Source organism: Streptomyces sp. NPDC097640 (assembly GCF_040302705.1).
GTDB lineage: Bacteria > Actinomycetota > Actinomycetes > Streptomycetales > Streptomycetaceae > Streptomyces.
Genome location: NZ_JBEOSB010000030.1, coordinates 56,469 through 112,687 on the forward strand (window position 1 = coordinate 56,469; position 56,219 = coordinate 112,687).

Genomic DNA, 56,219 nt, shown 5'->3' on the forward strand with positions numbered 1-56,219 from the left:
GTGCCTGGTGGCCGAGGACGGGTCGGTGCCGGACGCGGATGATGCGCCCGGTAACGTCGCCTTTGTCGCGCGCGCTTACTGAGTAGGGCCCGGGGCGAGCGGGCGGGGCGTTACGTACCGCCTTGGTGCGCGGTGGGTGGCTCATCCACACATTTGCGCACCCGCCCTCCTCGGGGCGCATCAGCGCTGAACTGACTGGTACGTGCAAAATATTTGCGATGCCCCGGAATCGGAACACCGGGCGCTCCCCGGTCGTTATCACGACGTGAGCACGACACCACCTGTACTCGCCGCAGAGCTGGCGCAGGCGTGGGCCGATATTCAACGGCACCACCCCGAGCTGCCGGATCTCGCCGCGCCCGAATCGCTGATCGGAGAGTCGTCGTCCGCATGTGGCGCCGAGCTCTCCTTCGAACGGCTGCTGCACGAGGCAGTCCATGGCATTGCCGCGGCGCGAGGTGTCCGTGACACCTCGCGCGCCGGCCGCTATCACAACCGCCGATTCCTGGCCATCGCCGAGGAGCTGGGGCTGGACCATTCCGATGAGCCGCATCCGAGCAGCGGCTTCTCCCTGGTCACGCTCAGTCCCGAGGCGAGAAGGCGCTATCGGACGACCATCGACCGGCTTCAGCGCGCCCTCAAGGCGCACACCGTCGCGACCGCCGCCGACACCACCCGCACCTTCCGCGGGCCGGCCGCCCGGCATGGTTCGTCCGGCGGTGGGGTCCGTGTGAAGGCGGTCTGCGACTGCGGGCGCAATGTCCGCGTCGTGCCGTCGGTGCTGGCCCAGGCGCCGATCATGTGCGGGGGGTGCGGAAAGCCGTTCCGTATCCCGGAGCCGGTGGCCGCGGTCGGGTGAGCCGGTGCGGTGTGGCACAATGGTCAGCTGTACTCGACAGCCGACCAGGACCCCTCTCTCCTCCGGCTGACGCGTCCATCGGGCACTCGGGTACCGCAACCCCACGCGGCACTTCGCGGTGCTCAATCACGTCAAGACCAGGAGACACCACTCCCGTGGCAGTCAAGATCAAGCTGAAGCGTCTGGGCAAGATCCGTTCGCCTCACTACCGCATCGTCGTCGCCGACTCCCGTACCCGCCGTGACGGCCGGGCCATCGAGGAGATCGGTCTGTACCACCCGGTGCAGAACCCCTCGCGCATCGAGGTCGACTCGGAGCGTGCGCAGTACTGGCTGGGTGTCGGCGCGCAGCCGACCGAGCCGGTGCTCGCCATCCTGAAGGTCACCGGCGACTGGCAGAAGTTCAAGGGCCTGCCCGCCCCGGCCCCGATGCTCGTCGCCGAGCCGAAGGCCGACAAGCGCGCCCTGTTCGAGGCCGCCGCCAAGGACAGCGGCGCCGAGCCGAAGGGTGAGGCGATCACCCCGAAGGCGAAGAAGTCCGAGAAGAAGTCGGACGAGGCGGCCGCTGACGCGGCGGCCGAGTCGACCGCGTCGACCGAGGCCTGAGCATGCTCGAGGAGGCCCTCGAGCACTTGGTGAAGGGCATTGTCGACAACCCCGACGAAGTGCAGGTCGCCTCGCGCAACCTGCGGCGCGGGCAGGTGCTGGAGGTCCGGGTGCACCCCGACGACCTCGGCAAGGTGATCGGCCGTAACGGCCGCACCGCCCGCGCCCTGCGCACCGTCGTGGGCGCCATCGGCGGCCGTGGTATCCGCGTCGACCTCGTCGACGTGGACCAGGTTCGCTGAGCAGCGTCAAGAAGAGCACCGGCACGGGCCGGGGAGGGCTATGGGCCGTCCCCGGCCCGTGTGCGTGAAGGGAACTGGGAACAGTGCAGTTGGTTGTGGCGCGGATCGGCCGCGCCCACGGCATCAAGGGTGAGCTCACCGTCGAGGTGCGCACCGACGAGCCGGAGCTTCGGCTCGGCCCGGGTGCCGTTCTGGCCACCGAGCCCGCCTCCGTCGGGCCGCTGACCATCGAGACCGGCCGGGTGCACAGCGGCCGCCTGCTGCTGCGCTTCACGGGGGTCGCGGACCGCACGGCGGCCGAGGCGCTGCGCGGCACCCTGCTCATCGCGGAGGTCGATCCCGAGGAGACTCCCGAGGACCCCGAGGAGTTCTACGACCATCAGCTGATCGACCTGGACGTGGTCACGGTCGACGGCACGGAGGTCGGCCGGATCGCGGAGATCTCCCATCTGCCGTACCAGGACCTGCTGATCGTCCGGCGGCCCGACGGCAGCGATGTGATGATCCCCTTTGTCTCCGAGGTGGTGCCGGAGATCGATCTCGAGGAGCAGCGCGCCGTCATCGACCCGCCGCCCGGACTGCTCGACGAGACCGAGGCCGAGGTCGCCCGCGGCGAGGGCGGCGCCGAGCGCGGGGGCGCATGATGCGGCTGGACGTCGTCACGATCTTTCCGGAGTATCTGGAGCCGCTGAACGTCTCGCTGGTCGGCAAGGCGCGCGCCCGCGGACAGCTGGACGTACGCGTCCATGACCTGCGCGGCTGGACGCACGACCGGCACAACACCGTCGACGACACCCCGTACGGCGGCGGCCCCGGCATGGTCATGAAGCCCGAGCCGTGGGGCGAGGCGCTCGACGAGATCATCGCGTCGGGGACCGGCGCGGACGGGGCGCCGCCGTTGCCCGCGCTGGTCGTGCCCACCCCGACCGGCCGCCCGTTCACCCAGGCCCTCGCCGTCGAGCTCGCCGAGCGCCCCTGGCTGGTCTTCACCCCGGCCCGCTACGAGGGCATCGACCGCCGGGTGATCGACGAGTACGCCGAGCGGCTGGATGTGTACGAGATCTCCATCGGCGACTATGTGCTGGCCGGCGGGGAGGCCGCGGTTCTGGTGATCACGGAGGCCGTGGCCCGGCTGCTGCCCGGGGTGCTGGGCAACGCCGAGTCGCACCGCGACGACTCCTTCGCCCCCGGCGCGATGGCCGATCTGCTGGAGGGGCCCGTCTACACCAAGCCGCCGGAGTGGCGCGGCCGGGGCATCCCGGAGGTGCTGCTCAGCGGCCACCACGGCAACGTCGCGCGCTGGCGCCGGGACGAGGCGTTCCGCCGCACCAGCCGCAACCGCCCGGACCTCATAGCGCGCTGCGACCCGACGGCGCTGGACAAGCACGACCGGAAGCTCCTGGCGGAACTGGGCTGGGAAGAGGTACCAGTGAGCGAGCCAAAGGGCGCGCCGCTGTCGAAAGGGCTGAGGAGGAGGGAGCGAGGGACGAGTGACCGCGCGACGAAGCCCGTCGATGGGGGGCACCGCCCAGCGGTAGCTGGGGGAGGACCCGAGCGCCCGGAGGTGAGCGAACACAATAAAGAGCCCGGATTTGGGCGGCCGGGTCCGGTCGTGGAAGAATAGGCCGCTGCCGTACGTCCGGCGCGCGCCCCTGCCACAGGGGGATCGACGCCCGCCCGACCAGGCGGCAATCCGAATCATCATCCGATATACCGCTGATGACCTGTGGCATCGGCGAGGAAAGCAGACGATCATGTCTCACGTGCTCGACTCCGTCGACGCCGCGTCGCTGCGCAGCGACATCCCGACCTTCCGCCCCGGCGACACGGTCAACGTCCACGTCCGCGTCATCGAGGGCAACCGCTCCCGTGTCCAGCAGTTCAAGGGCGTCGTCATCCGCCGCCAGGGCTCTGGTGTCCGCGAGAGCTTCACCGTCCGCAAGGTGAGCTTCAGCGTCGGCGTCGAGCGCACCTTTCCGGTGCACACCCCGATCGTCGAGAAGATCGAGGTCGTCACCCGCGGTGACGTCCGCCGCGCCAAGCTGTACTACCTGCGTGACCTCCGCGGCAAGGCCGCGAAGATCAAGGAGAAGCGCGACAACTGAGTTTTGCGCGACAACTGAGCTACTGCCGGACGGTACAGGCGGGCCGGATAGGCTCTGGCCCGATGGAGACCGACGCACAGCTCTCGGAGCGCGATCGCTCCTCCGGCCCTCACGAGGGTCAGGAGGAGCGGTCGCGCTCTTCGCGTACGGGCTCCGGGCCGGCGCTCGGGCGGGGGCTCCGTTGGCTCACCGGGGGCGGGCCCTGGCGGCGGGCCGGGGTGCTCGTGGCGGCCTGTCTCGCCTTCGTCCTTCTGCTGACCGCCTTCGTGGTGCAGCCTTTCCTGATCCCCAGCGGATCGATGGAGAACACGTTTCGGCCCGGAGACCGGGTCCTGGTGAACAAGCTGGCGTACCGTTTCGGTGACACGCCGCGCCGCGGTGACGTCATCGTGTTCGACGGCACCGGGTCCTTCGTCCAGGAGGAGCCGGACGGGAACTCGGTGGCGGCGCTGCTGCGGGAGGCGGCCGCGGCGGTCGGGCTGGCCGAACCGGCCGAGACCGACTACATCAAGCGTGTCGTGGGCGTGGGTGGTGACCGGGTCAGGTGCTGCGACAAGCGGGGGAGGATCGAGGTGAACGGGGAGCCGGTGGACGAGGACTACCTGTTTCCGGGGGATGCCCCGTCACAGGTCCCGTTCGACATCGTGGTGCCGGAGGGCAGGCTGTGGGTGATGGGGGACCACCGCAGTGATTCCAGGGACTCGCGGGATCACCTCGGCGACCCCGGCGGGGGCACGGTCCCGGTCGACAAGGTGATCGGACGCGCCGACTGGATCGGCTGGCCGGTCGGCCGCTGGACCGGAGTGGACCGCCCGGCGGCCTTCGGGCGCGTGCCGGAGCCGGCCGCGGGCGGGGCGCATGGGTAACCGTGGACGGTCCCGGCACGGGACCCGCCGCCCCGTTCCCGCGCACGGCGTGGGCGTGCCGCGCACCGGACCGCGTCTGGGCGGGCGTGCGGAGCGGCGCAAGGTGCAGCGCCGGATCAAGCGCAGACGGCGCCGTTCGGCCATGAAGGAGATCCCGATCCTGATCGGGGTGGCGCTGGTGATCGCCCTGGTGCTCAAGACTTTTCTGGTGCAGGCGTTTGTGATCCCGTCGGGCTCGATGGAGCAGACGATCAGGATCGGCGACCGGGTGCTCGTGGACAAACTCACACCATGGTTCGGCTCGAAGCCGTCGCGCGGCGATGTGGTGGTGTTCAAGGACCCCGGGGGCTGGCTCGAGGACGAGCGGAAGCCGTCCAAGGCGGACCCGGTGGTCATCAAGCAGGGCAAGGAGTTCCTGACCTGGATCGGGCTGCTGCCGTCCTCGAACGAGCAGGATCTGATCAAGCGGGTGGTCGGGGTCGGCGGCGACACGGTGGTCTGCTGCGACCAGAACGGACGGGTGACGGTCAACGGCACGCCGCTGGACGAGCCGTATCTACACCCCGGTAATGTGCCTTCGGAGCGCCGTTTCAAGGTGACCGTCCCCCAGGGGCGGCTCTTTGTGATGGGCGACCACCGGGCCAATTCGGCGGACTCCCGGGTCCACCTGGACGAGCCCGGCCAGGGAACCGTCTCGGACGACCTGGTCGTCGGCCGGGCCGTGGTGATCGCGTGGCCGTTCGGCCATTGGCGGGGCCTGGAAGAACCTGAGACATATGCCTCAGTGAAGGACGCGCCGAGTGGGGCGACGCAGGCGCGCGGCTCGCCGCATAGGCTGTCCTCGGATCAGCAAGGGTTGGTCCAGCTCCCGACCCCTGCGGAACTCCCGCTCGTTATGGGAGTGGTGGGCCTGCGCCGTTCGTGGCGTGGGCGGCAGTGCGGCGTGAGGAGTGAATGTGGGGGATTTGGCGGTCGGCGCTCGATCCGGTCACGAAGAGCCCGAAAGGCAACCGGGGGAGAGCGGAGAGCCACCCACGCACGAGGCGCGCCCAGCGGGTGCGCCTACGGGCGGGGCCCCCGAGACGCCGGAGGGCTCCGGTGCGACGGACGCCGCGGCCCCGTCGGCGGGCGGCGCACCGGCCGCTCCGGGCTCTCCTGAATCTCCGGTCTCTCTCGGCAAGCCGGGCCCCTCGGATCCCCCTGGCGCCGGGGATCCCCCGGGCTCCTCGGGCTCCTCGGATCCCGCGGATCCTTCCGACCCCGAGGGGAAGAAGGAGAACGAGGGGGACAAGGACGACCAGGCCAAGGACAGGGACAAGAGCAAGGCGCAGCGCTCGTTCTGGAGAGAGCTGCCGATTCTCGTCGGTATCGCGCTGCTGCTCGCCCTGCTGATCAAGACTTTCCTGGTGCAGGCGTTCTCCATCCCCTCCGACTCGATGCAGAACACTTTGCAGCGCGGTGACCGGGTGCTGGTGGACAAGCTGACCCCGTGGTTCGGCGCCGAGCCGGAGCGCGGCGAGGTCGTCGTCTTCCATGACCCGGGCGGCTGGCTCGGCGAGACCCAGCAGTCCGACTCGGGTCCGCTCGCCAGGGGCGTCCAGCGGGTGCTCAGCTTTATCGGCCTGATGCCGTCCGCGGAGGAGAAAGACCTGATCAAGCGGGTCATCGCGGTCGGCGGGGACAAGGTCGAGTGCCAGAAGGGCGGACCGGTCAAGGTCAACGACAAGGCGCTGAACGAGGAGAAGTACATCTTCCCCGGGAACACGCCCTGCGACGACAAGCCGTTCGGCCCGATCACAGTGCCCAAGGGCCGGATCTGGGTGATGGGCGACCACCGCCAGGACTCGCTGGACTCCCGGTACCACCAGAATCTGGACAATGGCACGGTCTCCGTGGACAAGGTCGTCGGGCGGGCCATCGTGGTCGCCTGGCCGATCGACCGCTGGTCCACCCTCTCCGTCCCCGGCACCTTCGACCAGCCGGGGCTGAGCGCGGCGGCCTCCGTGGCCCCCTCGGCGCTGGGGCTCGCGGGCGCGGTGCCGATCGTGCTGTGGCGGCGTCGGCGGCTCGTCCGCAAGGAGCGCGAAGCGGCGACCGCCTGAGGTCCGTACCGGCGGGTAGGGCGCTGATCTACGCCTGATCTACGTCTGCGATGTGAGGCAGGAGCACTGGAATGAGCGGAGCCCGGCAGGTCGGAGGCGGCAAGGGGCTCGGGAGCGTGTTGTCCGGGCTGGCCGTCGGTGTCGGCTTCGTGCTCTTCCTGGGCGCGTTCGTCTGGGGAGCGGTGGTCTACAAGCCGTACACGGTCCCGACCGACTCGATGGCGCCCACCATCGGCCAGGGCGATCGCGTGCTCGCCGAGCGAATAGACGGCGATGAGGTGCGCCGTGGCGACGTGGTCGTCTTCAAGGACTCGGTCTGGGGCGATCTGCCGATGGTCAAGCGGGTCATCGGGATCGGCGGGGACACGGTCGCCTGCTGCGACAAGCAGGGCCGGGTGACGGTGAACGGCAAGCCCCTCGAGGAACCGTATCTGCACAGCAAGGGACCGGCCTCGCCCACCACCTTCTCGGCCCCGGTGCCCAAGGGCAAGTTGTTTCTGCTGGGCGACCACCGCAACGACTCCCTGGACTCCCGTGTGCATCTGGCCGACGGCACGGACGGGGCCGTTTCGCGCGGCGCGGTGAGCGGCCGGGTGGACGCCCTGGCCTGGCCGTTGGACCTGGGGCTGCTGGATCGGCCGGAGGCGTTCGGGGCGCTGCCGGGCGGCGTCTCGCAGCCGGGGCCGCTGCGGCTCATCCTGATCTCCGCCGTGGTCGGCGCGGTGCTCATCCTGGGCGGCGCGGCGTACGGGCCGCTGGCGCGCCTGCGGGGGCGCGGTGGCAAGCGGCCCGCGCGGAAAGCGGAGGTGGCCGCCGATGTCTGACGGGACCGGCTCTGACGGCCGCGGCGAGGGCCTGCGCAAGGTCGCGCGGGTGGTTCTGCTCGACTCGCGGGACCGGATTCTGCTGATCCACGGCTTCGAGCCCGAGGATCCGTCGACGACCTGGTGGTTCACCCCCGGCGGCGGGCTGGAGGGCGACGAGAGCCGGGAGCAGGCGGCGCGCCGGGAGCTGGCGGAGGAGACGGGGATCACGGAGGTGGAGCTGGGGCCCGTGCTGTGGCGGCGGGTGTGCTCCTTCCCGTTCGACGGGCGGCGCTGGGACCAGGACGAGTGGTACTACCTGGGGCGTACGGAGCAGCCCGCGGCGTGGACCGGGGGCCAGACGGAGCTGGAGCGGCGCAGCGTCACGGGGCTGCGGTGGTGGACGCTGGAGGAACTGGCGGAGGTGCGGGAGCCGGTGTACCCGACACGGCTCGTGGCACTGTTGCGTAGGCTGCTCGACGAGGGACCCCCGACTGCGCCGGTGATCCTGGAGACTGAACGCGTCTGACGCACAATGGGGGGACGCACGGCTGAAGGGGAACATGCCATGAGCGCCGAGGACCTCGAGAAGTACGAGACCGAGATGGAGCTGAAGCTCTACCGGGAGTACCGCGATGTCGTCGGTCTGTTCAAATACGTGATCGAGACCGAGCGCCGTTTCTATCTCACCAATGACTACGAGATGCAGGTGCACTCGGTGCAGGGTGAGGTGTTCTTCGAGGTCTCCATGGCCGACGCCTGGGTCTGGGACATGTACCGACCGGCCCGCTTCGTCAAACAGGTGCGCGTCCTGACGTTCAAGGACGTGAATATTGAGGAGCTGAACAAGAGCGACCTCGACCTTCCGAGTGGCTGAGTTGTCCACAGGCGGCCGGTTGTCCACAAAGATCCAATAATTCGGCGCCGGGGCGTCACAGTCGGTGCCGGAGGTGGTGCCGAATGAACGCCCGAGGAGCGCTCGGACGCTACGGCGAGGATCTGGCGGTGCGCCGGCTGTCCGAGGCCGGGATGACCGTCCTGGAGCGGAACTGGCGGTGCCGGGACGGGGAGATCGACATCGTCGCCCTCGACGCCGGGGCGCTGGTGGTGTGCGAGGTCAAGACGCGCCGTGCAGGGGGTTACGAACACCCGATGGCGGCCGTCACCCCAGGCAAGGCCGACCGGCTGCGGCGGCTGGCCGAGCGCTGGCTGGAGCGGCGCGGCGGCCCCCCGCCGGGCGGGGTGCGGATCGACCTGGTCGGTGTGGTGCTGCCCGACCGCGGCGCGCCGGTGGTCGAGCATGTGCGGGGGGTGGCCTGATGGGGTTTGCCCGCACCTGCTCGGTCGCGCTGGTCGGAGTCGAGGGCGTGGTGGTCGAGGTCCAGGCCGACCTGGAGCCCGGCGTCGCCACGTTCACGCTGGTCGGGCTGCCCGACAAGAGCCTGGTCGAGAGCCGGGACCGGGTCCGGGCGGCCGTGGTGAACTCCGGCGTCGACTGGCCGCAGAAGAAGCTCACGGTGGGGCTCAGCCCGGCGTCCGTCCCCAAGGGCGGCAGCGGCTTCGACCTGGCGGTGGCCTGCGCGGTGCTCGGCGCCGCCGAGCGTCTCGACCCACGGGCCATCGCCGATCTGATGATGATCGGCGAGCTCGGCCTGGACGGGCGGGTCCGCCCGGTGCGCGGGGTGCTGCCCGCGGTGCTCGCGGCCGCCGAGGCCGGATACCGGCAGGTGGTCGTCCCGGAGCAGACCGCGGCCGAGGCGTCCCTGGTGCCGGATGTCTCGGTGCTCGGCGTGCGGACCCTGCGCCAGCTGATCGCCGTGTTGACGGACGAACCGGTGCCCGAAGAGGAGGAGCTGTCCGAGGAGGGCCGCCCCGACCCGATGCTCGCCGGGCTGAGTGTGGCGGGCGCGGGCCTGGGCGTCGGCGTGGTGGCCGGCGCCGGGGCGGCCGCCGACCGCCGCCCCGACCTGGCCGAGGTCGCCGGGCAGCGGGCCGCCCGCAAGGCCCTGGAGATCTCCGCGGCCGGGAGCCACCATCTGTTTCTGGCCGGTCCGCCCGGCGCGGGCAAGACCATGCTCGCCGAGCGGCTCCCCGGGCTGCTGCCCCCGCTCACCCGGCGCGAGTCCCTGGAGGTGACCGCCGTGCACTCGGTGGCCGGGATCCTCCCGCCCGGACAGCCCCTGGTGGCCGCCCCGCCGTACTGCGCGCCGCACCACTCGGCCACCATGGCGGCCCTGGTCGGCGGGGGAAACGGGCTGCCGAGGCCGGGCGCGGTCTCGCTCGCGCACCGGGGCGTGCTCTTTTTGGACGAGGCGCCCGAATTCAGCGCCCGGGTGCTGGACGCGCTGCGGCAGCCCCTGGAGTCGGGCCATGTGGTGGTGGCCCGCTCGGGCGGCATGGTGCGCATGCCCGCGCGCTTTCTGCTGCTGCTGGCCGCCAACCCGTGCCCCTGTGGGCGCCACTCGTACGCCGGCGACGGCTGCGACTGCTCGCCCGCGATGGTCCGCCGCTATCAGGCGCGGCTCTCCGGGCCACTGCTGGACCGGGTGGATCTGCGGGTGCGGGTCGAGGCGATCAGCCGGGCCGAGCTCACCGGGGCGCCGGTGGCCGGGGAGAGCAGCGCGACCGTCGCCGCCCGGGTGCGCGAGGCGCGGGAGCGCGCCGCCGCGCGCTACGCCGACACCCCCTGGCACACCAATAGCGAGGTTCCGGGCCATGAGCTGCGCACCCGCTGGTATGCGCGGGCCGGGGCGCTTCGCGAGGCCGAGCGCGACATGGAGCGCGGGCTGCTCACCGCCCGCGGCCTCGACCGTGTGCTGCGGGTCGCCTGGACCGTCGCGGACCTGGCGGGCCACGACCGGCCGGAGGCCGAGGACGTGGCGCAGGCGCTCCAGCTGCGCACCGGCGTCAGCCGTGGCGTCCCGGCCGGGGCGGCGGGGTTCTGATGACCAACCCCCTGAAGGGCGCCGAGGGCGCCGAGGGCGCCGGACCGGCGCCCGGCCGCGACCGCGCCGAGGCCGAAGCCGGGCCCGAGTCCGAGTCCCGCGCCGAGGCCGGGGCCGGGGGCGTGTCGGAGGAGGAGCGCCTGGCGCGGGCGGCGCTCACCCGGCTGGTGGAGCCCGGGGACGAGGCGGTGGGGCGCTGGCTGCGCGAGCTGGGGCCGGTGGCGCTGCGGCGGGCGCTGTGCGGGGCCGGAAAGCCGCCGCCAGGGGCGAGCGAGCAGCGCGTCGCCGGGTGCCGGCTGCGGGCCGAGGGCCTCGATCCGGCCGCCGACCTGGCCGCCGTGGCCGCGCGCGGCGGGCGGTTCGTATGCCCCGGCGACCTGGAGTGGCCCGGTCAGCTCGATGACCTGGGAGACGCCCGCCCGGTCGGGCTCTGGGTGCGCGGCCGGCCGTCGCTGCGGATATGGGCGCTGCGCTCCGTCGCCGTGGTGGGCGCCCGGGCATGCAGCGACTACGGCGCGCATGTCGCGGCGACCCTGGGTGCCGGGCTCGCCGAGCGTGGCTGGGTGGTGGTCTCCGGCGCGGCCCATGGCGTGGACGGCGCGGTGCACCGCGGGGCGCTGGCCGCCGCCGGGGCGACCGTGGCCGTGCTCGCCTCCGGCGTGGATGTCCCGTACCCCCGGGGCCACGCCGAGTTGATCGAGCGCATCGCGGAACAGGGGCTGGTGCTCGCGGAGTTGCCGCCCGGCGCGCATCCGACCCGCAGCCGCTTCGTGCTCCGCAACCGGGTCATCGCCGCGCTCACCCGCGGCACGGTCGTCGTCGAGGCGCAGTACCGCAGCGGGTCCCTGGTCACCGCGCGCCGGGCGGTGAAGCTCGGCCGCCACACCATGGGCGTGCCGGGCCCGGTCACCAGCGGGCTCTCCGCGGGCGTGCATGAACTGCTGCGCGGGGAGGCCGTTCTGGTCACCGACGCCGACGAAGTGGCCGAGCTGATCGGCGGCATCGGGGAGCTCGCCCCCGCCCGGCGGGGGCCGCTGGTGGAGCGGGACCTGCTCGATCCCGTGACGGCTCGCGTGCTGGAAGCGTTGTCGGCACAGGGCGGCAGCGACGGGCGCGAGGTCGCCCGGGAGTCCGGGACGAGCTGCGAGGAGGCGTTGAGCCGCCTGTATGAGCTGCTCGCCCTGGGTTTCGTCGAACGTCATGGCGACCGTTGGGAGTTGGCCCCGCCGACCGGCCGGAACGACGGCACACGGCGAGGCGGTCCTCAGATTTGGGGCAATCGGGTGAAAGGGTTGAGGCGATGACCGTATCCGCGCACCGTCGAGCCGACCCCCTTCGCATACCGCGATGGCTCAGTCACGCTACGCTCACTAGGTTTCCGGCGGAAGCGCACGTCCTCACCCACGTCATGGCAGAACGGCACAAGGCGACGAATGCCCCAGCACATCTCCGGGTCTGACCGCGCGGCGCCGGCCCCTGCCCGCGGCGCGGTGCGTCCCGCCGCCCCGTCATCGCTCGACGAGCTGTGGCGGTCCTACAAGTCCACGGGCGACGGTCGGCTGCGGGAGCAGCTGATCCTCCACTACTCGCCGCTGGTGAAGTATGTGGCGGGCCGGGTCAGCGTCGGGCTCCCGTCCAATGTCGAGCAGGCCGACTTCGTCTCCTCGGGCGTCTTCGGACTCATCGACGCCATCGAGAAGTTCGAACCCGAGCGGGCCATCAAGTTCGAGACCTACGCGATCACCCGGATCCGTGGCGCGATGATTGACGAGCTGCGGGCGCTGGACTGGATCCCGCGCTCGGTGCGGCAGAAGGCCAGGGCGGTCGAGCGGGCGTACGCCACGCTGGAGGCGGCGCTGCGCCGCACCCCCTCCGAGGCCGAGGTGGCCGCCGAGATGGACATCGGCCTCGAGGAACTGCACGGGGTCTTCAGCCAGTTGTCGCTGGCCAATGTGGTCGCCCTCGAAGAGCTGCTGCATGTCAGCGGGGAGGGCGGTGAGCGGCTCAGCCTCATGGACACCCTGGAGGACACCGCCGCCGACAACCCCGTGGAGGTGGCCGAGGACCGCGAGCTGCGCCGGCTGCTCGCCCGCGCCATCAACACGCTCCCCGAGCGGGAGAAGACCGTGGTCACCCTCTACTACTACGAGGGGCTCACCCTGGCCGAGATCGGGCAGGTCCTCGGGGTCACCGAGAGCCGGGTCAGCCAGATCCACACCAAATCCGTGCTCCAGCTGAGGGCCAAGCTCGCCGAGGTCGGGCGCTGAATCGTCCCGCCTCTATCGCTCCCACCACGGCGCCTTCCGTAAAGTGGGAACGTGCCCAGGATTCGAGCGGCCTCCGTGGCCGAGCACCGGACGATGCAGCGCGGCGCCCTGTTGGACGCCGCCCGCACCCTGCTGTCCGAGGGCGGTACGGAAGCCTTGACCTTCCCCGCCCTCGCCGAGCGCACGGGCCTCGCGCGGTCCTCCGTCTATGAGTACTTCCGCTCCCGCGCGGCCGTGGTCGAGGAGCTGTGCGCGGTGGACTTCCCGGTCTGGGCCGCCGAGGTCGAGGCGGCCATGGAGCGCGCCGACTCGCCCGAGGCGAAGATCGAGGCCTATGTGCGACAGCAGCTGGCGCTGGTCGGCGACCGCCGCCACCGGGCGGTCGTGGCGATCTCGGCCGGGGAGCTGGACGCGGGCGCCCGCGAGAAGATCCGGGCCGCGCACGGCGGGCTGATCGCCATGGTCGTCCAGGCTCTCGGCGAGCTCGGCCATGAGCAGCCGCGGCTGACCGCGGTGCTGCTGCAAGGCGTCGTGGACGCCGCGGTCCGCCGGATCGAGCTGGGCGCCGCCGAGGACCCCGGGCAGGTCACGGAGGCCGCCGTCGCCATGGCCCTGCGCGGGGTGTGCCCCTGACGGACACCACCCGGCCCGCGCCGGGCGCCGCGCGGCGCGCGCCTGCGCCGCGCGGCGCAGGCGCGCACCGGCCCAGGCCGCCGCGGCGGCCAGCGCGGCGGACGGGGCCAGCTCCCTGGGACCGGGCGAGCGGTGGAAGGGGCCCGCGGCCCCCGCGGTCCGGGCGAGGGGCGCGCGGTCGCCGGCCGTGCGCGGCGCGGCGGTGACGCCCGCTCGTTCCCGAGGTCCGGATCCCTCCGGCGATCCCGCCCCGCCCGGCGCTCCCTCCGGTACTCCGATGACCGGCAGCAGCCGCGAGGGGCCGTGGCCGCGCATCGACGGGTCGAGCAGGGACAGCGGGTCCAGATAGCGGTCCCCGCGGCGCAGCCCCCAGTGCAGACAGCCGGACGGGCAGTGGAAGGGGCCCGCTCCCAGGACGCCCACCACCTGTCCGGCCCGCACCCGCTCGCCCTCGGTCACCACCGCCCGCACCGGCTCGTATGTCGTGCGCAGCGGCGGGCGGCCGGTGCCCGGCAGCTCGATGGCGAGCACCCCGCGCCCCGCGACCGGCCCTGCGAAGGACACCCGGCCCGCGGCCACCGCCCGCACCGGCCGGCCGGTGCGGGCCGCCAGATCCACCCCGCGGTGGCCCGCCGCCCAGGGAGCGGGCGGCGGCTCCCAGCCCCGCAGCACCGTCGGTCTGCCCGCGCCCGCCTCGGACTCCACCGGCCAGACCCGCCCGTCACGGCCCGGCGCGGCCCCGGCGGACGCCCCAGCCGGCGCCCCGGCCCCGGCAGGCCCCGCCGCCGTCGCCGCGGGCCAGGGCAGCAGCAGCGCGATCAGGCCGGACAGGACCACGAACAGCGAGGTCAGCCGCGAGGTCGGCGGGGGCGGACAGGGGACTGGGGCTGCGGTGTGCGGTCGCATGGGAACACGGTGACGCGGTCGCCCGATTCGTGTGGATCATGGACACGATCTGGGGACTACTCACGGGTTGTGGATATCGCCGTCACCCGGCACCGCACGGGTCCCGTACACTTCTTGTGGCGATCCGGGTCACCGGATCGACTTCGCACGCCCCGCCACCGGCACTCCGATCGGCATCGATCCACGCATCGGTCCCCTCGGACAGCACGGCGGCCGCGTCCCTCGGTCCTCGGTCGAGCCCTCCGCAAGGGCGCCGCCCGTGGCAGACGCGCCGGGGCGTCAGGCGCGGCGGCCGCCCGGCCGCCGTGGAACCGAGCACTTCAAGGAGTACGGCCATGGCCGTCGTCACGATGCGGGAGCTGCTGGAGAGCGGCGTCCACTTCGGGCACCAGACCCGCCGCTGGAACCCGAAGATGAAGCGTTTCATCTTCACCGAGCGCAACGGCATCTACATCATTGACCTGCTCCAGTCGCTGTCGTACATCGACCGCGCCTACGAGTTCGTCAAGGAGACCGTCGCCCACGGCGGTTCCATCATGTTCGTCGGCACGAAGAAGCAGGCGCAGGAGGCGATCGCCGAGCAGGCGACCCGCGTCGGCATGCCGTACGTCAACCAGCGCTGGCTGGGCGGCATGCTCACCAACTTCTCGACCGTCTACAAGCGCCTTCAGCGCCTCAAGGAGCTCGAGCAGATCGACTTCGAGGATGTGGCCGCCTCCGGCCTCACCAAGAAGGAGCTCCTGGTCCTCTCGCGCGAGAAGGCCAAGCTGGAGAAGACCCTCGGCGGTATCCGCGAGATGCAGAAGGTGCCGAGCGCCGTCTGGATCGTCGACACCAAGAAGGAGCACATCGCCGTCGGCGAGGCGCGCAAGCTCCGCATCCCGGTCGTCGCGATCCTCGACACCAACTGCGACCCGGACGAGGTCGACTACAAGATCCCGGGCAACGACGACGCGATCCGCTCGGTCACCCTGCTCACCCGCGTGATCGCCGACGCGGTCGCCGAGGGCCTCATCGCCCGTTCCGGTGTCGCCACCGGTGACCAGAAGGCCGACAAGGCCGCCGGTGAGCCGCTCGCCGAGTGGGAGCGCGACCTGCTCGAGGGTGAGAAGAAGGCCGACGAGCCCGAGGCGGCCAAGCCCGCCGAGGCCGAGCAGCCGGCCGAGGCTCAGGCTGAGCAGCCCGCCGAGGCGCCGGCCGAGCAGCCCGCCGAGGCCCCGGCCGCGGACGCCGAGCAGGCCTGATCACTCGGACCACGTGTGACGGCGGGGGAGGGTGCCTGGGCACCACCCCCGCCGTTCCCCCGTAGAGCTTTCGACTTTCGAGAAGAGATTCACAGATCATGGCGAACTTCACCGCCGCTGACGTCAAGAAGCTCCGTGAGCTCACCGGCGCCGGCATGATGGACTGCAAGAAGGCGCTGGACGAGGCCGACGGCAGCGTCGACAAGGCCGTCGAGGTCCTGCGCGTCAAGGGCCAGAAGGGCGTGGCCAAGCGCGAGGGCCGCAGTGCCGAGAACGGCGCCGTCGTCTCCCTCATCGCGGACGACAACTCCTCCGGTGTGCTGGTCGAGCTGAAGTGCGAGACCGACTTCGTCGCCAAGGGCGACAAGTTCATCGCCGCCGCCAACGCCATCGCCGCCCACGTCGCCAAGACCTCCCCGGCCGACCTGGAGGCCCTGCTCGCCTCCGAGATCGAGCCCGGCAAGACCGTCCAGGCGTACGTCGACGAGGCCAACGCGACGCTCGGCGAGAAGATCGTCCTGGACCGCTTCGCGCAGCTCTCCGGCGGTTACGTCGCCGCGTACATGCACCGCACCATGCCGGACCTGCCGCCGCAGGTCGGCGTGCTGGTGGAGCTGGACAAGGAAGACGCCACGGTCGCCAAGGACATCGCGCAGCACATCGCCGCGTTCGCGCCGAAGTTCCTGAGCCGTGACGAGATCTCGGCCGAGGCCGTCGAGAACGAGCGCCGCGTGGCCGAGGCCACCGCCCGCGAGGAGGGCAAGCCCGAGGCCGCCCTGCCGAAGATCGTCGAGGGTCGCGTCACCGGCTTCTTCAAGGAGAACGTCCTGGTGGACCAGCCGTTCGCCAAGGACAACAAGAAGACCGTCCAGAAGATCCTGGACGAGGCCGGTGTCACGCTCAAGGGCTTCGCGCGCTTCCGCGTAGGCGTCTGAGCGTCGGCGTCCGAGCCGAGCAGCGAATGACCGGCGACCCCGATAGGGTCGTAGGCAGCCAACCGTCAACCGGTCGGCCGCAGATGTGACGAGGAGGCCATTGCCGCAGAGGTCGAACAAGGACCCGTCCGGCAGTGGCCTTCTTCGTATGTGCACGAGGAGATCTCCAATGAATCAGGGCGCGGGCGCCGGACAGGCCGCCGACGAGAAGAACGCTCAGGGCAGGGTCAAACGCCGTCGGTTCCTGCTGAAGCTCTCCGGCGAGGCGTTCGCCGGGGGCGGGGGACTCGGGGTCGACCCGGACGTCGTGCACGCCATCGCCCGCGAGGTCGCCGCGGTCGTCCGGGACGGCGCGGAGATCGCCATCGTCATCGGTGGCGGCAACTTCTTCCGCGGCGCCGAACTCCAGCAGCGGGGCATGGACCGGGCCCGCTCGGACTACATGGGCATGCTCGGCACGGTCATGAACTGCCTCGCCCTCCAGGACTTCCTGGAGAAGGAGGGCATCGACTCCCGCGTCCAGACCGCCATCACCATGGGCCAGGTCGCGGAGCCGTACATTCCGCTGCGCGCGGTGCGCCATCTGGAGAAGGGGCGCGTGGTCATCTTCGGCGCGGGCATGGGCATGCCGTACTTCTCCACGGACACCACCGCGGCCCAGCGCGCCCTGGAGATCCACGCCGAGGCCCTGCTCATGGGTAAGAACGGGGTGGACGGGGTGTACGACTCCGACCCCGCCCGGAACCCGGACGCGGTGAAGTTCGACGCCCTGGAGTACGGCGAGGTGATCACCCGCGACCTCAAGGTCGCCGACGCCACCGCCATCACGCTCTGCCGCGACAACAAACTGCCGATCCTCGTCTTCGAGCTTCTCGCCGAAGGAAACATCGCGCGTGCGGTGAAGGGTGAGAAGATCGGCACGCTCGTGAGCGACCAGGGCTCCCGGGCCTGACGGCTCATACGGGGGATGGACAACGGCCTGCCGGTCGGACACCGTGCAGGAGAAGACGCACGCAGGGGCGAGGCTCTGCTTACTGATAACACCAGGAGCAAGTGGTGATCGAAGAGATCCTCCTCGAGGCCGAGGAGAAGATGGAGAAGGCCGTTGTGGTCGCCAAGGAGGACTTCGCCGCGATCCGCACCGGGCGTGCGCACCCGGCGATGTTCAACAAGATCGTGGCGGACTACTACGGGGCGATGACGCCGATCAACCAGCTGGCGTCGTTCTCGGTGCCAGAGCCGCGCATGGCCGTGGTGACACCGTTCGACAAGAGCGCGCTGCGCAACATCGAGCAGGCGATCCGCGACTCCGATCTGGGCGTCAACCCGAGCAATGACGGCAACATCATCCGAGTGGTGTTCCCCGAGCTCACCGAGCAGCGCCGCAAGGAGTTCATCAAGGTCGCCAAGGGCAAGGGGGAGGACGCGAAGATCTCGATCCGCAGCGTCCGCCGCAAGGCCAAGGAGTCCATCGACAAGCTCATCAAGGACGGCGAGGTCGGCGAGGACGAGGGCCGCCGCGCCGAGAAGGAGCTCGACGACACCACCGCGAAGTATGTCGCGCAGGTGGACGAGCTGCTCAAGCACAAGGAAGCCGAGCTCCTCGAGGTCTGATGAACGACTCATCCTGGGGGGCTCCGCCGAGCCCCCGCCTCTGGGGACCGGCCGACCAGGGGCCCTCTCCCTCGCCTCGCGGCGAGGTGCGCCCGGTCCCGGCGGGTCCCGCGCACGACGTGGGCGAGGCGGCGCAGACTCGGCCCATGCCCACCGTGCCCCACGCAGGCGGAGACCCTCGGGATGCCGCCGACCGTGATCGGGGGGCCGCTCGGCTGAGCGGTCCCCTGTTCCGCGACGACCGGGAGCCGGAGCGCGGGCCGCGGCCCCCCGCCGCGCCCCCGCCCACGCCCCCGGACGGCCCCGGCACCCCGCCGTCGGACGCCGCCCAGCCCGGCGGCACGGGGAGCGCCAAGAAGAGCGCGGGCCGCAATCTGCCCGCCGCGATAGGGGTGGGCGTCGGCCTCGGCGTACTGGTCGTCGCCTCGCTGTTCATCTACAAGCCGGTGTTCGTCGGCGTCCTGGCGGTCGCGGTGGTCATCGGCCTGTGGGAGCTGACCTCGCGGCTGGCCGAGCGCAAGGACATCCGCGTCCCGCTGGTGCCGCTCGCCGTGGGCGGCGTCGCCATGGTGGTCGCCGGTTATGTGCGCGGCGCGGAGGGCGCGTGGGTGGCCGTGTCGCTGACCGCCCTGGCCGTGCTCGTATGGCGGATGACCGAGCCGCCCGAGAACTACCTCAGGGACGTCACCGCCGGCGTCTTCGCGGCCTTCTACGTCCCGTTCCTGGCCACCTTCGTCGCCCTCATGCTCGCGGCCGACGACGGGCCGCGGCGGGTGCTGGTCTTCCTGCTGCTGACCGTGGTCAGCGACACCGGCGCGTACGCGGTCGGCTGGCGCTTCGGCCGCCACAAGCTCGCACCGCGCATCAGCCCCGGCAAGACCCGCGAGGGACTGCTCGGCGCGATCGCCTTCGCGATGGTCGCGGGCGCGCTGTCCATGCAGTACCTGATCAAGGGCGGCGCGTGGTGGCAGGGGCTGCTGCTCGGGCTCGCCGTCGCGGTCAGCGCGACCCTCGGCGACCTCGGCGAGTCCATGATCAAGCGTGACCTGGGCATCAAGGACATGGGCAAGCTGCTGCCGGGGCACGGCGGGATCATGGACCGGCTGGACTCCCTGCTGCCCACCGCCCCCGTGGTCTGGCTGCTGATGGTGATCTTCGTGGGCGGCGGCTGACCGGCCCGTCACCCCGTCCGTACGGCCTCGCACCACGTGTGGCGCGAGGCCGTACGCACGTCTGCGACACTGGTGAGACCATGCCCAAGCCCGGAGAACTCACCTTTGTCGCGCCGCGCGGAGCCAAGAGGCCCCCGCGGCATCTCGCCGACCTCACGCCCGCCGAGCGCCGCGAGGCCGTCGCCGCCCTCGGCGAGAAGCCCTTCCGCGCCGGCCAGGTTTCGCGCCACTACTTCGCCCGCTACACCCACGACCCGGCCCAGTGGACCGACATCCCGGCCGCCGCGCGCGAGAAGCTGGCGGCCGAACTGCTGCCGGACCTGATGAGCGTGGTGCGCCACATCAGCTGTGACGACGACACCACCCGCAAGACCTTGTGGCGGCTCTTCGACGGCACGCTCGTGGAGTCCGTGCTGATGCGCTACCCGGACCGGGTCACCATGTGCATCAGCTCCCAGGCGGGCTGCGGCATGAACTGCCCCTTCTGCGCCACCGGCCAGGCGGGCCTGGACCGCAATCTGTCCACCGCCGAGATCGTGCACCAGATCGTCGACGGGATGCGGGCGCTGCGGGACGGGGAGATCCCGGGCGGGCCCGCGCGGCTGTCCAACATCGTCTTCATGGGCATGGGCGAGCCGCTCGCCAACTACAACCGCGTCGTCGGCGCCATCCGCAGGCTGACCGACCCGGAGCCGGACGGCCTCGGGCTGTCCCAGCGCGGCATCACCGTCTCGACCGTGGGGCTGGTCCCGGCGATGCTGCGCTTCGCCGACGAGGGCTTCAAGTGCCGTCTCGCGGTGTCGCTGCACGCGCCCGACGACGAGCTGCGCGACACCCTCGTCCCGGTCAACACCCGCTGGAAGGTCCGCGAGGTCCTGGACGCGGCGTGGGAGTACGCGGAGAAGTCGGGCCGCCGCGTCTCCATCGAGTACGCCCTGATCAGGGACATCAACGACCAGGCATGGCGGGCCGACCTGCTGGGCCGGCTGCTCAAGGGCCGCCGGGTGCACGTCAACCTGATCCCGCTCAACCCCACGCCAGGCTCCAAGTGGACCGCGTCCCGGCCCGAGGACGAGAAGGCGTTCGTGGCCGCCCTGGAGGCACACGGCGTGCCCGTGACCGTGCGGGACACCCGGGGGCAGGAGATCGACGGGGCGTGCGGACAGCTGGCGGCGGCCGAGCGCTGAGGCGCTGCTGATACGGTGCCCTGGCATCACCGCGTGCACACACGCGGCATCTCGTACAAGTGAACATTCCGACAGGGGAGCGCGAACAGCGCTGAGAGTGCGGCTCGGCCGCAGACCCTCGGACCTGATCCGGGTCATACCGGCGTAGGGAGTCAGCCTCATATGAACCGCCGTCTTCGGCATGCCGTCGTCGCCGCCCTCTTCGGCTCGCTCGGCCTCACCACCCTCGTCGCCTGCGGCGAGGACTCCTCCGGCTCCTCCGGCGGCTCCGGCTCCAAGACCGTGACGCTGGTCTCGCACGACTCGTTCGCCGCGTCGAAGGCCGTGCTCAAGGAGTTCACCCGGCAGACCGGCTACAAGGTGCGGGTGCAGGCCGGCGGCGACGCGGGGGCGGCGGTCAACCAGGCGATCCTGTCCAAGTCGCACCCTCAGGGCGACGTCTTCTTCGGCGTCGACAACACCCTGCTCTCCCGCGCGCTCGACAACGACCTGTTCACCCCCTACCGGGCCAAGGGCCTGGACAAGGTCCCGGCCGCCCTCCAGCTCGACCAGGCCTCGCACCGCGTCACCCCGGTCGACTTCGGCGACATCTGCGTCAACTACGACCGCAAGTACTTCGCCGACAAGAAGCTGGCCCCGCCGAAGACCCTCGACGACCTGACCAAGCCCGCGTACAAGAACCTCCTGGTCACCGAGAACGCGGCCACCTCCTCTCCCGGGCTCGCCTTCCTGCTGGGCACCGCCGCCCGGTACGGCGACGACGGCTGGCAGGACTACTGGAAGAAGCTCAGGGCCAACGGCGTCGAGGTCGTCGACGGCTGGGAGCAGGCGTACTACGACCGGTTCTCCGGCTCGGCGGGCGGCGCCAAGGGCGACCGGCCGCTGGTCGTCTCGTACGCCTCCAGCCCGCCCGCCGAGGTCGTCGACGCCAAGCCGCGTCCCGCGCAGGCACCTACAGGGGTCGCGACGGGAACCTGCTTCCGCCAGGTGGAATTCGCGGGCCTGCTGAAGGGCGCGTCCAACACCAAGGGCGGCAAGGCACTGCTGGACTTCCTGCTGAGCAAGACGTTCCAGGAGGACGTGCCGCTCAACATGTACGTGAACCCGGCCCGTGAGGACGCCAAGCTGCCCGAGCTGTTCACGCAGTACGGCGCGAAGATCGCCGACTCGGCCACCCTGGCCCCGCAGAAGATCGCCAAGAACCGTGACCAGTGGGTCAAGGCATGGTCCTCGCTCGTCCTGTAAAGCGGCCCGAGCCTCCCGCCAAGACACCGGGGGAGCCCGGCGCGCGCCCCGGGCCGCGGCGCTCGAACCTCCGCGGGACGGCGCTGCGGCTGGCTCTGATGGCCGTGCCCGCCGCGTTCTTCGCGCTGTTCTTCATCTACCCGGTGGCCGCCATCGTCGCCCGCGGGCTGCGCGTCGACGGCCAGTGGCGACTGGGCCGGTTCGGCGAGGTGCTCACCGATCCGGCGGTCCTGGACATCCTGTGGTTCACCGGCTGGCAGGCGGCCGCCTCCACCGCACTGACGCTGGCGGTCGCGCTGCCCGGCGCGTATGTCTTCGCCCGCTTCGCCTTCCCCGGCAAGCGGCTGCTGCGCGCCGTGGTGACCGTCCCCTTCGTGCTGCCGACCGTCGTCGCGGGCTCCGCGTTCCTGGCCCTGCTCGGCCAGGGCGGGCTGCTGGACAGCCTGTGGGGGGTGCGCCTGGACACCACCGTCTGGGCGATCCTCCTCGCGCATGTCTTCTTCAACTACGCGGTGGTGGTACGGACCGTCGGCGGGCTGTGGGCGCAGCTCGACCCGCGCCAGGAGGAGGCCGCGCGGGTGCTCGGCGCGAGCCGCCTGGCGGCGTGGCGGCGGGTGACACTGCCCGCGCTGGCGCCCGCCGTGGCGGCCGCCGCCCTGATGGTCTTCCTGTTCACCTTCACCTCCTTCGGCGTCGTCCAGATCCTCGGCGGCCCCCGGTACGCCACCTTGGAGGTCGCGATCTACCGGGAGACCGCCCAGCTGCTCGACCTGCCGACGGCCGCCGTGCTGACCCTGGTCCAGTTCGCGGCGGTGGCCGCCGTCCTGGCCCTGCACGCGTGGACCGTACGGCGCCGCGAGGGCGCACTGAAGCTGGTCGACCCCGAACAGACCGCGCGCCGCCCCCAGGGCGCGGCCCAATGGGCGCTGCTGTGGGGCGTGCTCGCCGTCGTGGCGCTGCTGATCCTGCTGCCGCTCGGAGTCCTGGTCGAGCGGTCCCTGGACGCCCCCGGCGGCTACGGACTCGACTACTACCGCGCACTCCAGTCCGCGGCGGACAGCGGCGGGACGTTTTTCGTCGCCCCTATGGACGCCGTCTGGAACTCCCTGCGCTACGCCGCCGTGGCGACCGTCTTCGCGGTCGTGGTGGGCGGTTTGGCGGCGGCCGCGCTGACCATCCCGAGTGAGCCAAAGGGCGCGCCGGTGTCGAAAGCGACGAGACCAAGCGAGCGAGGAACGAGCGAGCGCAGTGTCGAGGAGCGTCGATACCGGACCCGAGCGCCCGGAGGCGAACCGAGGGTCATCAGGGGTGCGGGGCGGCTGGTGCGGGGCTTCGACGCGCTGCTGATGCTGCCGCTCGGCACCTCCGCCGTCACCGTCGGCTTCGGCTTCCTCATCGCCCTTGACGAGCCCCCGCTGGACCTGCGCGCCTCATGGATCCTCGTACCGCTCGCCCAGGCCCTGGTGGGCGTGCCCTTCGTCGTACGGACCATGCTGCCCGTGCTGCGCGCGGTGGACCACCGGCTGCGGGAGGCGGCGGCCGTGCTCGGCGCGTCCCCGCTGCGGGCCTGGCGGGAGGTGGATCTGCCGCTGGTCGCGCGGGCCCTCGGGGTCGCGGCGGGGTTCGCGTTCGCCGTCTCGCTCGGGGAGTTCGGGGCGACGGTGTTCATCGCGCGGCCCGACTCCCCGACCCTCCCGGTGGCCGTCGCCCGCTTCCTCGGCCGGGCCGGGCAGCTCAACTACGGCCAGGCCATGGCCCTGAGCACGGTTCTGATGCTGGTGTGCGCGGGCTCCCTGCTGCTCCTGGAGCGGATTCGCACCGACCGTTCGGGGGAGTTCTGATGACGCTGCTGCGACTGGACGAGGTGACGGTCCGCTACGGCGAGCGCACGGCGCTCGATGCCGTGGACCTGGAGGTCGCCGAGCACGAGACGGTGTCGGTGCTGGGGCCGAGCGGCGGCGGCAAGTCCACGCTGCTGCGCGTGGTCGCGGGTTTGGAGCGGGCCCACACCGGCCGGGTGTGGTTGGCCGGCCGGGACCAGTCGGGGGTGCCCACCCACCGGCGCGGCGTGGGCCTGATGTTCCAGGACCACCAGCTCTTCCCGCAGCGCGACGTGGGCGGCAACGTCGCCTTCGGGCTGCGGATGCGCAAGGTGGCGCGCGCCGAGGCGGAGCGCCGGGTCGCCGAGCTGCTGGAGCTGGTCGGCCTGCCGGGCGCGCAGCGGCGCGCGGTCGCCTCGCTGTCCGGCGGCGAGCAGCAGCGGGTCGCACTGGCCCGCGCCCTGGCCCCACGGCCCACGGTGCTGATGCTGGACGAGCCGCTGGGGCAGCTCGACCGGGGGCTGCGGGAGCGGCTGGTGGTCGAACTGCGCCAGCTCTTCGGCGAGCTGGGCACGACGGTGCTCGCGGTCACCCACGACCAGGGGGAGGCCTTCGCGCTCGCGGACCGGGTGGTGGTGATGGACGGCGGGCGCATCGCGCAGACCGGCACCCCGCTGGAGGTGTGGCAGCGGCCCGCCGACGAGTTCGTCGCCCGTTTCCTCGGCTTCGACAATGTGGTCGAGGCCGTCGTGAACGGCGAGAGCGCCGACACCCGCTGGGGCAAGCTGCCCGTCCCGGACGGCACCCCGCCGGGGCCGTGCCGGCTGCTGGTCCGCCCGGCCGGGGTGCGGCTCACCTCGCCGGAGCAGGGGCTGCCCTGCACGGTGACCGCGCGCACCTTCCGCGGCGACCGCGTGGCGCTCGTCCTCCAGCCCGGGGGCGCGCCGCGCCTGGAGGCGGCGTGCGCGCTGCGGGACGCGCCCGGTGAGGGGGAGCGGGTCGGCGTCGCGTTCGACGCGGGCGATGTGGTGGTGCTGGGCGCGGGCGGCTGACGGCCCCGCGGCGCGCGGCCGGGGACCGGATGACCAGGCCCTCAGCCCTGGCCGTCATCCAGGGAGGAGCGTTCGCCCGGCAACCAGTGGAGGGCGAACCAGAGCTCCATGCGGACTTCGGGGTCCTGGAGGTCGACGTCGAGCAACTCCGAGATTCGGCTGATGCGTTGACGCACCGTATTGCGGTGGAGCCCCAGCGCCGCGGCGGTGCGGTCCCAGCTGCCGTACTGGGACAGCCAGGTGCGCAGCGTTTCCATGAGGACGGCGGGCCCTGGCGCCGGGGCGCGGTCGAGCGGCGCGAAGCGTGCGCGGGCGAGTGCCTTCGCCTCGCGGGGTGCGACGATGCTGTGCACGCTCTGTTCCACGGTGCGGTGATGCACCGTCGGCAGGCCGGAGGCCACGGCGCGGCGCAGCGCCCGCTCGGCCTGGGTGTCGGCGACGGGAAGATCGGCTGTTCCCACCGGGGCGCTGAAGCCCAGGTGCCAGCCGAGCCGGGCGGCGTCGGCGGGTTCTGTGGGCTGGGCACGGGCCGACCAGGGGATGAGGGCGCGCAGCACCGGGCCGGCCAGGTCGAGATACGGGGTGCCCAGTGCGGTGCCCAGTGCCGCCAGGTGGACCGGGTCGCCGCCGGGCTGTGCGCCGGGGCCGCGTGCCGACCGGGCGGGCCGGCCGTGCACCACGGTCCAGGCGGCGTCGTCCGGGGCGTCGGCGGGCAGCAGCATGGGCGCGATCTCGGCGGGGGCGCCGCCGAGCAGCAGCCTCACCACGGCGCCGGCGGTGCGGGTGTCGCCGCCCAGCGCGTGCCGGGGGTTGGTGAGCAGGGAGAGCAGCACGATCGCCGTGCCGGTCACGGACCGGTGCACCGGGGTGGGCCGGGAGGCGGCGACCAGGCCGAGGGCCAGGGGCCCGGCCGTGTCACCGCCGGGGACGGTGTGGACGGTCAGGTGGATCCCCGCGTGGTGCTGGGCGGCCGCCGTGGGCGGCCGGGACCCCGGCCCCGGCGTGCGGTCATGCGGCGCGGAGGGCTGCCGGGCCGCGGTGCGCGCGGCCAGCTCACACAACTGCCGCGTGACCTGGGCGGCGGGCCGCGTACCGGCCGCCAGAAGTTCGGCGCCGTTGCCGTCGAGCAGCACCGCCCAGACGCCGAGGTGGACGGAGAGCTGGCGCAGCACGGCCGCGAGGGCATCCGGGCGGGCGGCGGCGGACGCGAGTGCGGACTGAGCCTCGGAGACCAGGCGCAGATCATGGGTGCGCGCCTCCGCCATCGCGGAGTGGGTGGCGCGGGCCACCGCGACGAAGGGGACGTCCTTCGGAACCAGCAGCAGCGGCAGGTCGTGCCGGTCGCAGGCGGCTATCAGGTCCGGCGGGACTTCCTCGTAGACCGGGACGATGCCGAAGCCCAGCGCGACCGTACCCGCTTCGACGACCCGGCGGACGTAGTCGTCGATGCCCTCGGGGGTCCGGGGCAGGAGCGATCCGGCGGTGAGGAGCAGTTCGCCGCCGATCAGGTAGGGCGTGGGGTCCGCCAGCTCGGTGGTTCCCACCTGTTCGACGAAACGGTCCTCGTCCGGTCCCGCGATGCGCTTCAGCCCGAGATCGGGGTCGGCGAGCAGAGCGCTGAGCGGAACGGTCGGCGTCCCCGGGGCCGGTGTGTGCCAGGGACCCCTCGGCGGGTCGGCTGGTATCACGGCGGGCTCCTTCACGGGTGCGGATTCATCCATTGGGTGAGTGGATGATGGATGAATTCTGCACTTATTTCCTGGGTGGTGCGCGGATACGCTCCTGCGAAGCGGAGGGCAGGCGACCGAAGCGCCTGATCCCGCGGCAGGTCCGTCCTCGAACGGGCGCCCCGCCACCCCCCTGAACAGCGACGACGCTGTCATGCCCGCCTTCTTACCAGTGAGCCGCGGCCCCGCCGTCCCGCGCCACGGCCCATACCTGACCGGAGGACTCCATGGCCATCGACTACACAGTGATGATCGGGTACCTGCTAGGCATCGTAGGAGTCGGTTGGTGGGGCAAGAGGCGCGCCGCCTCCAAGAGCGACTTCCTGGTCGCCGGCCGCCGGCTCGGCCCCCTGATGTACACCGGCACCATGGCCGCCGTCGTCCTCGGCGGCGCCTCCACCATCGGCGGGGTGCGTCTCGGCTACACCTACGGCATCTCCGGGGCGTGGATGGTCATCGCGATCGGCATCGGCCTGCTCGCCCTGAGCATCGCCTTCTCCGCCAGGATCGCGCGGCTGCGCGTCTACACCGTCGCCGAGATGCTGTCACTGCGCTACGGGGACGCGGCGAGCATCATCTCCGGCGTGGTGATGTGGGTCTACACCCTGATGCTCGCGGTCACCTCCACCATCGCCTACGCCAGCGTCTTCGACGTGCTCTTCGACGTACCGCGCTGGGCCGCGGTGGTCATCGGCGGCTCGATCGTCGTCGGCTACTCCGCCCTGGGCGGCATGTGGTCCATCACCCTCACCGACATGGTGCAGTTCGTCGTCAAGAGCATCGGCGTGCTCCTCCTGCTGCTGCCCATCGCCGTGGTGAAGGCGGGCGGCTTCGCGGAAATGGCGGACAAGCTGCCGTCCGGCTACCTCTCGCCGATGTCCATCGGCGGCGAGACCATCTTCACCTACGTCCTGATCTACACCTTCGGGATGCTGATCGGCCAGGACATCTGGCAGCGGGTGTTCACCGCCCGCAGCGACAAGGTCGCCTCGTACGGAGGCACGGTCGCCGGCGTGTACTGCCTGTTCTACGCGGCGGCCGGGGCGGTCATCGGCATGGCGACCAAGGCGATCTACCCCAATCTGGCCAGCGCGGACAGCGCGTTCGCGACCATCGTCAAGCAGGCTCTGCCCACCGGTGTCAGAGGCCTCGTCCTGGCTGCCGCGCTGTCCGCGATGATGTCCACCGCCAGCGGCGCGCTCATCGCCTCCGCCACCGTCGCCAACAACGACATAGGGGGCCGGCTGAGGTCCCTCATGCGCCGCTCCGCCCCGAAGGCCGTCGCCGACGACCACGACGAGGTCCGCTCCAACCGCCTGGCCATCGTCATCCTCGGCGTGATCTCGATCGCCATCGCCTGCGCTCTGGACGACGTGATCGCCGCCCTCACCGTGGCCTACAACCTGTTGGTCGGCGGGCTCCTGGTGCCCATCCTCGGTGCCCTGATCTGGAGGCGTGGCAACTTCCAGGGGGCGCTCGCCGCCATGCTCGGAGGCGGCCTGACGGTGATCGTGATGATGATGACCAAGGGCGTACTCGCCAACGAGCCGATCTACTACGGCCTGGCCGTGAGCCTGGTCGCGTACACCGCGGTCAGCCTCCTCACCAAGGCGACCGACGGCAGCGTGCTGGCGTCCTGGCACCGGCGCCTGGCCGGCGAGAGCCCGGAGGCGGCCGCGTCGGACCCGGCCGCGTCGGATCAGGCCACGACGCCCGCAGCCGTCTGAGTTCCCCCACCCCCGAAATCCCCCGAAAGGAGCCATCTCCATGTCCAGTGCGTCGACCCCGCTCGCGCCGGCCATGCCGACCCCCGACCACGCCGCCGAGGAGCTCCGGCTGCGCCGCGAGCTGGCAGCCGTGTACCGCCTGGTCGCCCACTTCCGGATGACGGACCTGATCTTCACCCATATCTCGGTGCGGCTGCCCGGCCCCGAGCAGCACTTCCTGATCAACCCCTACGGGCTGCTCTTCGAGGAGATCACCGCCTCGAACCTGGTGAAGATCGACCTGGCCGGCAACCCCGTCGAGGACACGCCGTACCCCGTCAACCCGGCCGGCTTCGTGATCCACAGCGCGATCCACGCGGCGAGGCCGGACGCCCACTGCGTGCTGCACACCCACACCAAGGCAGGCTGCGCGGTCGCCGCCCAGCGCGACGGGCTGCTGCCGCTCAACCAGATGAACATGGAGTTCTACAACCGGGTGGGCTACCACGAGTACGAGGGTGTCGCCCTCAACCTCGACGAGCAGAAGCGCCTGGTCGAGGACCTCGGCGGCCATCCGGTGATGATCCTGCGCAACCACGGCCTGCTCACCGTCGGCGAGACGCCCGCCCAGGCCTTCCTGCGCATGTACTACCTGGAGAGGGCCTGCGAGATCCAGACCACCGCACAGGCCACCGGAGCGCCCCTGACCATGCCCTCGCCCGAGATCGCCGAGTACACCGCCCAGCAGCTGAACGCGGAGGACGTCTCCGACTTCCACGACGAGCTGGCTCTGGACCTCGCCTGGTCCGCCCTGCTGCGCCTGGTGCGGCGAATCGCCCCGGACTACTCGGACTGAGGCGCTGCGAGCGGCAACACAGCAGACACAGCCGAAGAAGGTCCTTTGATGCACGATCGGAACGCAGCCGCCCGTCAGGAGGGCATATGAGCACGGAACGCAACGGGGGCGCCCCGGCCCGCATCGCGCTGGCGGACCCCTTCGCCGACCCGGAGGCGGTCCGCACCGCGCTCGGCGACGCACTGCCGCAGGCCGAGGTGCGGCTGGAACAGGTCGACGCCATTCCGCACGGACCCGGCATCGTCGGGCTCCTGGTGGGTCCCGAGGTGCCGATGACCGCCGAGGATCTGGCCCTGCTGCCCGATCTGCGGGTGATCGCGGTGACCTCCACCGGCTACGACCACGTTCCGGTCGAGGCCGCCCGCGCGGCCGGGATCTGGGTGACCAGCAGCGCGGGCTACTGCACGAACGAGGTCGCCGACCACACCCTGGCGCTCGGTGTCGGCCTGCTGCGCGGCACCGTCGACCTGGACCGGGACGTCCGAAGCGGGATCTGGGACGTCGAGCGGGTGCGGCCACGGCGGATCGCGGGCACCCGCTGGGGACTGGTCGGCTTCGGCCGGATCGCGCGGGCCGTCGCGGAGCACGCAGCGGCGCTGTCGATGCCGGTCTCCGCCTGGGATCCCAAGGTCGCACCGGAGCACTTCGAGAAGGCCGGTGTGCGCCGGGTGGCGAACCTGACCGACCTGCTGGCCGGAACCGACCTGGTGAGCCTGCACATCCCGCTGACCCCGGAGACCGCGGACCTCATCGGTGCGGCCGAACTCGCCGCGATGCCGGCGGGGTCCTTCCTGGTCAATGTCTCCCGCGGCGAGATCCTCGACCACGCGGCGCTGGCCGCGGCCCTGGACTCAGGCCAGTTGAAGGGCGCCGCGCTGGACACTCTGCCCGTGGAGCCGCCGGCCGCCGACGACCCCGCGTTGTCCCTGAAGTCCACGGTGCTCAACCCGCACGCCGCCTGGTACTCCGACGAGGCCCGGCGACGGGCCTACGCATGGGCCGGCGCCGCGGTCGGCGCGGTGCTCTCCGGTGGCCGTCCGGACGGCGTCGTCGCGGAGCCTTCGCACAAGCGTCAGCGGTAGCCCCGCGGACGTCGTCGCCGACCCGGGCGCGTCAGGGAGTGGGGCGCGGGCAGCCTGCCGGGGACCCCGCCAGGGACATGAGCGCGCCCGGAGCCTCGTCCACCGAGTCCACCAGCGCGATCCGGGCCCGCATGGGCCTGCCCTCGGCGAGCGCCTCGAGCAGCGGCCAGGTCGGCAGTCGGCGCGTCCAGTGGTCGCGGTCCACGAGCACCATCGGCGTCGGCTCGCCGCGCGACTCGTAGTAGTTCGGCGTCGCGTTGTCGAAGATCTCCTGTACGGTCCCGGCGGCGCCCGGGAGGAACACCACCCCCGCGTTCGACCGCGCCAGCAGGCCGTCCTCGCGGGTGGCGTTGGCGAAGTACTTCGCTATGTGCGAGGCGAACGCGCCAGGCGGCTCGTGCCCGTAGAACCAGGTGGGGATGCCCACCGACGCGCCACCCTCCGGCCAGCGCTCGCGCACCGCGAAGGCCGCCTCGGCCCACTCGCCGACGGACGGCCGGAAAGAGGGAGTCTTGGCGAGCAGCTCGAGGGACTCGTCCAGCATCTCGTCGGCGAACGGGGCCGCGTACGCGCCCAGGTTGGCGGCCTCCATCGCGCCCGGCCCGCCGCCCGTGGCGACCGTGAGCCCGGACCGCGCCAGCGCCCGCCCCAGCCGGGCCGCGCCCGCGTACCCGTCGGACCCGCGCTCCAGGGCGTGACCGCCCATCACACCCACCACCCGGGCCCCGACGAGGAGTTCGTCGAGGGCGTCGGAGACGGCGTCGTCGTGGATGGAGCGCAGCATGGAGGAGAAGATGTCGCCGTCGGCCTTGGTGCGCTGGAACCAGGCGTACGCGAGGGCGTCCGGCGTCCCCGCGTAGCCCCGCTCCGCCAGCCCCTCGAACAGCTCCCGGGGGGAGTAGAGGGTCCCGCGGTAGGGGTCGAACGGCAGCCCGGGCACCGGCGGGAAGACCAGCGCGCCCCCGGCCCGCACCTTCGCGGCGGCCTCCGGCTCCATCGGGCAGCCGAGGAAGACCGCCTCGGCTGTGTCCGTGTCGAGCAGCGCCCGCGTACGGCCCGTCAGGTCGACGGACTGGACGCGGTAACCGGCCAGGGTGCCGCGCGCCACGACCTCGTCGAACTCCCGCAGGGACTCGATCTCCCGGTCGGGGCACGGGTCTTGGGCGGCGGTGGAAGCGTCGTCGGTCAGCACGGCGCCATGCTACTGGCGGCGGTGCGCGCGGTGGCCGTCGCGCCCGGAGCGGGCGTCAGCGGTCGAACGGAAGCGTGCTCAGCTCGGCGACCGCCCAGGTCAGCGGCGTGAGCAGGACCAGAAGCGCCACCCCGCGCAGCGCCGCGGCGCTGCGCAGCAGCCGCAGGGACGCGCCCAGGCGCAGCAGCGCGTCCGTCGTCCTGCCCCGCGCGCTCTTCGCCTCGAGCGCCGCGGTGAGGGCCGAGGCGGTGGCGCACATCATGATCAGCGCGGCGCCCAGGCCGGTGAGCGGGCCGAAGGGGCGGGCGCCCGACGGCCCGGCGCCGGTGCCGTACAGCGCGGCCGCGGCGTACGCGCCGGTGGCGACGGCGCACAGCACGCCCACCGAGTGCCCCAGGCGCCCCGCCTCCTGCTGCAACACCCGCCCGGCCAGCAGCCGCAGCGGGCCCGGACGCCCGGCGGCCAGCAACCTCCCGCACAGATGGGTGAGACCGGGCCCGGCCAGCACCAGGCCGACCGCCGTCAGCACCCAGCCGCCCACCACGCCGGGCGGGCTGCCCCCGAGCCCGCCGGGCAGCGGCAGCAGCGCCTCGGGCGGCGGGGGCGGGCCGCTGTCCATGCTGTTCGTGTACGCCTCCAGCGCGATCCCCGCCGCGATCAGCGCGATGCCCCAGGGCAGCCGCCGGGACGCGTGGTCCGTCGGCGCGGCACCGCGCGGGCCCTCCTCCGCGCCCCTTGTCTGCGCCCGCGCCCGGCCGCGCGCACGCGCGCCCCGCGCCCGCTGCGCTCCCCGGGGCCACAGCCGGACCGCGCAGGCCGCGGCCGCCACCGCCGGTACGACGGCGAGCAGCGTGACCATCGCGGCCCAGGGCAGCGGATGCCCGGCGCCGAGCGGGCCGCTCGCCCTCCCGCTCGCGCCATCGGCCCACAGCAGCCATGAGCCGCCCAGATCGCCGCGGAGCTGGAGGAAGAGCAGCAGCGCCGGCACACAGCCCAGCGAGCACGACAGGGCGGCCGAGGCGGCCGAGAGCTGGGCGGACCTGGCCGGGCCGCCCCCGGCCGCCGCGAAGGCCGAGCCGAACGGCACGCTCGGGTCGGCCCGCGCCACCGCGACCGCGAGCTGGGCCATGGCGGCCAGCGGCACCGCGCACCACAGCAGCCGCACGACCGCTCCGTCGGTCTGCTCGGGGTGTCCGGCCGCGTATCCCAGGGTGCACAGCAGCAGAAAGCCCGTGCCCGCCGCGGCGGTCGCGACCAGCGACCGCCGCAGCAGCGCCAGGGGCCGGGCGCCGCGGGCTAGGCGGAGACTGAGCACGCCGACCTGCCCTCGGCCTCGGAGGAGTGGGCCGCGCCCACGCGGCGGCCGTCCAGCAGCGCCACGGTGCGGTCCGCGAGGGTGGCCACCTCCTCGTCATGGGTGGCCAGGAGCACCGTGATGCCGTGCGAGCGGGCCGCCGTGGTCAGGGTGCGCAGCACCTGGGCGCGGTCGGCGCTGTGCAGCGGGGCGGTGGGTTCGTCGGCGAACAGCACGGCGGGCGCGGAGGCCAGCGCGCGGGCGATCGCGACCCGCTGACGCTGCGCCTGGAGGAGGGCCGCGGGGCGCCGGCGGGCGCAGTCGCCGACGTCGAGCCGGTCGAGCCACTCGTGCGCGGCGCTCTTGGCCTCGCGCCGCCCGGCCCCGCGCAGCATCAGCGGCAGCGCGGCGTTCTCCCAGGCGGTGAGCTCGGGAATGAGCCGGGGCTCGGTGTCGACCCACGCGAAGTGGTCGCGGCGCAGCTGTTCGCGGCCGAGCGGGGAGAGGGTGTGCACGGGGGCGCTGTTGAACCACACCTCCCCGTGGTCCGGGACGAGCAGGCCCGACAGGCACTTGAGCAGGGTGGTCTTGCCGCAGCCGCGCGGTCCGGTCACGGCCAGGATCTCGCCGTCGCGGGCGCCGATGGAGACATCGGCGAGCGCGGGCGACCCGCCGTAGGCGTACGTCAGGGTGCGTGTCCAGAGCACGTCGTTGTCCGGCGGAGCCACCATACGAAGCACCTCGCCTCAGCTGCGGTCGTCCGTCTGTTCCCCCGGTTGGGTGAACGAGCGCAGGGCCAATGGGTCACTGGCACGGTAAGGACTCCGACTCCTGCCCGCGTCCAGGCTCGGCGCGGGCACGCTGTCATTTCCTCCGATCAGCCCTCTGTCCGCCCGGTACCGGTGGGGCGGGCCGCGCCCCGGAGCCCTGATGTGACCGAACCTCTCGGTGGTGCGCAGGCCCGCGGACTACTGTGGGTGTCTCACCCATCGGACACCTGACAGGGAGGGGTGGCACGTGACCACCGAACTGCGTCGTCTGCGCAACTACATCGACGGAGAGTTCCGGGACGCCGCGGACGGGCGGACCACGCAGGTGGTCAACCCCACCACGGGCGAGCCCTACGCGACGGCGCCGCTCTCCGGCCGGGCCGACGTGGACGCCGCCATGGCCGCCGCCGCGGCCGCCTTCCCGGCCTGGCGCGACCTGGTCCCGGGCGAGCGCCAGAAGGCGCTGCTCAAGATCGCCGACGCCTTCGAGGCGCGCGCGGATGACATGGTGGCCGTCGAGTCCGAGAACACCGGGAAGCCGCTCGCCCTCACCGCGAGCGAGGAGATCCCGCCCATGATCGACCAGATCCGCTTCTTCGCGGGCGCGGCGCGGATGCTGGAGGGGCGCTCGGCCGGCGAGTACATGGACGGGCTGACCTCGATCGTCCGGCGTGAGCCGATCGGGGTGTGCGCGCAGGTCGCGCCCTGGAACTACCCGATGATGATGGCCGTGTGGAAGTTCGCGCCGGCGCTGGCGGCGGGCAACACCGTCGTCCTCAAGCCCTCCGACACCACCCCCGCCTCCACCGTGCTGATCGCCGAGATCATCGGCGAGGTGCTGACGGAGCTGGGCCACCCGCGCGGCGTCTTCAACGTCATCTGCGGCGACCGCGAGACCGGCCGGCTGATGGTCGAGCACTCCGTGCCCGCCATGGCCTCGATCACCGGCTCGGTCCGGGCCGGTATGCAGGTCGCCGAGAGCGCCTCGAAGGACATCAAGCGGGTCCACCTGGAGCTCGGCGGCAAGGCGCCCGTCGTGGTCTTCGAGGACACCGACATCGCCAAGGCCGTCGAGGACATCTCGGTCGCGGGCTTCTTCAACGCCGGCCAGGACTGCACGGCGGCCACCCGCGTGCTGGTCCACGAGTCGATCCACGACGAGTTCGTGGCCGCCCTGGCCAAGGCCGCCGCCGACACCAGGACCGGCGCCCCCGACGACGAGGACGTGCTGTACGGCCCGCTCAACAACGCCAACCAGCTGGCGCAGGTCAGCGGCTTCATCGAGCGGCTGCCCGCACACGCCAAGGTCGAGGCGGGCGGCCACCGCGTCGGCGAGAAGGGCTTCTTCTACGCGCCCACCGTCGTCTCGGGGCTCAAGCAGGAGGACGAGATCATCCAGAAGGAGGTCTTCGGCCCGGTCATCACCGTCCAGCCCTTCACCGACGAGGCCCAGGCCGTGTCCTTCGCCAACGGCGTGGAGTACGCGCTGGCGTCGTCGGTGTGGACCAAGGACCACGCGCGCGCGATGCGGATGTCCAAGGCCCTGGACTTCGGCTGCGTGTGGATCAACACCCACATCCCGCTGGTCGCCGAGATGCCGCACGGCGGCTTCAAGAAGTCCGGCTACGGCAAGGACCTGTCGGCGTACGGGTTCGAGGACTACACGCGGATCAAGCACGTGATGACCTCGCTGGGCTGACGTCCGGCGACCCCGGGGCACGCCCTCCCCTGTGTCCCGGGGCCGGTACGTATCGTTGAACTGTGCGGCTGCGCGTGCATACGTGCGACAGGGGAGGAGCGGCACGATGACCGTCGAGCTGACCGAACGGATCGAGATGGCCGAGAGCGGCAAGGCTCGCTTGGACGACATGTTCGAGCTCCTGGAGCGGATGCCTGTCCCCGAGGGCTACAAGGTTGAGATCGTCGAGGGGGTCATCCACATGTCGCCGCAGCGCAGGACGCACTGGAAGATCATCCGGAGGGTGATGCAACAACTTGAGGACCGCTTCGGTAGAGATGCGGATATCGACGTGGACGTGCGTATCGACTTCCCCGGCTATCTCAATGGTTTCTGCCCCGACTTGGCGAAAATCGCCGAGGGAGCGGTGCCGGATGAGCGCGGGAATATGTCGTACCGCGACGTCGAGTTCGTGCTGGAGGTCATCTCTCGGGGGACGGGCAGGAACGACTACGGTCCGAAGAGGGACACCTACGCCGTAGCGGGCGTCCCGGTCTATCTGATCGCCGACCCTTACCAGCGGCAGTGCCACGTCTTCACGGAGCCGAAGGGCGACGAGTACCGCAGCCAGCGGACCGTGGACTTCGGAGAACCGATCGACCTCACGGGCACGGTCGTCGATCTGGTCATCTCGACCGAGCACTTTCCCCACGACTGACCCCCAGCAGCGCACACAGCGCCCCGATCCGGTTGGTCGTGATCGAGTCGACGCCCGCGCGCAGCAGCCGCGCCATCGAACGACGGGTGTCGGCGGTCCAGGCGGAGACCAGCAGCCCGGCGGCATGATCGCGGGCGACCAGCTCGGGGGAGACCAGCCCGAAGCGGTAGTTGAGCCAGCGGGGGCGCAGCTCGGCGAGCAGCGTCGGACGGGGCGGGGCCAGCGTGGTCCAGGTCAGGGCGATCTCGGCGTCCGAGTCCTCGCCGCGCACGGCGTACATGGCCGCCGGACCCCCGCAGTAGTAGGCGTGGTCGGCCGCCCCGGACTCATGGACCTCGGTGACGGCGCAGTGCGCGGCCGAGGCGTCGGGGAGGTCGATCATCACGCGGGCCGAGTCGGCTGCGGCGAGGGCGTCCCGCAGAAAGGGCACGCCGCCGCCGGTGAGCCGCCGCACCTCATCGCCGGTCAGCGCGGCGAGGGGGCGGTCGTGCCCCCACAGCCGCTTGAGGGTCGCGTCATGGAGCAGCATCGGGACGCCGTCCTCGGTCAGCCGCACATCGATCTCCACGGCACCGGCCCCCGCGAGCACAGCGGAGCGGATCGAGGCCAGGGTGTTCTCGCGGCACACATACGGGTCGCCGCGGTGGCCGACCGCCGTGCATGCCGTGGCCGGTGCGGTCATCGGCCCGCGGCCGCCGTGTAGCCGTCGATCTCGGCCGACAGCCGCGCCTTGTCCGCCGGTTCCATGAAGGACGCCTCGACCGCGTTCTTCGCGAGGGCCGCGACCCCCGCCGCGTCCAGGTCCAGCAGCCGGGCCGCCACCGCGTACTCGGTGTTGAGGTCCGTGCCGAACATGGGCGGGTCGTCGCTGTTGATGGTCACCAGCACCCCGGCCTCGACCATCTCCCTCAGCGGGTGCTCGTCCAGCGTGGCGACCGCGCGGGTGGCGATGTTGGAGGTGGGGCACACCTCGAGCGGGATCCGGTGCTCGGCGAGGTGTGCGAGCAGCTTCGGGTCGCGGGTGGCGCTGGTGCCGTGGCCGATGCGCTCGGCGCGCAGCTCGGTGAGCGCGTCCCAGATGGTCTCGGGGCCGGTGGTCTCGCCCGCGTGCGGGACGCTGTGCAGCCCGGCCGCGATGGCGCGGTCGAAGTACGGCTTGAACTGCGGGCGCGGCACGCCGATCTCGGGCCCGCCGAGGCCGAAGCCGACCAGGCCCGCCGGGCCCAGGTCACAGGCGATGCGGGCGGTCTCCTCGGCGGACTCGAGCCCCGCCTCGCCGGGGATGTCGAAGCACCAGCGCAGCACGGTGCCCAGCTCGGTCTCCGCGGCCTTGCGGGCGTCCTCGATCGCCTCGACGAAGGCGACATCGGGGATGCCGCGCCGCGTCGAGCTGTACGGGGTGACGGTCAGCTCGGCGTAGCGGATGTTCTGCCGGGCCATGTCGCGGGCTATCTCGTAGGTGAGCAGCCGTACGTCCTCGGCGTCGCGCACCAGGTCGACGACGGAGAGGTAGACCTGGATGAAGTGCGCGAAGTCGCGGAAGACGAAGTAGTCGGCGAGCTCCTCGGGGTCGGCGGGGACCTTGGAGTCGGGGTGGCGGGCGGCGAGCTCGGCCACGATGCGCGGCGACGCCGAGCCGACATGGTGCACATGCAGCTCCGCCTTGGGGAGACCGGCGATGAAGGTGGTGAGATCGGTCAACGGATCCTCCGGGAGGCGGCCGGCTGGGACGGGCTCCGGTCATCGTAATCGGGTGCCCGCCCGGCGTCGGCACAGGCCGGGTCGGGGGATGGGTACAGGCCGCGGCGGGGCCCGGTCCGGGCCGCTACACGGGCCGGGCGCAGGCCGTAGCATGGGCGGACATCACCTGGGGGAGAGCATGGCCGACCAGCCTGAGCATTCCGAACAGCCGCCGCGCCCGGAGCCGCGCGAGAGCGATCCGTGGGCCCCGCCGGAGCAGCGGGTGCCGCTGGGCAAGCCGGCCGCCTCGCCTCCGCCGGCCGCACCGTCAGCGGCCGCACCGTCGGTGGGCGCGTCGCCACTGCCGGGACCACCGCCCGTGCCGGGCGCGCCGCTGCCGGGAGCGCCCCCCGTCCCGCCGCCGAGCCCGGTGATGGGGCCCGGCGCGGTGCCCCCGCCGCCCCCGGCGCCGACCGGCCCCGGCACGCCGAGCGCCTACCAGCCCCAGCCCGGGCCGTACGGGGCGGGGCCGTACACGACCACCGGCTACGGTCAGCCCGGCTATGGCCAGCCCGGTTACGGTCAGCCCCCGTACGGAGCGCAGCCCGCCTACCCCGGCTACCCGGGCTACGGCTATCCCGGCCCCGCCTACGGGCCCGCGCCCTTTGCCCCCGACAACGGCAACGGCACGGCCGCCCTGGTGCTGGGCATCGTCGGCGCCGTCCTGTTCTGGACCGTCGTCTTCAGCATCATCCTCGGCGTGCTCGCGATCATCTTCGGGGTGCTCGGCCGCGCCAAGGCCACGCGCGGCGAGGCCGACAACGGCGGACAGGCCCTGGCCGGACTCATCCTCGGGGTGGTCGCCGTGGTCGCGAGCGTCGTGATGATCTTCGTCTATATCGCGGAGGAGGACGACGACCCGTACGCGGGCGGACCCGGCTCCTCCGATGTGGCCGCCGTGGCCGTGTACTCCCCGGCCGACAGCCGCTGACGGGCCTCCATCAGCGCGAAGCCCAGCAGATTCAGCCCGCGCCAGCGGGCCGGGTCCTGGGCCCGCTCGTCGTCCGCCGCCAGGCCGATGCCCCAGACGCGGTCCAGCGGGCTGGCCTCCACCAGCACCCGCGCCCCCGTCCCCAGCAGGTACTCGCGCAGCCGCGGATCGGCGCCGAACTTGTGGACACTGCCCTGGACCACCAGCTCGAAGCGGTGCCGCTGCCACTCCGCCTCGTCGAAGCCGAGCACCGAACGGCCCGCGTCCTTGGCCTGCTTGGGATGGACCGCCTCCAGCGCCCGCCGCTCCGCGTCCGCGTCGCCGAACAGCCGGGCCTTGCCCGCCATCATCCAGTGCTCTGCCGTCGCGTACCGGACGCCGTCGACGACGAACTCCGAGGGCCACCACTGGCTGAAACACCCGGGACCCACGCCCCCGCCACGCGGCGGCCGATGCCCCCAGAACCACACGTACTTGAAGCGCTCGCCACGCTCCACCCGCTCGGTCAGCTCCGCCGCCGAACGCGGCCCCCCGTGCGCCGAATCCGAAACCGAACCCGAAACCGAATCCGTCTCCCCGTTCGTCTCCATGCCCGGATTCTCGCATCCGCCACCGACAGCACGTGATGAGCTGCCGCAACGGCTTGTGCTTGTAGTTCCGTCAGCCCATAACATTGCACGGCACTTCACCAGGAGGGGAGACAACTCATGTCCGCAGCAAACCCACAGCCCGGCCCATACGACCCGAACCAGTACGGTGCGCCCCAGCCACCCGCCCAACCGCCCACGCAGCCGCCCGGCCAGCCCCAGTACTACCCCGGGGCCGGCTACCCCGCCGCGCCGCCCGTCTACCCGGGGGGCCCCGGGGCCGCCGGGATGCCCATGCAGCAGAGCAACGGCATGGGGACCGCCGCGCTGGTCTGCGGCATCGTCGGGCTGGTGTGCGGGATCACCTACTTCCTGTGGTTCTTCGCCATCATCCTGGGCATCCTCGCGATCATCTTCGGCGCCATCGGCAAGGGCAAGGTGGGCCGCGGCGAGGCCAGCAACGCCGGGTCGGCCACCGCGGGCCTGGTCTGCGGAATCATCGGCATGGTCGTCCCCGCCATCTACCTGATGGCCCTCGACGCCGCACTGGACTCCATCTTCTAGTCGGGTCCCGGGGACCGAAAGCGGTGACGTCGGCGCCACCCCGATGACCTGGGCCATCGCTCGGCGATGGTCGGTGACGGGGTGGCGGGCCGACGGCGTGGAACACAGCCGTCGATGCGAACAGCGGGAGGCGGCACGGGAGTCGACCTGCGCTTGTAGGGTGACCGGGTGCATCGGGATCTCTTCGCGGCGTTGACGGCCGGACGTACCGAGCCCTTGCGGGACTGGCTCTCCCAGCAGGACGTCAGGACCAGCACGTTGAGAGCGCTGCCGCGCTGGGACGCGGAGGCTCCGAGGGACGGCGTGCCCACCAGCCGCAGACCTCCGGGCAGGAGAGTGGAAGCGGCGCAGGAAGTGTCCGTCCAATTGCCGCGGGCCGCGCGAGTCGTCGGCGGCCCGGCCCTCCTGCTGCTGTACATCCTCCTGGAAGTCGAGGAGGCATGGGAAGTCTCCTATCACTATCGCCCGTTGTGGGACACCTTGCGCGGTGCGCAAGACGCCTTACGTGATCAGCCGCTGGGGCTCGCGGAGGGGGACCAGGCGGCCGCGGGGGCCGTTCTGGCGCTGATGGAGAGCCTGGACGCGCAAATCCTGACGGAAAACGCCCTGATGTGCGGGCGCCTGGCCAGTTGCGCCGACGCTGCCGAACTGGCAGTGGAAAAAGGGCGTGAAGCGGTGGATCTGGCCCTGCGGGCAGCCATCGGCCTCCCGGAATTGAGCACCTGGCTCGTGGCGGTGGCCAGGCGGTACTGCCTCTGGCATGAAGCGGTCGCCCGCGCCGCGCGGGCGATTGTGGCGTTCCTGGAAACGGGCGCGTCGCTCGACGACGCGATCTCCGCCGTCGCGGAAGCGGAGCGGGCGATGGCCGGCCATCGCTGGCGCAGCGAACTGAGGGCCCACCGGGCCAGTCTCCTGGCGCTCAACCAGCACAAGGACGCCGAATGGCTGCGCATCGACCATGGAAGCGTGGTGTTCATCTATCCCTTCGCCGTCCGCGGGCTCACCCCCGAGCAGGTGGTGGCGGCGGGCGGCGATGCCGCCGGGTGGCGGTTGGCCGGGGCCGCTCCGCTCGATGTTCATGACGCACTCGACCTCGATGACATCTGGGACGGTTCGGACCCTTTGGGGCGGGGTTATGACGGCACTTTCCTCGAACTGCCCGACGTCGCCATCCGCAGTGTCGACGGAATCGAGCTCGGGACGGTCACCGCGCAGATTCTGTTCTCTCGCCTTGGAAATCACTATGTGAGATTCCAGGCCGAACTCGTCGAATCCTCGCCCATGGACGTCCATGCCATGCTGATGCGCGCCGCACCGGAACACGGGGTCGTGCGCGTGGGATTTCGGGCCGCCGAGCCGGACGGGCAGGTCTGGCCCAGGCTCTCGGACTTCGCCATGCAGCTTGTGGACGATGTGAGCGTGGCACTCCAGGAGTCCGCAGTGGGGAACTCGGTCCGGAGCGTGGCCAGGCCGGGTATGTTTCAGGTTGTCGTCTCGGTGAACGAGGCCTCGAAAGCCTTGGGTCCGGCCGGGAACAGCGGCAGAAGTGAAGTGCTCACCGTCGAGGAATTCAATTCAGCGGTGGGAGCTCAGGTTCTCACCAGCCCGGTCGCGTCCGACATCGGATCCCTGGCCGAGTGGATCCGCTATCCGGCCCATGAGTCGGCTGGGGTCGACGCGATGGGCCTGACCACGGACTGGACGGTGCGGACCTGCAACACCGTGCTCCTGGTGGCTCCCGGCACGCCTGAATGGGTTACTGGAACCCGCAGCAGCATGGCCGAGTTCGTGGCCTCTCTCGATGGCCTGTTCGCGGGCTGGTCGCACGAGCTGGCCAGCCACTACACCCGGGCCAAGGAATTCCAGCGCCGGGTCGCCGAGGCGGGGGCGATGGACGATCTCCCGGCGGACGCGCTCGGTGATCTCTCCGCCCAGCTGGACGAGGAGCGGCTGCGGCTGAACAATTTCGCCGTCGAGGCCCGCTCCACGATGGCCCTGATACGTTCGCCTTCACTTGTTTCCTCCCCCGTGTGCGCCGCCATGCTCGGATTGCTGCTCGACCGGTCCGGATACCACGCGCGCGTCGAGGAGATCGTCCTGAAAATCGAAGAGGTCGCACACGAACAACTCGGCCTGGCGATCGAAAAACTGTCGCAGCAACGCGCCGATCGGGAATCCAGGGAAGAAGTCAGAATCGAACGGCAGCAGCGTGCAAAGCTTGACACCATGCTCGCCGTCATCGCCGCCGTGGGTGTCTCGGGCCTCGGCCAGATATTGCAGGCCGGTTATGACATTCAGGCAGCAGGTGCGGTGGCGATCATCATGGTGATCGTGATTATGGCGGTTCTGGTGGGCGGCTGGTTCTGGCGGGCAGCCGGAAGAAGGGATTCGTAGGGTGCGTCCCGGGTTGCGTATGGTGCACGTGGGTGATGGCGATGACGCCCTGCTCTCGCGGGTGTACAGGGACCTGCTGCTCGCGTACTTCCCAGCGAACGAGCTCGAGTCGTTTGACGAACTGCGGTCGGGGCTGGCAAAAGATCTCAGACTCGTCACCACGATCGTGAACGAGGATTCTCTGCCGGTCGCCGTTGCTGTCGGCGACTGGTCACCCGAGTCGGGGGTGCTTCTCCTCGCGTACCTCGCCGTCCACGCCGACGCCCGCTCCAGCGGACTCGGCGGCTGGCTGATGGAGGAGGTGAGCGGTGGTTGGCAACGTCGCTTCGGGCCCCGGCTGACCCTCACGGAACTCGAACATCCGCTGGCTCATGAAAGCGATGAGGTACTCGGCGACCCCGTGGCGAGGCTGCGCTTCTACGCACGATGCGGCGGCAGCGCTCTCGACGTGCCGTACTTCCAGCCGGCCCTGGGCAGCGGCATGGACCGGGTCTACGGGATGCTCCTCGTGATGCTGTCAGGCGGCGCCGACGCGGATGAGCGGTCCGGTGCCGAGGTCCCCACCGGTCCTGTACGGGAGTTCATGGAGCGGTATTTCCTCGACACCGAGGGCGCGATCCCCGTCGACCTGCCCGCCAGGCGGTTGTGGCAGGCGATGGATCGCCCTGGAGGCATTCCTCTGCTTCCCCTCACCGACGTGCGGAGGCTACCCCTGTCCGTCCCCGGGCGACTCGGCCGTCCGTGACGGCGGGCCGGACGCCCTCGCACGTTGCGCCCACCACAGCGCCCACAGCAGACAGCCGGACAGACACCAGCTCCCCGCCACGTCCAGCGGCCAGTGGTAGCCGCGCCGGACCAGCCCCACACCGACCGCGAGGTTCACCAGCACCACCGCCCCGATGAGCGCTCGGCGAAGCGGCAGGCGGCGGAGGTACGGGCGCAGCAGCAGGACGGCCGCGCCGTAGGCGACCGCGGCGGTGGCGGCGTGGCCCGAGGGGTAGAAGCCGGAGCCGTCGGCGAGGGGGCCGGGCGGGCCGGGGCGGTCGACCAGCGCCTTGACCGGGGCGACGAGGGCCGGCACCGCCGCCATCGCCGCGGCGGCGGCCAGCGGCGGCAGCCACCAGCGCACCGCCCCCGCGCGCCGCTCCCGCCACGCCGCCCAGCCCAGCACGGCCGCGAGCACCGGCAGGGCCACGGCCATGTTGCCGAGATCGGCGAAGAACTCGGCGGCGGGGGAGGGGAGGAGCGTGGGGCCGGGCCCCGAGGACGCGGTGAGCGCCCTGGCGATCCGCTCGTCGAGGGAGCGCAGCGGGCCGTGGGCGGCCACCTGCCAGGTACACAGCGCGAACAGTGCCAACAGCGCCGCCGGAGCGAGGACGGGCGCGAGGGCTGCCCGGGAAATGATCGGCGGCCCCGGAACAGGGGGGGTGGTTCCGGGGCCGCCGTAGTGACCGGTGTACCGCACGCCCCGGGGGGTTTGGGGCGGGCGGCCATCCGATCGGTGAGGAGATCCGGAGCCGGAGGCTCCAGTGGTGTGCGCGAGGGCACAGCCGGGTCGGGGCTGGGGAAGCACCGGCTCGGCGTCGCTCGCAGTCCCCTGCGAGCGGGGTGTTTCTCTCATCTGCCATGACCGTACGGCAGCGAAGGCGCGCCCGACAGGCCGATCACCCAGCTGTCATCGCCCTCGCACATCTTCTTCACGCCGCCCATCGATCACTCACAGTCACAGTCGTCCGAACGCCTCTTCGAGGATGTCCAGCCCCTCGTTCAGCAGCTCCTCGCCGATGACCAGCGGCGGCAGGAAGCGCAGCACATTCCCGTAGGTACCGCAGGTCAGCACCAGCAGGCCCGCGGCGTGACAGGCCTTGGCCACCGCCGCCGTCGCCTCCGGGTTCGGGTCCTTGGTGCCGGATTTCACCAGCTCGATGGCGATCATGGCGCCGCGGCCGCGGAGGTCGCCGATGATGTCGTGCTTCTCCTGGAGGGCGGCCAGGCGGGTTTTCATGATGTGTTCGATGCGCTGGGCTTTGCTGTTGAGGTCGAGGTCGCGCATGGTCTGGATGGAGCCGAGAGCGGCGGCGCAGGCGACGGGGTTGCCGCCGTAGGTGCCGCCGAGGCCGCCGGTGTGGGCGGCGTCCATGATGTCGGCGCGGCCGGTGACGGCGGCGAGGGGGAGGCCGCCGGCGATGCCCTTGGCGGTGGTGATGAGGTCGGGGACGAGGTTTTCGTGTTCGCTGGCGAACCACTGTCCGGTGCGGCAGAAGCCGGACTGGATCTCGTCGGCGACGAAGACGATGCCGTTGGCGCGGGCGAAGTCGGCGATCTTGGGGAGGAAGCCCGGGGCGGGCTCGATGAAGCCGCCCTCGCCGAGGACGGGTTCGATGATGATGGCGGCGACGTTGTCGGGGCCGACCTGCTTGGTGATCATGTCGATGGCCTGGGCGGCGGCTTCGTCGGCGCAGTTGTCGGGGCCGGTGAGCCAGCGGTAGGGGTAGGCGACCGGGACCCGGTAGACCTCGGGCGCGAACGGTCCGAAGCCGTGCTTGTACGGCATGTTCTTCGAGGTCAGCGCCATGGTGAGGTTGGTGCGGCCGTGGTAGCCGTGGTCGAAGACGACGACGGCCTGGCGCTTGGTGTAGGCGCGGGCGATCTTGACGGCGTTCTCGACGGCTTCGGCGCCGGAGTTGAAGAGGGCGGACTTTTTGGGGTGGTCGCCGGGCGTGAGGGCGGCGAGTTCCTCGCAGACCTCTACATAGCTCTCGTAGGGCGTGACCATGAAGCAGGTGTGGGTGAAGTCGGCGAGCTGGGCGGTGGCGCGGCGGACCACGGCTTCGGCGCTGGAGCCGACGGAGGTCACGGCGATGCCGGAGCCGAAGTCGATGAGGGAGTTGCCGTCCACGTCCTCGATCACCCCGCCGCCCGCCCGCACGGCGAACACCGGCAGAACGGTCCCGACCCCGTTCGCCACCGCCGCGGTCTTGCGCGCGAGCAGCTCCTGGGACTTCGGGCCGGGAATCGCGGTGACGACGCGGCGCTCCTGCGGGAGGGACGGGCCTCCGGACAATTCGGTCATGGGTGCTCCAGGTGGTCCAGGGGAAGAACGGCGGTATCAGCGGTATTACTCGCAGGCTAGGCGGGGTGGGGCGGGTGCGGCATGTTCCGTTCGGGAGCAGTGGGCGTGTTGCGTTGTCCTCGGCGGACATAGCGCGGAGCTCTCCGTCACTGCGGCTCGGTCGCGGCCCGCGGGACGCGGGTACCGCCGGGGTCGCTGAACTCCCCGGCCGGGAACACTAGATTGGACGCCGGCGCGTCAGTGCGCGTCAGCGCGGTGACACGAGGCAAAAGCACAGCAGGTCAGGGGTCAAGGGGCAGCAGATGGACACCGACGGCACGTTCGACTCACGCGGCACCCACCGCACCCCACCCCCTTTCCCCGCACCACCCGCCGGCCCTCCGCCCGCCGGGGGGCCGCCCTCGTATCCCCACCAGGCACCCGCGCTCCAGCCGTCGGCCCCGCCGCCGATGCCGCCGAGCCCGGCCTCGGCGCCCTCCGGAGCGCGGCCATCACTGATCGCCTGGCTGCGAACACCGCGGCCTGAAGCGGCGCCGGGGGTGTGGACGTACGGTCACAAGCCCAAGCCGCCGGAGGATCCGGACCGGATTCCGGCGCGCAGATTGTTCACCGGCGCATTGATCGCCCTGCTGTGCACGTGGCTGTTGTGGTCGCTTCTTACCGCCGACAGGGGCTACCTGGGCTCGTACTGGCTCCTGCCGCTGAGGCTGGCCAAATCAGAAGGCTGGCTCACAATAAATGAGCAGATCGTAAGCTTCTACAAGGCCCTCTGGTTCTTGATCATCGCCGCGATTTTCAGCCGCGTCGGCCACTGGGCCGAAGTCTGGCGCCGATACGTGGCCCCCCTCTTCCGCCGCGCATGGGACGACCCCGGCTCCTCCCCCGTCCCCACCGACCCCCAGGCAGACCCCGCCCAGTGGCCGGAGCTGCGCGCCTCCGGGGCGCACAGTGCGGCTGATCGGCTGGCGGAGGAGGCGCGGGCCGGGCGGATGAACGATGTGGATCACGCCCGGATCCAGCGGGCCTGGCAGACCGTGCGGGCCGGGCGGGGTTCGCTCGCCGCCTTCACCGACACCGTGCTGCGCCAAGGCGCCGCCGCGCATACGCACCCTTCGGGCGCGCGCGACCTGCCCGCCCGTACGGCCGAGCACGACCTGGTCGCCCGCCAGGTCCGCATCGGCACCGCCGTCGACGACCTCCGCAACCCCTACCAGCACCGCGGTGTCGGCCTCGCCCTCGACCCCGATGTGCTCGGCACCTCCCTGCTGGCCGTCGGGCCGGCCGGGACGGGGAAGACCGGGCGGCTGGTGCGGCCCGTGGTGGAGGCGCTGTGCCTCCAGGCGCTCGCGGGGCAGGTGGCCGTGGTGGTCGTGGGGGCGGCGGGGTCGGGGCTCGGCGGCGACGAGGCGTTCGACGTCGTGGTGAAGGTCGGCCGCCCCGACTCCGTGTACGACCTCGACCTCTACGGCGGCACCAGCGACCCCGACGAGGCCGCGGGCGTCCTCGCCGAGGCCCTGATCGGCGATATGACGGCCTCGCTGCCGGGCGGGGACAGCCGCCGGGCCGCCACCGCGCTCGCCCAGCTGCTCGGCCCGTACCGCGCCGCCCACGGCCGTTTCCCGTCCGTGCCCGAGCTGCGCGAGCTGCTGGACGGCTCGAAGGTTGCAGTGAGCGCGCTCCGCGAGGCGCTGGACGCGGCCGGGCAGTCGGCGCAGGCGCGTGAGCTGGACGCGCGGGTGCGGCAGGCCGGTAGCCCCGGTGATGTGGGGGCGCTGCTCGCCGACCGGATCGCGCTGCTCGACCGGCCGGTGTTCGCCGACTTCTTCGACACGCGCGGCGACCGCCGTCCCTTCTCGCTGCGCGCCCTCGAGCACCCGCTGCGGGTGCGGATCGATCTGCCTGACCGCGGCCATGTCGAGGCGTCCCGGATGCTGGCCCGCCTGGTCCTGGCGCAGTTCACCGAGTGCGCCGTGGGCCGCGCCGACCGGTCACTCTTCGCCTGCCTGGTCCTCGACGACGCCTCGCACACCGTCACCCCCGAGGCGCTGCGCGGCATCCAGCGGCTGCGCTCCGCCAACGCGGGCGTCGTCCTGACCCTGCGCACCCTGGACGATGTGCCCGAAACACTGCGCAGCGCGCTGCTCGGCGCGGTCGGCTGCCGGATGGCCTACGCCGGGGTGACCACCTGGGACGGGGCGCGGTTCGCCGAGGTGTGGGGTACGGAGTGGGTCGAGGCGCGGGACGTCACCGACCGCCAGATCATCGCGGAGGAGCCCTTCACCAAGGTGCTGCACTTCATCCGGAAGGTGGTCACCGGCAAGGCCGTGACGACCCAGTCGGTGACCGTCCGGAAGGTCGAGCGCGAGCGCTGGTCGGCCTCGGAACTCGCGCACGCGGTGCCCGCGGGGCACGCCGTGCTGTCGGTGACCTCCGTCCGGGGCGAGAGCGGCCCGCCCGTGTTGGTGGATCTGCGCGCCTGACGTCCGTACGTGCGGGGGCGCGGGCACGGGCTCTCCGGTCGTCCCGGTGGCGTCCCGTCCGCTCCCGCGCACCAGCCGAAATTCGACGTTCCTCGATTTCCTGAATTCGTCCATTGAGGCAGAATCGGTTGCGGCCGTTCATACGGGACGGCAAAGTCTTCGTGCCGAAGTCGCACGGAAACCGCATCGAAGCCCACCGAAGGTGCCATGCCTCCCACCCTCGCCTCACTGGTCCACCACACCGCGCTGAAGCTGTCCGTGCTCGCGGGGGAGGACCGGCTGGAGACGCCCGTGCGCTGGGCACACGTCAGCGAGCTCGCCGACCCTGTGCCCTATATGGAGGGCGGCGAGCTGCTGCTGACCACCGGGATGAAGCTCGACGCCGAGGATCCGGAGGCGATGGGCCGCTATGTGCGGCGGCTGGTCGGCGCCGGGGTCGTGGGGCTCGGGTTCGCGGTCGGGGTCAACCATGACGAGGTGCCCGCCGCGCTCGTGACCGCGGCGAAGGAAGAGGGCCTGCCGCTGCTGGAAGTGCCGCGTCGCACGCCCTTCATCGCCATCAGCAAGGCCGTGTCCGCGGCCATCGCCGCCGAGCAGTACCGCGCGGTGACGGCCGGGTTCGAGGCGCAGCGCGAGCTGACCCGGGCCGCGATCGGCGCCGAGGGGCCCGCCGCGCTGCTCGCGCGGCTGGCCGCGCACCTCGACGGCTGGGCGGCGCTGTACGACGCGTCCGGGGCGGTGGTCGCGGCAGCCCCCGACTGGGCGGCCCGGCGCGCCGCCCGGCTCACCGCCGACGTGGAGCGGCTGCGCAGCCGCCCCGCCCCCGCGAGCGCCGTAGTGGGAGGCGGTGGAGGCGGCGCCGGGGCCGGGGACGAGGACGGCGGGGCAAGCGGTGCTGCCGAGGGTGCGGATTCGGCCGATGAGGCGGTGGCGGACCGGGTGGAGCTCCAGTCGCTGGGCACCGGCCGCCGGACCCGCGGCGTGCTCGCGGTCGGCACGGGCGCGCCCCTGGGCACCGCCGAGCGCTATGCCGTGCACTCGGCGGTGGCGCTGCTGACCCTGACCACCGAGCGTTCCCGCGCCCTCCAGGAGGCCGAGCAGCGGCTCGGCGCCGCCGTGCTGCGGATGCTGCTCGCGGGCGAGCCCGACCATGCCCGGGCGGTCGCCGGGCAGCTGTACGGCGGACTGCTGGACGCGCCCTTCCGGATGCTCGTCGCCGAGGCCGCGCCGGGCGGCGGACCCCAGCAGCCGGGCGCGGCGGCCGTGGCGGACGAGCCGGCGGCGGGGGGCCAGGCCGGCACGGGCCAGGCCGACGCGACCTCCGGCGGTACGGGCGCGGGCGGTACGGGCGTCGGCGGCGCGGCAGCGGCCCGTAAGGGCACCGGGACAGCCAAAGGCACCGGCGCGGTACAGGCCGAGGCGGCCCCGGCGGACGACCCGCTCGGCGCGCTCGCCGACGCGATGGAGGCGGCCGCCGCCCGTGGCGGCGAGGCCGTGCTGGTGGTGCCCGACGGCGAGCGCCTCATCGTGCTGGCCCCCGACGGTGGCGCCGCGGTCTCCGCCTGCGGCGAGCACGCCGAGGCGGTCGAGAGCCGCCGCGGCACCGCGGCCCGCCCGCGCGACCGCAGCGCCGCGCCCCCGGGCGACGACCTCGGCGACCTCGTCATAGGGCTGTCCGCCCCGGCGGGTCCGACGGCCGCCGCGGCCGCCTACCGCCAGGCGGAGCAGGCGCTCTCGGTGGCCCGGCGGCGCGGCCGGGTGCTGGTCGAGCACGAGGAGGTCGCCGCGGGCTCGGTACTGCCGCTGCTGGCCGACGACGCCGTACGGGCCTTCGCCGACGGCATGCTGCGGGCGCTGCGGGACCACGACGCGACGGGCCGCGGCGACCTGGTGGCCTCGCTGCGCGCCTGGCTGTCCCGGCACGGCCAGTGGGACGCGGCGGCGGCCGACCTCGGTGTCCACCGGCACACCCTCCGCTACCGGATGCGCCGCGTCGAGGAGATCCTGGGCCGCTCGCTGGACGACCCCGATGTGCGCATGGAGTTGTGGCTGGCCCTCAAGGCGACCGCGCCGGGAGCCCCGCACAGCTGAGCCCACCCGCCCCAACCCCACCCCAACCCCGTCCCCACCCCCGCGGTCACCCCACCAATGCGGAGCGCGGCGGTGGCCGACTGCTACGCGCCGGACAAACCGCTTTCCGCCCGGCCGCGCCTACGGTGGAGGTGGAGACACCTCCGCACCATCACCCCACCACTTCCGGAAGGTCGGGATCTGCCGTGCCAGACACAAACGAAGCCGTCACCCACGCGTTCTGGCTCGCCGGCCGCGAGGCCACGGGCGAGAGCACCTTCGAGGTCAGGTCCCCCTGGGACGGCCGTCTCGTCGGCACGGTGAGCGTTCCCACCGAGGACCAGGTCGAGGAGGCCATCTGGGCCTGCACCGCCGTCGCGCAGGACTTCGCCGCGACCCCCGCGTACGTGAGGGCCGCCGCCCTCGACCATGTCTCGCGGCGGCTCGCCGAGCGCGCCGAGGAGATCGCGGGGCTCATCTCCGCCGAGAACGGCAAGCCCCTGAAGTGGGCGCGCGGTGAGGTCGGCCGGGCCGTGTCCGTGTTCCGGTTCGCCGCCGAGGAGGCCCGCCGGTTCAACGGCGGAGACGCGCAGCGGCTGGACACCGACCCGGGCGGCACCGGTCGGCTGGCGCTGACCCGCCGCTTCCCGCGCGGGGCCGTGCTGGGCATCGCGCCGTTCAACTTCCCGCTGAACCTGTGCGCCCACAAGGTCGCCCCGGCGCTGGCCGTCGGCGCGCCGATCATCCTCAAGCCGGCCCCGGCCACGCCGCTGTCCGCACTGCTCCTCGGCGAACTGCTGGCCGAGACCGACCTGCCCGCGGGGGCCTGGAGCGTGCTGCCGGTGCCCAACGACCGGATGCCCGCGCTCGTCCAGGACGAGCGGCTGCCGGTCATCTCCTTCACCGGCTCCGACAAGGTCGGCTACGCCATCAAGGAGTCCGTGCCGCTCAAGCACTGCACCCTGGAGCTCGGCGGCAACGGCGCCGCGGTCGTGCTGGGCGACTACACCTCCGAGATCGGCCTCCAGTGGGCGGCGGGCCGCATCGGGACCTTCTCCAACTACCAGGCCGGGCAGTCCTGCATCTCCGTGCAGCGGGTGATCGCGGACGCGTCCGTCTACGAGCGGCTCGTACCGAAGATCGTCGAGGCTGTCGAGGCCCAGGTCACCGGTGACCCCTCCGACGAGGCGACGGACGTCGGCCCACTGGTCAGCGAGGACGCCGCCAAGCGCGTCGAGGCCTGGGTGGAGGAGGCGGTCCAGGGCGGGGCGAAGGTGCTGACGGGCGGCAAGCGCGAGGGCGCGGCCTACGCCCCGACGGTCCTCGCCGATGTGCCCGCCGGCGCCCAGGTCTCCTGCGAGGAGGTCTTCGGCCCGGTGCTCATCGTCCGCAAGGTGGCGGGCGAGGAGGAGGCCTTCGCCGCGGTCAACGACTCCAAGTACGGGCTTCAGGCGGGAGTCTTCACCCACGATCTACAGACCGCCTTCCGCGCCCACCGCGCGCTGGAGGTCGGCGGTGTGATCGTGGGCGACGTCCCGTCGTACCGCGCCGACCAGATGCCCTACGGCGGCACCAAGAAGTCCGGGGAGGGCCGTGAGGGCGTGCGCTACGCGATGGAGGACTACACGTACGAGCGCGTCCTCGTGCTCACCGGCCTCGACCTGTGAGCCGCGCCTGACGAGGCGCGCCTGACGACTGTGCCCGATCAGGCGCGCCTGACCTCATGACGAGCGCCCACGCGGAGGGTGACGTAGGTCCTCCGCGTGGGCGCGTGGCCCGTCATACCGGGCCGGGCCCGTGGCATCGGGCCGGGCCCGTCCTGTGGCGGCTCCGGACCCTCAACCGGAGAAGCCGAGACGGGCCAGTCTCAGGGCCCCGCGCAGCGTGATGTGCAGATCGTGCACGCCGGACGGGGGAGTGGGCAGGGCGGCGCCCACGGTGGTGTAGCGGTACGGGCCGCCGGTCGGCGGGATGGCGACCGTGGCGAGCGTGGTGCCGTCGGACAGGTGCAGCTCGACCGCCGCCGCCCCCGTGGTCTCCGCGCGCGCCGCCTCGACGGTGACGGTCCGCGCGCCCGCCCCGAAGTCGCAGCCGCGGAAGAGCAGCCGGCCGACCGCGTCGTCCGCACAGGCCACCGCGTCGCCGCGCACCTTGGTCAGATCCACCAGCGTGATCCCGTCCGCCGAGTCGAAGTCCGCGGCTGTCAGGCCCCGCTCCAGCACCGGGCGCGGGGCGGGCGGCGGGCCGTCGACGGTGATGGTGGCGGTGCGCCTGATGTCCGCGCTGGACGCGCCGGCGTGGATCTCGTACGTGCCCGGGTCGACGGCCCAGCGGCCGTGCGCCACGTCCCAGAAGCCCAGCGCCTCCTCGGCCGGGACGGTGAAGAACAGCCGTGCCGTCTCGCCCTGGCGCAGGTGGACCCGGCGGTGGGCGATGAGCCGGCGGTGCGGGCGCGGGACCCGCGCCCCCGGGGCGCCGAGGTAGATCTGCACCACCTCGTCGCCGTCGCACGGGCCGACGTTGGTGATCTCGCACTCGACGGTGAGCGCGTCGGCACCGCCCTCGCTCCGCTGTACCGACAGGTCCCCGTAGTCGAAGCGGGTGTACGACAGGCCGTGCCCGAACGGGAACAGCGGGGCGCCGTCGAAGTACAGATAGGTGGCGCGGGACGCGATGATGTCGTAGTCGAGCAGGTCGGGCAGCTCCTCCTCGGTGGCGTACCAGGTCTGCGGCAGCCGCCCGGCCGGTGAGACATCGCCGAACAGCACCCGCGCGAGCCCGGTCCCCGCCGCCTGCCCGCCGTGCGCCGTCCACAGCAGCGCGGGCAGCGCGTCGGCCGCCTCGCCCACCGCGTACGGATAGCTGGAGACCAGCACGAGCGCGGTGCGCGGATTGGCGGCGTGGGCGGCGCGCCACAGCCGCTCCTGCTGGGCGGGGAGCGCGAGGGTGGTGCGGTCCTCGGTCTCGCGGCCGTTGATGTGCGGGTCGTTGCCCGCCAGGACCAGCACGGTCGTGGCGTCCGCCGCGGCCCGCGCGACCGCGTCCTCGCCGCGCTCGACGACCTCCAGCGTGAAGACCGCCGGCCCGGCCGACTCAGCCACCTCCGCCGCCCCGTCCGCCCTGTCCGCCCCGTCCGACCCCTCCGGCCCGCCCGGCGCGGCAACCTTCAGGCCCTCGGCGGCGACACAGACGTACCCGCCCGTTCCCCTGTGCCGGAGGAGCTGTCCCTCGCCGTGCCGCTCCAGCGTGAACGTCTCCTGGACCACCCAGCCCTCGGGCTGCTCGGCCGCGGCCCGTACGAACCCGTCCTCGGCCACGGTCAGATAGCGCCCCGACGGCGCGCACAGCGTCAGCACGCCGCCGCCCCAGTCGGCCAGGGCCAGATCGGTGGGCACGGGGCCGACGGTCACCGGCGGCAGATCGGTGCGCCCGGCCGTGTGCGCCGGGTTGAACGAGCCCTCCCGAGCCCGCTCTTCGACCGCCGTGTCGGGGACCCGCACCCACCCCGCCGCGGTGCGCAGCCGCACGGTGTCCGTCCCCTCCACGAACACCACGCGCTCCGCGCCGAGCCGCTCCACCAGCGCCTCGCGCGGTGTGCTGCGGCGGATCAGACTGCCGCTGTACCAGTCGAGCCGGCACGCGTCCGCGAGCGGGCCGACCACCGCGACGGTGCCCGCCGTGGCCTCGGACAACGGCAGCAGCCCGTCGTTCTTGAGCAGGACGACCGCCTGCTCGGCGGCCTCCAGCGCGAGCGCCCGGTGGGCCGGGGTGTCAAAGCCGGCCGCCTCCGCCGGTTCGGCGGGCGGGTCGAACTCCCCCAGCGCGAAGCGCATGGTCAGCAGCCGCCGCACCGCAGTGTCGACGACCGACGCGTCGATCAGCCCGCGCCGCAGCGCGCCCCGCACCCGCTCGACGGTCCTCGACGCGTCCTGGTCGTGGTCGGTGAAGCTGTCCACCCCGGCCAGCAGGGCCGCGGCCACCGCCTCCTCATGGGTGTCGAAGTAGTGCTCGGAGTCGACCAGGTTGGAGGGCGCGCCCGCGTCGGAGCACACCACCAGTTCCTGCTCGGTCCAGGTGCGCAGCTGCTCCCGCAGATACGGGGAGACGTGGTTGGGCCGCCCGTTGACCAGGTTGTAGGCGGGCATCACGCCCGCCACCGCGCCCGCCCGCACGGCGCCGCGGAACGCCGCCAGGTCGTACTCGTGCAGCACGCGCGGCCGCACCGAGGAGGACGTGGTGTCCCGGCGGGTCTCGTTGTTGTGCGCCAGCCAGTGCTTGAGGACGGGCGCGGTGCGCCAGCGGTCCGGGTCGTCGCCGCGCAGCCCGCGGGTGTACGCGGTGGCCAGCGCCGAGGTGAGATACGGGTCCTCGGCGTAGCCCTCCTCGTTGCGGCCCCAGCGCGGGTCGCGCAGCAGATTCACCACCGGCGCCCACACATTGAGCCCGACGCGTTCGTCGTGGGCGCGCATGGCCCGTACCTCGTCGGCCACCGCCTCGCCGATCCGCCGCAGCAGCTCCGGATGCCAGGTCGCGCCCAGCCCGACCGCCTGCGGGAAGACCGTCGCGGGCCCCATCCAGGCCACCCCGTGCAGCGCCTCCTGCCCCGTACGGAAGGGCGCCAGGCCCAGCCGCTCCACCGCCGGCGCGAACTGGTGCAGCATCGCGATCCGCTCGTCGAGGGTGAGCCGCGTCAGCAGGTCCGCCACCCGCTTGCCGATCGGCAGCCGCGGATCGCGGAAGGGCGGAACGGGGGGTGTCGTCGACTCGCTGGCCTGGCAGCCGCTCACGCGCGGATCCCCTCACGGAGGTCGGAGGTGTCATTCGAAGCGCTTCGATGCTGGTGCCGAGTCACCCGGATGTCAAGGCTCGAAGCGGCAACAACCCCATGGCATCGCGATGTTACGGGAATGTCACGATGAAGTGGGCTCACCCGCAGTGGCGTTGGACCTCAGGGGACCTCCGGGGAATCTTTTGGGTGCCGCTCTTGCGCGACCCCACCCCCCGACTTAACCTCAGCGCAATATCGAAGCGCTTCGACCATCGGTCGCACGGCGGGTACGCCACGAAGGGTTGACGCAATGCCGAACTCCCAGGCTTCGGCCTCCACTTCCACTCCGAGCCGGAGAACCGTCCTGTCCTCCGCGGCCGTCGCCGCGGTGGCCGTCGCGGGAGGGGTCCCGCTGTTGTCCGCGTGCTCCACCGAGGAGAGCACCGGCAAGGGCGGCACGACATCCGGCAAGGATCTGAAGAAGCTGCTGCCGACCTATGCGGCCTCCCAGGTGGTGAAGCCGGACATCCCCGGCGTGAACGGCTCGAGCCCCGGATTCACCCAGGCCAAGCCCGCCGCCGAGCTGGTCGCCTCCGTCAAGGGCAAGCCGGGCCGCGGCGGCAGCTACACCGTCTTCGAACCGCTGTGGGGCACCCCGCCGTCCAAGGACAGCGCCTACTACAAGGCCGTCAACGACGCCCTCGGCGCGAAGATCACCTTCCAGCCGCAGGACGGCAACACCTACGGAGAGAAGCTCAGCGCCGTCCTGGCCTCCGGGGACATCGCGGACATCGTGATGATCCCGCAGTGGGAGATGGGCGGAAAGCTGATGGGCGCGATCAGCGCCAAGTTCGCCGACCTGGGCCCGTATCTCTCCGGCGACAAGGTCAAGAAGTACCCCAACCTCGCCGCCATCCCCACCGGCGCCTGGCAGATGTCCGTCTTCGGCGGCAAGCTCCGCGGACTGCCCATGCCCGCCCGACCGCTCAGCGGCGTGATCCCCTTCTACCGGGAGGACATCTTCAAGAAGGAGGGCTACGAGGTTCCCAAGAGCGCCGATGAGTTCCTCGCCCTCGCCAAGGAGATCACCCGGCCCAAGAGCAAGGTGTGGGCGTGCGAGGACATGTGGTGGTCGGCGCAGATCATCTTCGGCTGCCCCGGGGAGAAGCCGTTCTACTGGGTGGAGAAGGACGGCAAGCTCGTCCACAAGGTCGAGCTGGACAATTACCTCGAGGCCCTGGAGTGGTGCCGCAAGCTCTTCAAGAGCGGCTATGTCCACCCCGACGCGGTCGCGGGCAAGGCCAACGACTCGCTCACCCGCTTCACCTCCGGCCAGTCACTCATCATGAACGACGGCGACGCCAAGTGGTACGGCGCCACCTTCGAACAGGCCGAGCCCAACCCCGGCTTCAAGATCCAGGGGATGGACTACTTCGGCGCCGACGGCGGCGACCCCACCCTCTACCTGGGCCCGCCCGCCGCGATCTGGTCCTTCCTCAACAAGAAGCTCTCCAAGGAACAGATCGAGGAGATCCTGGCCGTCGCCAACTACATCGCCGCGCCCTACGGCACCAAGGAGCAGCGGCTGATCGACTACGGCGTCGAGGGCGTGCACCACACCATGAAGCACGGCGCCCCGGTCAAGAACTCCAAGGGCGTCACCGAGGTCCAGGACACCTACCGCTTCATCGTCTCGCCCGAGGCCACCGTCGCGTACCCGGACTTCCCGCAGATGGTGAAGGACTACTGCGGCTGGATGCAGCGCATGGGGAAGTTCGCCAAGAAGCCCCTCTTCTACGGCATGCAGATCCAGGAGCCCAACCGCTACGCCTCCCTCTACACCCCCTTCGAGGACCTGGCCAAGGACGTCGTACGCGGCCGCAAGTCCATCCGCGACGCCCAGAGCGCCATCAGCGACTGGCGCAGCGGTGGCGGCGACAAGCTCCGCGACTGGTACGCCCAGATCCTCGACAAGAACGGCAGCGGC

At 72.1% G+C, this 56,219-nt stretch carries 49 protein-coding genes, 3 pseudogenes and 1 riboswitch (2 of these 53 cut by a window edge); of the genes and pseudogenes, 41 read left to right on the forward strand and 11 right to left on the reverse strand.

Annotated elements, in window-relative coordinates; all coding sequences use genetic code 11:
- The 18 genes and pseudogenes from proS to ABTY62_RS36900 all read left to right on the forward strand — a co-directional run.
- A protein-coding gene (gene proS / locus ABTY62_RS36815; RefSeq protein ID WP_352133753.1) for a proline--tRNA ligase crosses the window boundary here: on the forward strand, positions 1-82 show its final stretch. 1,334 nt of this gene lie to the left of the window's left edge; 82 of the gene's 1,416 nt are visible here — the last part of the coding sequence; its start codon lies off the left edge, out of view; it ends in the stop codon at positions 80-82.
- A gap of 183 nt (positions 83-265) precedes the next feature.
- Positions 266-859, forward strand: coding sequence for a hypothetical protein (locus tag ABTY62_RS36820; protein ID WP_311727797.1), 594 nt, complete (start codon positions 266-268; stop codon positions 857-859).
- 155 nt (positions 860-1,014) lie between these two features.
- On the forward strand, positions 1,015-1,464 hold the full coding sequence (gene rpsP, locus ABTY62_RS36825) for a 30S ribosomal protein S16 (RefSeq protein WP_311727796.1): 450 nt from the start codon (positions 1,015-1,017) through the stop codon (positions 1,462-1,464).
- Positions 1,465-1,466: 2 nt separating this feature from the next.
- Entirely contained in the window at positions 1,467-1,706 is a 240-nt protein-coding gene (locus ABTY62_RS36830; RefSeq protein ID WP_030011889.1) for an RNA-binding protein, read from the forward strand.
- An 83-nt stretch (positions 1,707-1,789) separates the two neighbouring features.
- On the forward strand, positions 1,790-2,350 hold the full coding sequence (gene rimM, locus ABTY62_RS36835) for a ribosome maturation factor RimM (protein ID WP_311727795.1): 561 nt from the start codon (positions 1,790-1,792) through the stop codon (positions 2,348-2,350).
- Positions 2,350-3,135, forward strand: a pseudogene (gene trmD, locus ABTY62_RS36840) (tRNA (guanosine(37)-N1)-methyltransferase TrmD); the annotation flags it as partial. The gene rimM and the pseudogene trmD, both read left to right, overlap by 1 nt.
- A gap of 325 nt (positions 3,136-3,460) precedes the next feature.
- On the forward strand, positions 3,461-3,811 hold the full coding sequence (rplS, locus tag ABTY62_RS36845; RefSeq protein ID WP_311727793.1) for a 50S ribosomal protein L19: 351 nt from the start codon (positions 3,461-3,463) through the stop codon (positions 3,809-3,811).
- A gap of 62 nt (positions 3,812-3,873) precedes the next feature.
- A complete protein-coding gene (gene lepB, locus ABTY62_RS36850; protein WP_352133754.1) occupies positions 3,874-4,677 on the forward strand; it encodes a signal peptidase I in 804 nt (267 codons plus the stop codon).
- A pseudogene (gene lepB / locus ABTY62_RS36855) lies at positions 4,670-5,758 on the forward strand (signal peptidase I); the annotation flags it as partial. The gene lepB (ABTY62_RS36850) and the pseudogene lepB (ABTY62_RS36855), both read left to right, overlap by 8 nt.
- A complete protein-coding gene (lepB, locus tag ABTY62_RS36860; protein ID WP_502997593.1) occupies positions 5,643-6,779 on the forward strand; it encodes a signal peptidase I in 1,137 nt (378 codons plus the stop codon). The pseudogene lepB (ABTY62_RS36855) and the gene lepB (ABTY62_RS36860), both read left to right, overlap by 116 nt.
- Before the next feature lie 71 nt (positions 6,780-6,850).
- A complete protein-coding gene (lepB, locus tag ABTY62_RS36865) occupies positions 6,851-7,603 on the forward strand; it encodes a signal peptidase I (protein WP_352133756.1) in 753 nt (250 codons plus the stop codon).
- Positions 7,596-8,111, forward strand: a complete 516-nt coding sequence (locus ABTY62_RS36870; protein WP_352133757.1) for an NUDIX hydrolase — start codon at positions 7,596-7,598, stop codon at positions 8,109-8,111. The genes lepB (ABTY62_RS36865) and ABTY62_RS36870 overlap by 8 nt, the downstream gene beginning before the upstream one ends.
- 39 nt (positions 8,112-8,150) lie before the next feature.
- Positions 8,151-8,459 (forward strand): DUF2469 domain-containing protein, encoded by a 309-nt coding sequence (locus ABTY62_RS36875; protein WP_004944840.1) that lies wholly within the window; start codon positions 8,151-8,153, stop codon positions 8,457-8,459.
- 83 nt (positions 8,460-8,542) lie between these two features.
- A complete protein-coding gene (locus ABTY62_RS36880) occupies positions 8,543-8,902 on the forward strand; it encodes a YraN family protein (RefSeq protein WP_352133758.1) in 360 nt (119 codons plus the stop codon).
- On the forward strand, positions 8,902-10,527 hold the full coding sequence (locus ABTY62_RS36885; RefSeq protein ID WP_352133759.1) for a YifB family Mg chelatase-like AAA ATPase: 1,626 nt from the start codon (positions 8,902-8,904) through the stop codon (positions 10,525-10,527). Before ABTY62_RS36880 ends, ABTY62_RS36885 begins: the two co-directional genes overlap by 1 nt.
- A complete protein-coding gene (dprA, locus tag ABTY62_RS36890; RefSeq protein ID WP_352133760.1) occupies positions 10,527-11,831 on the forward strand; it encodes a DNA-processing protein DprA in 1,305 nt (434 codons plus the stop codon). Before ABTY62_RS36885 ends, dprA begins: the two co-directional genes overlap by 1 nt.
- A gap of 129 nt (positions 11,832-11,960) precedes the next feature.
- A complete protein-coding gene (whiG, locus tag ABTY62_RS36895; RefSeq protein ID WP_352133761.1) occupies positions 11,961-12,794 on the forward strand; it encodes an RNA polymerase sigma factor WhiG in 834 nt (277 codons plus the stop codon).
- A 75-nt stretch (positions 12,795-12,869) separates the two neighbouring features.
- The gene (locus ABTY62_RS36900; protein ID WP_311727844.1) at positions 12,870-13,427 is read left to right on the forward strand and encodes a TetR/AcrR family transcriptional regulator; all 558 of its coding nucleotides are present in this window, start codon (positions 12,870-12,872) and stop codon (positions 13,425-13,427) included.
- Positions 13,428-13,823: 396 nt separating this feature from the next.
- Here ABTY62_RS36900 and ABTY62_RS47610 read toward each other — a convergent pair.
- Positions 13,824-14,045: pseudogene (locus tag ABTY62_RS47610) on the reverse strand (peptidoglycan DD-metalloendopeptidase family protein); the annotation flags it as partial.
- Here ABTY62_RS47610 and ABTY62_RS47615 point away from each other — a divergent pair.
- The 10 genes from ABTY62_RS47615 to ABTY62_RS36950 all read left to right on the forward strand — a co-directional run bounded on the left by ABTY62_RS47615 (position 13,948) and on the right by ABTY62_RS36950 (position 24,602).
- A complete protein-coding gene (locus tag ABTY62_RS47615) occupies positions 13,948-14,346 on the forward strand; it encodes a hypothetical protein (protein ID WP_502997591.1) in 399 nt (132 codons plus the stop codon). The pseudogene ABTY62_RS47610 and the gene ABTY62_RS47615 sit on opposite strands and share 98 nt — an antisense overlap.
- A 322-nt stretch (positions 14,347-14,668) precedes the next feature.
- The gene (gene rpsB / locus ABTY62_RS36910) at positions 14,669-15,577 is read left to right on the forward strand and encodes a 30S ribosomal protein S2 (protein WP_352133762.1); all 909 of its coding nucleotides are present in this window, start codon (positions 14,669-14,671) and stop codon (positions 15,575-15,577) included.
- Positions 15,578-15,675: 98 nt separating this feature from the next.
- Positions 15,676-16,512 carry a translation elongation factor Ts gene (gene tsf, locus ABTY62_RS36915; protein WP_352133763.1) on the forward strand — a complete coding sequence of 279 codons (837 nt, stop codon included), beginning with the start codon at positions 15,676-15,678 and terminating at the stop codon, positions 16,510-16,512.
- Positions 16,513-16,681: 169 nt separating this feature from the next.
- Entirely contained in the window at positions 16,682-17,464 is a 783-nt protein-coding gene (pyrH, locus tag ABTY62_RS36920) for a UMP kinase (RefSeq protein WP_065965195.1), read from the forward strand.
- Between the two features lie 104 nt (positions 17,465-17,568).
- On the forward strand, positions 17,569-18,126 hold the full coding sequence (frr, locus tag ABTY62_RS36925) for a ribosome recycling factor (protein WP_311727779.1): 558 nt from the start codon (positions 17,569-17,571) through the stop codon (positions 18,124-18,126).
- On the forward strand, positions 18,126-19,298 hold the full coding sequence (locus ABTY62_RS36930; protein WP_352133764.1) for a phosphatidate cytidylyltransferase: 1,173 nt from the start codon (positions 18,126-18,128) through the stop codon (positions 19,296-19,298). The genes frr and ABTY62_RS36930 overlap by 1 nt, the downstream gene beginning before the upstream one ends.
- A gap of 80 nt (positions 19,299-19,378) precedes the next feature.
- Positions 19,379-20,485, forward strand: coding sequence for a dual-specificity RNA methyltransferase RlmN (gene rlmN, locus ABTY62_RS36935; RefSeq protein ID WP_311727777.1), 1,107 nt, complete (start codon positions 19,379-19,381; stop codon positions 20,483-20,485).
- Between the two features lie 63 nt (positions 20,486-20,548).
- Positions 20,549-20,653, forward strand: a riboswitch (TPP riboswitch).
- A complete protein-coding gene (locus tag ABTY62_RS36940) occupies positions 20,648-21,730 on the forward strand; it encodes a thiamine ABC transporter substrate-binding protein (protein WP_352133765.1) in 1,083 nt (360 codons plus the stop codon). It overlaps the preceding riboswitch by 6 nt.
- Positions 21,731-21,828: 98 nt before the next feature.
- A complete protein-coding gene (locus ABTY62_RS36945; RefSeq protein WP_352133766.1) occupies positions 21,829-23,571 on the forward strand; it encodes an ABC transporter permease in 1,743 nt (580 codons plus the stop codon).
- On the forward strand, positions 23,571-24,602 hold the full coding sequence (locus ABTY62_RS36950) for an ABC transporter ATP-binding protein (RefSeq protein WP_352133767.1): 1,032 nt from the start codon (positions 23,571-23,573) through the stop codon (positions 24,600-24,602). Before ABTY62_RS36945 ends, ABTY62_RS36950 begins: the two co-directional genes overlap by 1 nt.
- A 41-nt stretch (positions 24,603-24,643) precedes the next feature.
- Here ABTY62_RS36950 and ABTY62_RS36955 read toward each other — a convergent pair whose 3' ends face one another.
- Positions 24,644-26,290 (reverse strand): PucR family transcriptional regulator ligand-binding domain-containing protein, encoded by a 1,647-nt coding sequence (locus tag ABTY62_RS36955; RefSeq protein WP_352133768.1) that lies wholly within the window; start codon positions 26,288-26,290, stop codon positions 24,644-24,646.
- A gap of 266 nt (positions 26,291-26,556) precedes the next feature.
- On the opposite strand from ABTY62_RS36955, the gene ABTY62_RS36960 reads away from it, so the two are divergent.
- The 3 genes from ABTY62_RS36960 to ABTY62_RS36970 all read left to right on the forward strand — a co-directional run bounded on the left by ABTY62_RS36960 (position 26,557) and on the right by ABTY62_RS36970 (position 29,973).
- A complete protein-coding gene (locus ABTY62_RS36960; protein ID WP_352133769.1) occupies positions 26,557-28,056 on the forward strand; it encodes a sodium:solute symporter family protein in 1,500 nt (499 codons plus the stop codon).
- Positions 28,057-28,096: 40 nt separating this feature from the next.
- A complete protein-coding gene (locus ABTY62_RS36965; RefSeq protein WP_352133770.1) occupies positions 28,097-28,891 on the forward strand; it encodes a class II aldolase/adducin family protein in 795 nt (264 codons plus the stop codon).
- Positions 28,892-28,977: 86 nt separating this feature from the next.
- Positions 28,978-29,973, forward strand: a complete 996-nt coding sequence (locus tag ABTY62_RS36970) for an NAD(P)-dependent oxidoreductase (RefSeq protein WP_352133771.1) — start codon at positions 28,978-28,980, stop codon at positions 29,971-29,973.
- A gap of 31 nt (positions 29,974-30,004) precedes the next feature.
- Here the strand turns inward: ABTY62_RS36970 and ABTY62_RS36975 are convergent, their stop codons facing one another.
- The 3 genes from ABTY62_RS36975 to ABTY62_RS36985 are packed head-to-tail and all read right to left on the reverse strand — an operon-like array spanning position 30,005 to position 33,190.
- On the reverse strand, positions 30,005-31,165 hold the full coding sequence (locus ABTY62_RS36975) for an SLOG cluster 4 domain-containing protein (RefSeq protein WP_352133772.1): 1,161 nt from the start codon (positions 31,163-31,165) through the stop codon (positions 30,005-30,007).
- Between the two features lie 55 nt (positions 31,166-31,220).
- A complete protein-coding gene (locus ABTY62_RS36980) occupies positions 31,221-32,480 on the reverse strand; it encodes a hypothetical protein (protein ID WP_352133773.1) in 1,260 nt (419 codons plus the stop codon).
- The gene (locus ABTY62_RS36985) at positions 32,462-33,190 is read right to left on the reverse strand and encodes an ABC transporter ATP-binding protein (RefSeq protein WP_352133774.1); all 729 of its coding nucleotides are present in this window, start codon (positions 33,188-33,190) and stop codon (positions 32,462-32,464) included. The genes ABTY62_RS36980 and ABTY62_RS36985 overlap by 19 nt, the downstream gene beginning before the upstream one ends.
- A gap of 286 nt (positions 33,191-33,476) precedes the next feature.
- On the opposite strand from ABTY62_RS36985, the gene ABTY62_RS36990 reads away from it, so the two are divergent.
- Both ABTY62_RS36990 and ABTY62_RS36995 read left to right on the forward strand, forming a co-directional pair.
- Complete coding sequence (locus ABTY62_RS36990) at positions 33,477-34,928, forward strand: gamma-aminobutyraldehyde dehydrogenase (RefSeq protein WP_352133775.1); 1,452 nt, start codon at positions 33,477-33,479, stop codon at positions 34,926-34,928.
- 106 nt (positions 34,929-35,034) lie between these two features.
- Positions 35,035-35,625, forward strand: coding sequence for a Uma2 family endonuclease (locus ABTY62_RS36995; RefSeq protein WP_352133776.1), 591 nt, complete (start codon positions 35,035-35,037; stop codon positions 35,623-35,625).
- On the opposite strand, the gene ABTY62_RS37000 is transcribed toward ABTY62_RS36995, so the two are convergent.
- Together ABTY62_RS37000 and ABTY62_RS37005 are read right to left on the reverse strand one after the other, a co-directional pair.
- A complete protein-coding gene (locus tag ABTY62_RS37000) occupies positions 35,594-36,307 on the reverse strand; it encodes a glycerophosphodiester phosphodiesterase (protein ID WP_352133777.1) in 714 nt (237 codons plus the stop codon). The genes ABTY62_RS36995 and ABTY62_RS37000 overlap by 32 nt on opposite strands.
- Positions 36,304-37,326, reverse strand: coding sequence for an adenosine deaminase (locus tag ABTY62_RS37005; protein WP_352133778.1), 1,023 nt, complete (start codon positions 37,324-37,326; stop codon positions 36,304-36,306). Before ABTY62_RS37005 ends, ABTY62_RS37000 begins: the two co-directional genes overlap by 4 nt.
- A 178-nt stretch (positions 37,327-37,504) precedes the next feature.
- Between ABTY62_RS37005 and ABTY62_RS37010 the strand changes: the two genes are divergently transcribed.
- Entirely contained in the window at positions 37,505-38,296 is a 792-nt protein-coding gene (locus ABTY62_RS37010; protein WP_352133779.1) for a DUF4190 domain-containing protein, read from the forward strand.
- On the opposite strand, the gene ybiA is transcribed toward ABTY62_RS37010, so the two are convergent.
- Entirely contained in the window at positions 38,200-38,886 is a 687-nt protein-coding gene (ybiA, locus tag ABTY62_RS37015; RefSeq protein ID WP_352133780.1) for a riboflavin biosynthesis intermediates N-glycosidase, read from the reverse strand. The genes ABTY62_RS37010 and ybiA overlap by 97 nt on opposite strands.
- A 117-nt stretch (positions 38,887-39,003) precedes the next feature.
- Between ybiA and ABTY62_RS37020 the strand changes: the two genes are divergently transcribed.
- From ABTY62_RS37020 to ABTY62_RS37030, 3 genes are all read left to right on the forward strand, one after another.
- Positions 39,004-39,447 (forward strand): DUF4190 domain-containing protein, encoded by a 444-nt coding sequence (locus ABTY62_RS37020; protein ID WP_352133781.1) that lies wholly within the window; start codon positions 39,004-39,006, stop codon positions 39,445-39,447.
- A 336-nt stretch (positions 39,448-39,783) separates the two neighbouring features.
- Positions 39,784-41,841, forward strand: coding sequence for a hypothetical protein (locus ABTY62_RS37025; RefSeq protein WP_352133782.1), 2,058 nt, complete (start codon positions 39,784-39,786; stop codon positions 41,839-41,841).
- 19 nt (positions 41,842-41,860) lie between these two features.
- On the forward strand, positions 41,861-42,586 hold the full coding sequence (locus ABTY62_RS37030) for a GNAT family N-acetyltransferase (RefSeq protein ID WP_352133808.1): 726 nt from the start codon (positions 41,861-41,863) through the stop codon (positions 42,584-42,586).
- Here ABTY62_RS37030 and ABTY62_RS37035 read toward each other — a convergent pair.
- Entirely contained in the window at positions 42,548-43,306 is a 759-nt protein-coding gene (locus ABTY62_RS37035; protein WP_502997592.1) for a phosphatase PAP2 family protein, read from the reverse strand. The two genes, ABTY62_RS37030 and ABTY62_RS37035, sit on opposite strands and share 39 nt — an antisense overlap.
- 258 nt (positions 43,307-43,564) lie before the next feature.
- Complete coding sequence (gabT, locus tag ABTY62_RS37040) at positions 43,565-44,914, reverse strand: 4-aminobutyrate--2-oxoglutarate transaminase (RefSeq protein WP_352133784.1); 1,350 nt, start codon at positions 44,912-44,914, stop codon at positions 43,565-43,567.
- Positions 44,915-45,216: 302 nt separating this feature from the next.
- Between gabT and ABTY62_RS37045 the strand changes: the two genes are divergently transcribed.
- From ABTY62_RS37045 to ABTY62_RS37055, 3 genes are all read left to right on the forward strand, one after another.
- On the forward strand, positions 45,217-47,394 hold the full coding sequence (locus tag ABTY62_RS37045) for an ATP-binding protein (RefSeq protein WP_352133785.1): 2,178 nt from the start codon (positions 45,217-45,219) through the stop codon (positions 47,392-47,394).
- Positions 47,395-47,601: 207 nt separating this feature from the next.
- Positions 47,602-49,485 (forward strand): PucR family transcriptional regulator ligand-binding domain-containing protein, encoded by a 1,884-nt coding sequence (locus ABTY62_RS37050; RefSeq protein WP_352133786.1) that lies wholly within the window; start codon positions 47,602-47,604, stop codon positions 49,483-49,485.
- Between the two features lie 185 nt (positions 49,486-49,670).
- The gene (locus ABTY62_RS37055; RefSeq protein ID WP_352133787.1) at positions 49,671-51,131 is read left to right on the forward strand and encodes an aldehyde dehydrogenase family protein; all 1,461 of its coding nucleotides are present in this window, start codon (positions 49,671-49,673) and stop codon (positions 51,129-51,131) included.
- A gap of 171 nt (positions 51,132-51,302) precedes the next feature.
- On the opposite strand, the gene ABTY62_RS37060 is transcribed toward ABTY62_RS37055, so the two are convergent.
- Entirely contained in the window at positions 51,303-54,251 is a 2,949-nt protein-coding gene (locus tag ABTY62_RS37060; protein ID WP_352133788.1) for a glycoside hydrolase family 3 C-terminal domain-containing protein, read from the reverse strand.
- A 291-nt stretch (positions 54,252-54,542) separates the two neighbouring features.
- Here ABTY62_RS37060 and ABTY62_RS37065 point away from each other — a divergent pair, with 291 nt between their 5' ends.
- A protein-coding gene (locus ABTY62_RS37065; protein ID WP_352133789.1) for an extracellular solute-binding protein crosses the window boundary here: on the forward strand, positions 54,543-56,219 show its 5' portion. Its footprint extends 6 nt past the window's final position; the window shows 1,677 of its 1,683 coding nt (coding positions 1-1,677); the start codon lies at positions 54,543-54,545; its stop codon lies off the right edge, out of view.

What these genes read in the sequence shown, in the direction of transcription:
- ABTY62_RS36995 (WP_352133776.1), top strand. Translation starts at nt 35,035, where the DNA reads ATGACCGTCGAGCTGACCGAACGGATCGAGATGGCCGAGAGCGGCAAG.
- ABTY62_RS37050 (WP_352133786.1), top strand. Translation starts at nt 47,602, where the DNA reads ATGCCTCCCACCCTCGCCTCACTGGTCCACCACACCGCGCTGAAGCTG.
- ABTY62_RS47615 (WP_502997591.1), top strand. Translation starts at nt 13,948, where the DNA reads ATGGCGAGCACCCCGCGCCCCGCGACCGGCCCTGCGAAGGACACCCGG.
- ABTY62_RS37020 (WP_352133781.1), top strand. Translation starts at nt 39,004, where the DNA reads ATGTCCGCAGCAAACCCACAGCCCGGCCCATACGACCCGAACCAGTAC.
- ABTY62_RS36950 (WP_352133767.1), top strand. Translation starts at nt 23,571, where the DNA reads ATGACGCTGCTGCGACTGGACGAGGTGACGGTCCGCTACGGCGAGCGC.
- ABTY62_RS37045 (WP_352133785.1), top strand. Translation starts at nt 45,217, where the DNA reads ATGGACACCGACGGCACGTTCGACTCACGCGGCACCCACCGCACCCCA.
- ABTY62_RS36885 (WP_352133759.1), top strand. Translation starts at nt 8,902, where the DNA reads ATGGGGTTTGCCCGCACCTGCTCGGTCGCGCTGGTCGGAGTCGAGGGC.
- rplS (WP_311727793.1), top strand. Translation starts at nt 3,461, where the DNA reads ATGTCTCACGTGCTCGACTCCGTCGACGCCGCGTCGCTGCGCAGCGAC.
- ABTY62_RS36945 (WP_352133766.1), top strand. Translation starts at nt 21,829, where the DNA reads ATGGCCGTGCCCGCCGCGTTCTTCGCGCTGTTCTTCATCTACCCGGTG.
- ABTY62_RS36830 (WP_030011889.1), top strand. Translation starts at nt 1,467, where the DNA reads ATGCTCGAGGAGGCCCTCGAGCACTTGGTGAAGGGCATTGTCGACAAC.
- pyrH (WP_065965195.1), top strand. Translation starts at nt 16,682, where the DNA reads ATGAATCAGGGCGCGGGCGCCGGACAGGCCGCCGACGAGAAGAACGCT.
- lepB (WP_352133756.1), top strand. Translation starts at nt 6,851, where the DNA reads ATGAGCGGAGCCCGGCAGGTCGGAGGCGGCAAGGGGCTCGGGAGCGTG.
- tsf (WP_352133763.1), top strand. Translation starts at nt 15,676, where the DNA reads ATGGCGAACTTCACCGCCGCTGACGTCAAGAAGCTCCGTGAGCTCACC.
- ABTY62_RS36880 (WP_352133758.1), top strand. Translation starts at nt 8,543, where the DNA reads ATGAACGCCCGAGGAGCGCTCGGACGCTACGGCGAGGATCTGGCGGTG.
- gabT (WP_352133784.1), bottom strand. Translation starts at nt 44,914, where the DNA reads ATGACCGAATTGTCCGGAGGCCCGTCCCTCCCGCAGGAGCGCCGCGTC.
- ABTY62_RS37030 (WP_352133808.1), top strand. Translation starts at nt 41,861, where the DNA reads ATGGTGCACGTGGGTGATGGCGATGACGCCCTGCTCTCGCGGGTGTAC.
- ABTY62_RS36875 (WP_004944840.1), top strand. Translation starts at nt 8,151, where the DNA reads ATGAGCGCCGAGGACCTCGAGAAGTACGAGACCGAGATGGAGCTGAAG.
- ABTY62_RS36870 (WP_352133757.1), top strand. Translation starts at nt 7,596, where the DNA reads ATGTCTGACGGGACCGGCTCTGACGGCCGCGGCGAGGGCCTGCGCAAG.
- ABTY62_RS37000 (WP_352133777.1), bottom strand. Translation starts at nt 36,307, where the DNA reads ATGACCGCACCGGCCACGGCATGCACGGCGGTCGGCCACCGCGGCGAC.
- rlmN (WP_311727777.1), top strand. Translation starts at nt 19,379, where the DNA reads ATGCCCAAGCCCGGAGAACTCACCTTTGTCGCGCCGCGCGGAGCCAAG.
- ABTY62_RS36940 (WP_352133765.1), top strand. Translation starts at nt 20,648, where the DNA reads ATGAACCGCCGTCTTCGGCATGCCGTCGTCGCCGCCCTCTTCGGCTCG.
- lepB (WP_352133754.1), top strand. Translation starts at nt 3,874, where the DNA reads ATGGAGACCGACGCACAGCTCTCGGAGCGCGATCGCTCCTCCGGCCCT.
- ybiA (WP_352133780.1), bottom strand. Translation starts at nt 38,886, where the DNA reads ATGGAGACGAACGGGGAGACGGATTCGGTTTCGGGTTCGGTTTCGGAT.
- ABTY62_RS37010 (WP_352133779.1), top strand. Translation starts at nt 37,505, where the DNA reads ATGGCCGACCAGCCTGAGCATTCCGAACAGCCGCCGCGCCCGGAGCCG.
- ABTY62_RS36985 (WP_352133774.1), bottom strand. Translation starts at nt 33,190, where the DNA reads ATGGTGGCTCCGCCGGACAACGACGTGCTCTGGACACGCACCCTGACG.
- ABTY62_RS36970 (WP_352133771.1), top strand. Translation starts at nt 28,978, where the DNA reads ATGAGCACGGAACGCAACGGGGGCGCCCCGGCCCGCATCGCGCTGGCG.
- ABTY62_RS36930 (WP_352133764.1), top strand. Translation starts at nt 18,126, where the DNA reads ATGAACGACTCATCCTGGGGGGCTCCGCCGAGCCCCCGCCTCTGGGGA.
- dprA (WP_352133760.1), top strand. Translation starts at nt 10,527, where the DNA reads ATGACCAACCCCCTGAAGGGCGCCGAGGGCGCCGAGGGCGCCGGACCG.
- rpsB (WP_352133762.1), top strand. Translation starts at nt 14,669, where the DNA reads ATGGCCGTCGTCACGATGCGGGAGCTGCTGGAGAGCGGCGTCCACTTC.
- whiG (WP_352133761.1), top strand. Translation starts at nt 11,961, where the DNA reads ATGCCCCAGCACATCTCCGGGTCTGACCGCGCGGCGCCGGCCCCTGCC.
- ABTY62_RS36965 (WP_352133770.1), top strand. Translation starts at nt 28,097, where the DNA reads ATGTCCAGTGCGTCGACCCCGCTCGCGCCGGCCATGCCGACCCCCGAC.
- ABTY62_RS36960 (WP_352133769.1), top strand. Translation starts at nt 26,557, where the DNA reads ATGGCCATCGACTACACAGTGATGATCGGGTACCTGCTAGGCATCGTA.